This is a genomic window from Ferdinandcohnia salidurans (genome assembly GCF_042680725.1).
GTDB lineage: Bacteria > Bacillota > Bacilli > Bacillales > Bacillaceae_L > Ferdinandcohnia > Ferdinandcohnia salidurans.
The window spans coordinates 173015-230685 of record NZ_JBHUEK010000025.1 but is presented as its reverse complement, the minus strand read 5'-3'; the positions used below and the strand labels follow the sequence as shown (position 1 = coordinate 230685).

Annotated in this window: 47 protein-coding genes (1 of these 47 cut by a window edge); 38 read left to right on the top strand and 9 right to left on the bottom strand. The window is 39.6% G+C overall.

Features of this window, described 5'->3' with window-relative positions; all coding sequences use genetic code 11:
- Positions 1 to 103 precede the first annotated feature (103 nt).
- The 6 genes from ACFSFW_RS15555 to ACFSFW_RS15530 all read left to right on the top strand — a co-directional run bounded on the left by ACFSFW_RS15555 (position 104) and on the right by ACFSFW_RS15530 (position 5691).
- Complete coding sequence (locus ACFSFW_RS15555) at positions 104 to 415, top strand: UxaA family hydrolase (protein WP_388039596.1); 312 nt, start codon at positions 104 to 106, stop codon at positions 413 to 415.
- A complete protein-coding gene (locus ACFSFW_RS15550; protein ID WP_304216684.1) occupies positions 402 to 1577 on the top strand; it encodes a UxaA family hydrolase in 1176 nt (391 codons plus the stop codon). Before ACFSFW_RS15555 ends, ACFSFW_RS15550 begins: the two co-directional genes overlap by 14 nt.
- Before the next feature lie 89 nt (positions 1578 to 1666).
- Entirely contained in the window at positions 1667 to 2710 is a 1044-nt protein-coding gene (locus tag ACFSFW_RS15545; protein WP_388039594.1) for a C4-dicarboxylate TRAP transporter substrate-binding protein, read from the top strand.
- Positions 2711 to 2848: 138 nt separating this feature from the next.
- Positions 2849 to 3331: a TRAP transporter small permease gene (locus tag ACFSFW_RS15540; protein WP_388039592.1), complete on the top strand. Its 483-nt coding sequence runs from the start codon at positions 2849 to 2851 to the stop codon at positions 3329 to 3331.
- A gap of 1 nt (position 3332) precedes the next feature.
- Positions 3333 to 4616, top strand: a complete 1284-nt coding sequence (locus ACFSFW_RS15535) for a TRAP transporter large permease (protein ID WP_388039591.1) — start codon at positions 3333 to 3335, stop codon at positions 4614 to 4616.
- 58 nt (positions 4617 to 4674) lie between these two features.
- Entirely contained in the window at positions 4675 to 5691 is a 1017-nt protein-coding gene (locus tag ACFSFW_RS15530) for a zinc-binding alcohol dehydrogenase family protein (RefSeq protein WP_388039589.1), read from the top strand.
- 277 nt (positions 5692 to 5968) lie between these two features.
- Here ACFSFW_RS15530 and ACFSFW_RS15525 read toward each other — a convergent pair whose 3' ends face one another.
- Positions 5969 to 7822 carry a histidine kinase dimerization/phosphoacceptor domain -containing protein gene (locus ACFSFW_RS15525; RefSeq protein WP_388039587.1) on the bottom strand — a complete coding sequence of 618 codons (1854 nt, stop codon included), beginning with the start codon at positions 7820 to 7822 and terminating at the stop codon, positions 5969 to 5971.
- A 290-nt stretch (positions 7823 to 8112) separates the two neighbouring features.
- Between ACFSFW_RS15525 and ACFSFW_RS15520 the strand changes: the two genes are divergently transcribed.
- From ACFSFW_RS15520 to ACFSFW_RS15490, 7 genes are all read left to right on the top strand, one after another.
- Positions 8113 to 8706 (top strand): ANTAR domain-containing response regulator, encoded by a 594-nt coding sequence (locus tag ACFSFW_RS15520; RefSeq protein WP_388039585.1) that lies wholly within the window; start codon positions 8113 to 8115, stop codon positions 8704 to 8706.
- Between the two features lie 516 nt (positions 8707 to 9222).
- Positions 9223 to 10182: an ABC transporter substrate-binding protein gene (locus ACFSFW_RS15515; RefSeq protein WP_388039583.1), complete on the top strand. Its 960-nt coding sequence runs from the start codon at positions 9223 to 9225 to the stop codon at positions 10180 to 10182.
- Between the two features lie 74 nt (positions 10183 to 10256).
- Positions 10257 to 11756 carry a sugar ABC transporter ATP-binding protein gene (locus ACFSFW_RS15510; RefSeq protein WP_388039582.1) on the top strand — a complete coding sequence of 500 codons (1500 nt, stop codon included), beginning with the start codon at positions 10257 to 10259 and terminating at the stop codon, positions 11754 to 11756.
- Positions 11753 to 12724: an ABC transporter permease gene (locus ACFSFW_RS15505; RefSeq protein WP_388039580.1), complete on the top strand. Its 972-nt coding sequence runs from the start codon at positions 11753 to 11755 to the stop codon at positions 12722 to 12724. The genes ACFSFW_RS15510 and ACFSFW_RS15505 overlap by 4 nt, the downstream gene beginning before the upstream one ends.
- Positions 12725 to 12812: 88 nt before the next feature.
- Positions 12813 to 13889 carry an alcohol dehydrogenase catalytic domain-containing protein gene (locus tag ACFSFW_RS15500; protein WP_309098482.1) on the top strand — a complete coding sequence of 359 codons (1077 nt, stop codon included), beginning with the start codon at positions 12813 to 12815 and terminating at the stop codon, positions 13887 to 13889.
- Positions 13890 to 14097: 208 nt separating this feature from the next.
- A complete protein-coding gene (gene araD, locus ACFSFW_RS15495; protein WP_388039578.1) occupies positions 14098 to 14802 on the top strand; it encodes an L-ribulose-5-phosphate 4-epimerase in 705 nt (234 codons plus the stop codon).
- Positions 14803 to 14899: 97 nt separating this feature from the next.
- Entirely contained in the window at positions 14900 to 16537 is a 1638-nt protein-coding gene (locus ACFSFW_RS15490; RefSeq protein ID WP_388039576.1) for a xylulokinase, read from the top strand.
- Positions 16538 to 16614: 77 nt separating this feature from the next.
- On the opposite strand, the gene ACFSFW_RS15485 is transcribed toward ACFSFW_RS15490, so the two are convergent.
- The 3 genes from ACFSFW_RS15485 to ACFSFW_RS15475 form a co-directional block, all read right to left on the bottom strand.
- A complete protein-coding gene (locus ACFSFW_RS15485) occupies positions 16615 to 18084 on the bottom strand; it encodes an amidase family protein (protein ID WP_388039575.1) in 1470 nt (489 codons plus the stop codon).
- Positions 18085 to 18394: 310 nt separating this feature from the next.
- The gene (locus ACFSFW_RS15480; RefSeq protein ID WP_388039573.1) at positions 18395 to 19099 is read right to left on the bottom strand and encodes an ABC transporter ATP-binding protein; all 705 of its coding nucleotides are present in this window, start codon (positions 19097 to 19099) and stop codon (positions 18395 to 18397) included.
- Between the two features lie 3 nt (positions 19100 to 19102).
- Positions 19103 to 20170 carry an ABC transporter permease gene (locus ACFSFW_RS15475; protein WP_388039571.1) on the bottom strand — a complete coding sequence of 356 codons (1068 nt, stop codon included), beginning with the start codon at positions 20168 to 20170 and terminating at the stop codon, positions 19103 to 19105.
- Positions 20171 to 20385: 215 nt separating this feature from the next.
- Between ACFSFW_RS15475 and ACFSFW_RS15470 the strand changes: the two genes are divergently transcribed.
- From ACFSFW_RS15470 to gloA2, 11 genes are all read left to right on the top strand, one after another.
- Positions 20386 to 21288, top strand: a complete 903-nt coding sequence (locus ACFSFW_RS15470) for a MerR family transcriptional regulator (protein ID WP_388039569.1) — start codon at positions 20386 to 20388, stop codon at positions 21286 to 21288.
- A 259-nt stretch (positions 21289 to 21547) separates the two neighbouring features.
- A complete protein-coding gene (locus ACFSFW_RS15465; protein ID WP_388039568.1) occupies positions 21548 to 22543 on the top strand; it encodes a substrate-binding domain-containing protein in 996 nt (331 codons plus the stop codon).
- Positions 22544 to 22567: 24 nt separating this feature from the next.
- Entirely contained in the window at positions 22568 to 24397 is a 1830-nt protein-coding gene (locus ACFSFW_RS15460; RefSeq protein WP_388039566.1) for a cache domain-containing sensor histidine kinase, read from the top strand.
- Positions 24390 to 25604 (top strand): response regulator transcription factor, encoded by a 1215-nt coding sequence (locus ACFSFW_RS15455; protein ID WP_388039565.1) that lies wholly within the window; start codon positions 24390 to 24392, stop codon positions 25602 to 25604. The genes ACFSFW_RS15460 and ACFSFW_RS15455 overlap by 8 nt, the downstream gene beginning before the upstream one ends.
- A 153-nt stretch (positions 25605 to 25757) precedes the next feature.
- The gene (gene chvE / locus ACFSFW_RS15450) at positions 25758 to 26849 is read left to right on the top strand and encodes a multiple monosaccharide ABC transporter substrate-binding protein (RefSeq protein WP_388039563.1); all 1092 of its coding nucleotides are present in this window, start codon (positions 25758 to 25760) and stop codon (positions 26847 to 26849) included.
- Positions 26850 to 26926: 77 nt separating this feature from the next.
- Complete coding sequence (gene mmsA, locus ACFSFW_RS15445) at positions 26927 to 28477, top strand: multiple monosaccharide ABC transporter ATP-binding protein (RefSeq protein WP_388039561.1); 1551 nt, start codon at positions 26927 to 26929, stop codon at positions 28475 to 28477.
- On the top strand, positions 28461 to 29624 hold the full coding sequence (gene mmsB / locus ACFSFW_RS15440) for a multiple monosaccharide ABC transporter permease (RefSeq protein ID WP_388039559.1): 1164 nt from the start codon (positions 28461 to 28463) through the stop codon (positions 29622 to 29624). Before mmsA ends, mmsB begins: the two co-directional genes overlap by 17 nt.
- 190 nt (positions 29625 to 29814) lie before the next feature.
- Positions 29815 to 31446 (top strand): xylulokinase, encoded by a 1632-nt coding sequence (locus ACFSFW_RS15435; RefSeq protein WP_388040329.1) that lies wholly within the window; start codon positions 29815 to 29817, stop codon positions 31444 to 31446.
- Positions 31440 to 32135 carry an L-ribulose-5-phosphate 4-epimerase gene (locus tag ACFSFW_RS15430; RefSeq protein WP_388039557.1) on the top strand — a complete coding sequence of 232 codons (696 nt, stop codon included), beginning with the start codon at positions 31440 to 31442 and terminating at the stop codon, positions 32133 to 32135. Before ACFSFW_RS15435 ends, ACFSFW_RS15430 begins: the two co-directional genes overlap by 7 nt.
- 16 nt (positions 32136 to 32151) lie before the next feature.
- Positions 32152 to 33567 carry an L-arabinose isomerase gene (araA, locus tag ACFSFW_RS15425; protein ID WP_388039555.1) on the top strand — a complete coding sequence of 472 codons (1416 nt, stop codon included), beginning with the start codon at positions 32152 to 32154 and terminating at the stop codon, positions 33565 to 33567.
- A gap of 173 nt (positions 33568 to 33740) precedes the next feature.
- A complete protein-coding gene (gene gloA2, locus ACFSFW_RS15420) occupies positions 33741 to 34154 on the top strand; it encodes an SMU1112c/YaeR family gloxylase I-like metalloprotein (RefSeq protein WP_388039553.1) in 414 nt (137 codons plus the stop codon).
- A gap of 104 nt (positions 34155 to 34258) precedes the next feature.
- On the opposite strand, the gene ACFSFW_RS15415 is transcribed toward gloA2, so the two are convergent.
- Positions 34259 to 35137, bottom strand: coding sequence for an N-acetylmuramoyl-L-alanine amidase (locus ACFSFW_RS15415; RefSeq protein WP_388039551.1), 879 nt, complete (start codon positions 35135 to 35137; stop codon positions 34259 to 34261).
- A 160-nt stretch (positions 35138 to 35297) separates the two neighbouring features.
- Complete coding sequence (locus ACFSFW_RS15410; protein WP_388039549.1) at positions 35298 to 35714, bottom strand: hypothetical protein; 417 nt, start codon at positions 35712 to 35714, stop codon at positions 35298 to 35300.
- 402 nt (positions 35715 to 36116) lie between these two features.
- Between ACFSFW_RS15410 and ACFSFW_RS15405 the strand changes: the two genes are divergently transcribed.
- On the top strand, positions 36117 to 36884 hold the full coding sequence (locus ACFSFW_RS15405; RefSeq protein WP_388039548.1) for a transposase: 768 nt from the start codon (positions 36117 to 36119) through the stop codon (positions 36882 to 36884).
- Between the two features lie 282 nt (positions 36885 to 37166).
- On the opposite strand, the gene ACFSFW_RS15400 is transcribed toward ACFSFW_RS15405, so the two are convergent.
- Positions 37167 to 38144, bottom strand: a complete 978-nt coding sequence (locus ACFSFW_RS15400; protein WP_388039546.1) for a M20/M25/M40 family metallo-hydrolase — start codon at positions 38142 to 38144, stop codon at positions 37167 to 37169.
- 325 nt (positions 38145 to 38469) lie between these two features.
- On the opposite strand from ACFSFW_RS15400, the gene ACFSFW_RS15395 reads away from it, so the two are divergent.
- A complete protein-coding gene (locus tag ACFSFW_RS15395; protein ID WP_388039544.1) occupies positions 38470 to 39855 on the top strand; it encodes a VWA domain-containing protein in 1386 nt (461 codons plus the stop codon).
- Positions 39856 to 39980: 125 nt separating this feature from the next.
- On the opposite strand, the gene ACFSFW_RS15390 is transcribed toward ACFSFW_RS15395, so the two are convergent.
- The gene (locus ACFSFW_RS15390; protein ID WP_388039542.1) at positions 39981 to 40442 is read right to left on the bottom strand and encodes an SRPBCC family protein; all 462 of its coding nucleotides are present in this window, start codon (positions 40440 to 40442) and stop codon (positions 39981 to 39983) included.
- 245 nt (positions 40443 to 40687) lie between these two features.
- Between ACFSFW_RS15390 and ACFSFW_RS15385 the strand changes: the two genes are divergently transcribed.
- The 4 genes from ACFSFW_RS15385 to ACFSFW_RS15370 all read left to right on the top strand — a co-directional run bounded on the left by ACFSFW_RS15385 (position 40688) and on the right by ACFSFW_RS15370 (position 47193).
- Positions 40688 to 41632, top strand: a complete 945-nt coding sequence (locus ACFSFW_RS15385; protein WP_388039541.1) for an FkbM family methyltransferase — start codon at positions 40688 to 40690, stop codon at positions 41630 to 41632.
- Between the two features lie 245 nt (positions 41633 to 41877).
- Complete coding sequence (locus tag ACFSFW_RS15380) at positions 41878 to 42618, top strand: TraX family protein (RefSeq protein ID WP_388039539.1); 741 nt, start codon at positions 41878 to 41880, stop codon at positions 42616 to 42618.
- An 11-nt stretch (positions 42619 to 42629) separates the two neighbouring features.
- A complete protein-coding gene (locus tag ACFSFW_RS15375; protein WP_388039537.1) occupies positions 42630 to 43769 on the top strand; it encodes a M15 family metallopeptidase in 1140 nt (379 codons plus the stop codon).
- Positions 43770 to 44319: 550 nt separating this feature from the next.
- On the top strand, positions 44320 to 47193 hold the full coding sequence (locus tag ACFSFW_RS15370; protein WP_388039535.1) for a family 10 glycosylhydrolase: 2874 nt from the start codon (positions 44320 to 44322) through the stop codon (positions 47191 to 47193).
- A 156-nt stretch (positions 47194 to 47349) separates the two neighbouring features.
- Here the strand turns inward: ACFSFW_RS15370 and ACFSFW_RS15365 are convergent, their stop codons facing one another.
- A complete protein-coding gene (locus tag ACFSFW_RS15365) occupies positions 47350 to 48420 on the bottom strand; it encodes a hypothetical protein (protein ID WP_388039533.1) in 1071 nt (356 codons plus the stop codon).
- 338 nt (positions 48421 to 48758) lie between these two features.
- Here ACFSFW_RS15365 and ACFSFW_RS15360 point away from each other — a divergent pair, with 338 nt between their 5' ends.
- The 8 genes from ACFSFW_RS15360 to ACFSFW_RS15325 all read left to right on the top strand — a co-directional run.
- Positions 48759 to 49616: a MurR/RpiR family transcriptional regulator gene (locus ACFSFW_RS15360; RefSeq protein WP_388039531.1), complete on the top strand. Its 858-nt coding sequence runs from the start codon at positions 48759 to 48761 to the stop codon at positions 49614 to 49616.
- Between the two features lie 24 nt (positions 49617 to 49640).
- Positions 49641 to 50237, top strand: coding sequence for a DUF624 domain-containing protein (locus ACFSFW_RS15355; RefSeq protein WP_388039529.1), 597 nt, complete (start codon positions 49641 to 49643; stop codon positions 50235 to 50237).
- 202 nt (positions 50238 to 50439) lie between these two features.
- Positions 50440 to 51726: an ABC transporter substrate-binding protein gene (locus ACFSFW_RS15350; protein WP_388039527.1), complete on the top strand. Its 1287-nt coding sequence runs from the start codon at positions 50440 to 50442 to the stop codon at positions 51724 to 51726.
- 241 nt (positions 51727 to 51967) lie between these two features.
- Positions 51968 to 52867: a carbohydrate ABC transporter permease gene (locus ACFSFW_RS15345; RefSeq protein ID WP_099361259.1), complete on the top strand. Its 900-nt coding sequence runs from the start codon at positions 51968 to 51970 to the stop codon at positions 52865 to 52867.
- Positions 52868 to 52880: 13 nt separating this feature from the next.
- On the top strand, positions 52881 to 53714 hold the full coding sequence (locus ACFSFW_RS15340) for a carbohydrate ABC transporter permease (RefSeq protein ID WP_309098509.1): 834 nt from the start codon (positions 52881 to 52883) through the stop codon (positions 53712 to 53714).
- Positions 53715 to 53756: 42 nt separating this feature from the next.
- Positions 53757 to 55328 carry a DUF4127 family protein gene (locus tag ACFSFW_RS15335; protein WP_388039524.1) on the top strand — a complete coding sequence of 524 codons (1572 nt, stop codon included), beginning with the start codon at positions 53757 to 53759 and terminating at the stop codon, positions 55326 to 55328.
- Between the two features lie 57 nt (positions 55329 to 55385).
- A complete protein-coding gene (locus tag ACFSFW_RS15330; RefSeq protein WP_388040327.1) occupies positions 55386 to 56960 on the top strand; it encodes an FAD-dependent oxidoreductase in 1575 nt (524 codons plus the stop codon).
- A gap of 16 nt (positions 56961 to 56976) precedes the next feature.
- On the top strand, positions 56977 to 57671 hold the 5' portion of the coding sequence (locus ACFSFW_RS15325; protein WP_388039522.1) for an alpha amylase family protein. The gene runs 487 nt beyond the window's last position; only the first 695 of its 1182 coding nucleotides appear in the window; its start codon is at positions 56977 to 56979; its stop codon lies beyond the right edge, outside the window.

Sequence of the window (57671 nt, the reverse complement as noted above, 5' to 3'; positions counted from 1 at the left end):
AATCTTAAAGAAACGAAAAAACTAAATGTTTATGCTAGTGAAACTTTAGAAGTCTTAAAACCACGATTCAACAATAATACCTCAATAAGGAGGATGAGTCAGATTGAGTGAGAAAAAATATAGAACATTAGTCATGCAGCCAACAGATAGTGTCGCAGTTTCTTTACAAGACATTCCTCAAAACGAAGAGGTAGATGTAAATCTTTCTGGTGAATTATCAAAGAGGATTCTATTAAAAGACGAAATACTTTTTGGTCATAAATTCGCCATTAAGGCAATCCAAAAGGGAGAGACTATCTTAAAGTATGGAGAAATCATTGGCAAAGCCATTAGAGATATAGCTGAAGGTGAGCATGTTCATGTTCACAATCTTGAAGGAATACGAGGAAGAGGTGACCAAATTGGAACTAAATAATGAAGGGAAATTTTTGGGATATCGACGTCCAGATGGAAAAGTAGGGGTACGAAATCATGTTTTGATTTTACCTACAATTACCTGCGCAACACAAACGGCACAAAGGATTACAGAGCTTGTTCATGGTACAGTGACTTTCATTCATCAACACGGGTGTGCACAAGTAGGAGTTGATTATGAACAAACATTTCGAACCTACGTTGGTTTAGGGAAAAATCCAAACGTATACGGTGTTGTTGTTCTAGGATTAGGTTGCGAAACTCATCAGGCTAGAAGTGTCGCAGCAGAAATTGCTAAGTCAGGTAAACCAGTAGTAACAGTGTCGATTCAAGACCATGGAGGTACTTTAACTACAATCGCGAAGGGTGCGCAAGCTGCTGCAAAACTTGTTCAGGAGGCTTCTGCTCAGCCAAGAGAATTATGTGATTTTAGTGAATTAATTATCGGTACGGAATGTGGAGGATCTGACGCATGTTCAGGCTTATCAGCTAATCCTGCAGTTGGTGCCGTTAGTGATATGATCGTCGAAAGAGGCGGAACTTCTATTCTAGCAGAAACCACAGAGCTAATTGGGGCAGAACATTTATTGGCAAAACGCGCTGCAAATGACCGAGTAGCAAAACGTGTTTACGAGGTTATAGAGGCAATGGAAAATCGCTCCATTCTTATGGGGGTAGATATCAGAACTGGAAACCCTAGTCCTGGAAATATTGCTGGAGGATTAAGTTCCTTAGAAGAAAAGTCTCTTGGAGCAGCAAATAAAGCTGGGAAAAGTGAGCTTAAAGAATTAATAGATTACGCAGAAGAGCCAACAGAAAAAGGCCTAGTGTGGATGGATACACCAGGACATGATATTGAACAATTAACTGGTATGGTTGCTGGTGGTGCCCAAGTGGTTCTGTTTACAAGTGGAAGAGGTACTCCAACAGGTTCACCGATTGCACCAGTCATTAAAATTTCAACGAATACTGGTATGTTTGAAAGAATGAACGACAATATGGACCTAAATGCAGGAACGATTATCGAAGGAACAGAAACGGTCCAAGAAGTTGGTAAAAGGATATTTGATGAAATTTCATTAGTTAGTTCTGGTAAATTAACAAAAGCAGAAATATTGAAACAACATGATTTCGGCATCTGGAGAATCGGCCCAACTTTCTAATCTTTATAAGATTTGTAGTTTACTTGAATCAAAAGGATTGTAAATGAATCCGTTTGAGAATAAATTTCAAGAAAAAAAGGGGTAATGATATGAAGAAAAGAACAAAATGGATGTCTGTTTTGGTTGTTGCAATGTTGGTAGCCTTTTTATCTGCTTGTTCATCCGACTCAAGTTCCGGTTCTGAAAAGGGTTCTGCTGATAGTGAAGGTAACGATGAAAAAATTTCAATTAATGTTGCCTACGGAAATCAGCCTGGGGAGCCAATTGACTTATTAGCAAAGAAGTGGAAGGAATTGGCTGAGGAAAAAAGTGATGGAAAAATTGAATTAAAGCTTTACCCAAGTTCACAATTAGGTTCAGAAAAAGATGTTGTGGAACAAGCAACCATGGGTAATAACGTTATAGTTATGGCTGGATATGACTTCTTAATGGACTATGTACCAGATGCGGGTATTATGACTGCTCCATACATAACAGATAGTGTTGATGACTTGTTATATTTAACAACAACGGACTGGTTTGATGAATTACATGAATCTTTAAATGGAGAAGGTATTCATATTATTACAACTAATACTGTATACGGTGAGCGTCACCTGTTAACAAATGACCCGGTTAAAACACCTGAAGATTTAAAAGGAATGAAAATTCGTGTACCGAACAACCAAATGTCAATTGCAACATTTGAAGCATTAGGTGCAACGGCCACTCCAACACCACTAGGGGATTTATATACTTCCCTACAACAAGGACTTATTGATGGTGCTGAAAATCCTCTTCCAGTTCTACAAGGGGTAAAGGCACAGGAAGTCTCAAAACATCTTACTCTAACAGGCCACCAAAAGTTCATTACGACTTGGATTGCTGGACAGAGTTTCATAGATACACTACCTGATGACGTAGTACAGATTCTTAAAGAAACAGGTGATGAGGCTGGAGAATACGGCAGAACTGTACTAGAAGAACAAACAGAGACAGTCTTAAAAGAATTTGAAGAGCAGGGCGTAGAAGTTTACGAGGTTGATATAGAACCGTTTAAGGAAAAAGTTCAAAGCGTATATGGAGAGTTTTCAGAGTGGACTCCTGGATTATACGATAGAATTGTAGAATTATTAGAAAATAAACCTTCCTAATAAAATTCCATTCTGGGAAAAGGTTCTTACCTTTTTCAAGAATGGATTTCTAACCTTTTTCTTCATAAACGGATTTCTCCTAATCTATATTTCACATATTAGCTAGGCAAAACTTGGTTAAACAGGAGGGACTTATAAATGCTGAAAAAATGGTTTAACCCAATTGATGATATTATCTCTGTTATAGCAATATCGATTATTTCATTTTTGACGATTATCAATGTTTTTTGCCGCTTTGTATTAAATAGCCCGATTTCATGGGCGGAAGAAATAACACTTGGGTGTTTTATTTGGCTTATTTTTATTGGAATAAGCTCTGCAATGAAACGGGACGGGCATATCGGAGTAGATTATTTTATTCAAAAGATGCCTAAAGCAATGCGTAATGTGTGTACGATTATAGGAGCAGCGGCGATTTATTTTGTACTTATATACATATTTATCTACTTAGGTTTCGAACTCGCTTCTCAAGCTAGTAGTAAAGTAACTCCTGTATTAGGAATTAGTTATACATATATTGATCTTGCTGTTCCTATTGGAGGGTTGTTGACAGCTATTCATTTCACGATTAAGCTGATTCGTTCTTTCCAAGTAGACTCAGAGAAAAAGGAGAGAACATAATATGGCCTTAACACTTATGTTAATCGTACTACTCGTATTATTTTTAATTAATGTTCCTATCGCGTTTGCGATGATTGTTGCTTCGGCCGTTTATTTCTTCTTCTCGGATGGTTTCTCTATGATGGTCCTCATCCAAAGAATGATTGGAGGGGTAGAATCGGTACCACTGCTAGCGATAGTCTTTTTCATGACAGCGGGTATTCTAATGAATTACACGGGGATCACTTCTAGGATGCTTCGATTTGCTCAAGTGATCACTCGACCACTCCCAGGGGGGCTTGCTCAGGTAAATGTTATTCTTAGTACCCTTATGGGTGGCTTGAGTGGCTCTAATATTGCAGATGCAGCAATGCAATCAAAAATCCTCGTGCCAGAAATGATAAAAAAAGGTTATTCAAAGTCCTTTTCAACCGTGTTAACAGCATCAACGTCCTTAATTACGCCGATTATTCCACCGGGTATTGCACTAATTATGTATGGTTATGTTGGTAACGTTTCGATCGGTAAATTATTTTTGGCGGGTATTGTTCCTGGTATAGTACTTTGTTTATCTTTTATGATTTATGTCCATTTCTACGCTAAAAAACATAACTTAGAAACGGAAAAACAAGACAAGATCACACTAAAAGAATTTTTGGTCAGTTTTAAAGATGCCATATTAGCTCTTCTTCTACCGGTTATTATCATTGGCGGAATTCGCTTTGGTATATTTAGTGCAACTGAGGCGGGAGCATTCGCGGTATTGTATGCTTTAGTCCTTGGGATGCTTGTGTATCGTGAAATGAAGATAAAACAGTTAGTGGAAGCATTACTAGAAACAGCTCATACAGCAGCATCCATTTTAATTATTATTGCAGCAGGTTCTGCATTCGCCTGGGTACTTACTTTAGAGCAGGTACCACAAAGAATGACAGAGTTTATGGTTGGAAATGTTTCTTCCACTATCATGTTCTTTATCGTAGTCCTGTTATTCCTTTTAGTTATAGGGATGTTTGTAGAAGGAAACGTTTCGATTATTATCCTAACGCCGTTATTTATGCCTATGCTCATGCAGTATGGAATTGACCCTGTTCATTTTGGGATTTTCTTCATTATTTGTATTAGTATCGGTACTTTAACACCACCTTTAGGGACAATTATGTTTGCAACTTGTTCTATTACTGGAACAAAAGTTGAGGAATTTGTTAAGCATAGCTGGCCGTTTTTACTTCTCTTGGTAATTGCAGCACTGTTGATTGCGTTCATTCCAGCAATCTCTATGTTTCTACCAAATACACTATTTTAGACAAATTAAGGGCCTATATAGAGATAGGTCCTTAATTTATTCAAAGGAGATATGAAAAATGAGAACGGTTGTTTGTCAAGATCCTGGTAAAATGATAATGCTTAAAAGGGATGCACCCACATCTTTTGGCGAAAAGGATATCTTGATTCGGGTGAAAAGAATCGGGATTTGTGGTACGGACTTACATGCATATGGAGGAAACCAGCCTTTTTTTAATTACCCACGAATACTTGGTCATGAGCTTTCAGGGATTGTGGAAAGTGTCGGTGAAAATGTGCAAACACTTGATATAGGCGATCGAGTCACGGTTATTCCCTACATGCATTGCGGTGATTGCGTTGCATGCAAAAATGGAAAAACAAATTGTTGTACCAAAATGCAAGTGATTGGAGTACATATTGATGGGGGTATGACGGAGTATCTTGTAATCCCGGAGAGCCATATCCTAAAAGTAAATGAACTATCATTAAATGCTGCTGCGATAATCGAACCTTTAAGTATAGGAGCTCATGCTGTAAGAAGAGCCCAAATTCAAAAAGGGGAGAGTGTACTGATAATTGGAGCAGGTCCAATTGGACTTGGCGTTGCAAGATTTGCAAAACTGCAAGGGGCGAAAACAATCATGATGGATATCAGTAAAGAGCGCTTAGCTTTCTCTAGGGAATGGACCGGTTGTGATCGAGTATTAGAAGCTGCAAACGATGTTGATCTTGTTAAAGAACTTATGAACATTAATGATGGTTACTTGCCTACAATTGTTATGGATGCTACTGGAAACAAGCAATCAATGATGAATGCATTCAATTATGTCTCGCACGGCGGCAAGCTTATATATGTGGGCCTTGTAAAGGATCATATTTCATTTAATGACCCTGATTTTCACGCCAAAGAATTAACTCTAATGGGAAGCAGAAATGCAACGCTTGATGATTTCAATTATGTTATTGATAGCATTACTCAAGGTAATGTTGATATTGACTCCTACATCACTACAAAAATTTCATTTAAAAATGTACCAGACTATTTCCAAGCCAAATTGTACAATACGAATAAAGTATTAATTGAAATTGATTAAGCCAATGTCCTTACGGAGATTGGGGTTCATAAACAATTCAATAATCAAAAAAACTAGGGTCCAAGCATCCCTAGTTTTTTGGTGGGACAGAGGGACAGGTCCCTCGTCCCAAAAGGAAGAATATGGTGGGTCACGGGACCTGTCCCCGTGACCCAAAACAATAGACTTGAACCAAGCCCTGCGTACCAACCCCGCGACCCAGCCCACAGCGCCCAAACTGAGGATACCCACCACGACCCACAGTACCCAGCCAGTGGGACAACAGATTTTCTCCCACCTATTGATGTAAAAATATACGCTCTGTTGGCAGTTTGATTTCAACGAGTGTATTTCCTTCTTTACTATCAAAATCCATTTGACCTTGGAATTCGCTAGTGATAATTCCTTGGATGATGGATAATCCTAAGGAACTTGACTTAGATATGTCAAAATTCTCTGGAAAACCACGACCATTGTCTTCTACGGATAAATAGATTGTGTTTTCAAGCCTTTTGCATTTTATCACAATATTTCCGATATCATTATCAGCAAAAGCATGCTTAAAGCAGTTAATGACTAGTTCGTTAATGACAAGTGCAATCGATGTAGCCTTGTTATAAGGAATGAAAATATCATCAAGGTCTAGTTCAATTGTTACTTTCGGATTGTTATTGATAATGCTAATGATTGACTCGATAATGAGTTTCACGTTAATGATACTTCTGCCTAGTTTATCCTTTGAAAGGAGGTTATGGACAGAGGCAATACTTTTGATGCGTAAAATGATGCTATCAAGTATTTCATCAACAGATTGCTCTGGGTTGTTTTGCACAAACATTTTCTGCAATGAAATAAGTCCAACGATGGATTGAAGATTGTTCTTGATTCGATGGTGGCTTTCTTGGAGAAGAGCCGATCTTCCCATTAATCTTGTATCCTCAATTGCAATTGCCGCATGCCGAGCTAGCGCTGATAAAAATTTCGTCTCCTCTTTTGAATGAGCATACAGATTTTCATATGAAACCTGAATAATTCCTGTTACCTGGGAACGAATCAATACAGGGATACAGATAATCGTTTTCACATTTTCAACTTTTACAAACAAAGAGGGAAATACGGTATCATTTTTATTTGCGTAATAGATATCGTTTCCCTTCGCGATTCTTAAAATGGCCTCATTCGTTAATTGAGCGCTTACTGTTTGTTTGTTTTTATATTCAAAATCATCAATAATACTCCATGTGAACTCATCGATTAATTTAATCGAACTACTGTCAGCGTTCATCACTCTTGTAACTTCTTTCGCTAAAAGTAACAAAACATCTTTCAACTCATATTCAGACGTCAAGAATTCAGCTGCCTTAAAGACAGCGTCAAGAACTGTTTGCGTTTCTTCGTCTTTATACTCATCATTATCGTTAAAATTGTAATTCTCAATTTTCTTAAGTAATTTTTGAGGGTCAGCTTTTGCTTCATCAGCTGTCATTTCAGCAGTAAGATTCCCATTGGAAATGATTGTGATTCGATCTGCAAGTTTTAAAGCGTCCTCCCATTGTTTGGTTATATAGAGGATGCTACCGCCAGTATCTTTAAATTGTTTCATGATGTTATATAATTTTGAAGCATTTATATCAGAAAGTCCTTCCATTGGTTCTTGAAGTATGATAACTTCAGGGCTTTGCATAAAGCCTCTTGCAATATAAACGATTCTTCTTTCTTCATCTGTGAGATTTTTTACCTTCCTTTTATAATCAAATTGAAAATCAAGCTGAGTTAAAACTTTTTCTGCATTTTTATTCACCTTTTTCCAATCTACAAAAGGGGAAAATCTCCGTGTTGGTATAGATAGCAAATTGAGATTTTCAGCGATAGAAAAGTTATTTATCAACAAAGGTTTTTGTTGTAAAATTTCAATTCTATTTTTAACATGCTTACGATTCTTTAACACTTTGTTCTTGAATTTAACTTCACCTATCGAACTAGGGTTCTCAAATAAATCTTTTAATGCCTGTATGAATACCTTTTGTTCAGAGCTATTCTTTATAATAAATGCATGTATTTCAGAATATTTCAGATTAAAGTTAAGATTATTGATATCTCCATCTGGACTTGTAAACGTAATATTAGTACACTCCAACATAAACTCATTCAAGCGAATACCCCCAATCGAAAGAAAACTTGTGATTTTTATATAAACGAAGTTAATGTTATTTCAAAATAGTTCGACTGCCTCTCTAAGATGATAAATCATTTTCAAGATAACGACAAATCAGACTATCAACTTCAACTAGTAATCTTACGAATTTTTATAATATCAGACAAATTTTGACTGTTTTCGCTTTCATTTTAAGATAAACTTCTATATAATTTAGGTAGAAGAAATGGACCTTTTAATTAGATGTCTTCTTTGAAGATGTAACAATAAATAGGGTGGTGATTACCATGTCTCAGTCCTTACGAATTTTAATTGCCGAGGATGAATTTCTAGTATTAATGGCTACGAAATCCTATGTAGAAAGGCTTGGCCATGAAGTGGTTGGCGTTGCTACAGATGGAGAAAATGCAGTTGAACTTGCATTGAAAAAAAAGCCTGATCTCGTCATTATGGACATTAACATGCCTAACCTGGATGGAATTGACGCCATTAGGAAGATTAATGAAACCCTTTTTATTCCGAGTATCATTGTAAGCGGTTATCATGATGAACAATTAATTAATAGAGCAACTGAAGAGGGTGTACTCTATTATTTACTAAAACCTATTGATATAGAAGAACTAAAAATTGCGATCAATATTAGCCAGGCCAAATTCGAGGAGTTTAAGAAATTACAGGATGAGTTACAAAGTACGAAAAATGCATTAGAAGCACGAAAACACATTGAAAAAGCAAAAGGGATTATCATGGACCGGATGAACTTGAAGGAACCAGAAGCGATGAAACGATTACAGAAAATGAGTCGGGATAAGAATAAAAAGTTAGTTACGATTGCCAAAGAGCTTATTGAAGCAGATTCCTTATTTCGTTCAAATGGGTAAAATTGTTAGTTTAAAATATTACTTGACTATTAGATATCGTCACAATATACTATAAATATAATTACAAAGACATTACAAAAGTATAAATTAATTGATAACTATACTCATGTGTGGTATAGCGAATTACAACCGTTTTCAATAAACTTAATATAATGTAAATTTTATACTTATGGCTGGTGTAAAATTTATGATGGCTATGGGTGCCTTATATACGTAATCTTTTATTCTCTCTTTTTGTAGAGTGTAAAAAGTATTGCGTGTTTAAGGCACCCTTTTGTTTTTTTACAAATAATGCAAACGTGTTCAATCTATTGAAAGGGGTGATGTGTCAAGAACTAGCCGATTCAACCAAGTGGTTGTGATGGGGATGAAATAAAGATGGTAAATCGTTACTTGATCTCTGGTGTATGACTAGTTAACTAGATTGACTTTAGAAAGATGTAACCGCTTTATCTTCATTCTGTTTACAATATAATTTTTAATGAATTTCTACTAAAAAATAGGGGGAACTAACCAATGAAACATCTGAAAAAGTTCGTTGTACTTTCACTCGTTTTACTTCTATTCATCGCAGCGGGTTGCTCAAGTCAAGGCAGCGCTGGTGGCGAAGGTGATGGAGGCGGAGAAGCAAAAAAAGGAGATATTAAAATCGGTATGTCCTTCCAGGAAATGAACAATCCTTACTTCATTTCAATGAAAGAAGCATTTGAAGACGCAGCTAAACAGATTGGTGCGGAAACATTTATTGCTGACGCTCAACATGACGTAACAAAGCAAATCAATGATATTGATGACATGATCCAAAAGGATATTGATATTTTATTAATCAACCCAACTGACAGTGACGGTGTTGAAGGTGCAGTAGAAGCTGCGAAAAAAGCAGGAATTATTGTTGTTGCTATTGATGCTCAAGCTAAAGGTCCTATCGACTCTTTCGTAGGTTCAAGAAACTATGATGCTGGGTATTTAGCTGGTAAGCAAATGGTAGAAGATTTAGGTGGAAAAGGTAAAGTTGCAATTCTTGATGGTATTCCAGTTGTACCTATCCTAGAGCGTGTACGTGGTTTCGAAGATGCTGTTAAAGAGGCTCCAGGAATTGAAATTGTTGACAAACAAAATGGTAAACAAGATAGAGCAGAAGCAATGAAGGTTACAGAAAACATGCTACAAGCAAATAAAGATCTAAATGCAATCTTCAGTGTTAACGATGAAGGTGCATTAGGTACTCTAGGTGCAATTGAGGCATCTGGTAAAGATGTATCAATTTATAGTGTTGACGGACACCCAGAAGCAATTGAAGCAATCACAGCAGGCGGACCATTCAAGGCAACTACTGCTCAATTCCCACGTGACCAAGTAAGAATTGGTCTTGGTATGGCATTAGCTAAACTGTGGGGTGCAGAGGTAGTACCTACTGAAGTTCCAATTGATGTACAATTACAAACAAAAGAAAACGCAGCAGACTTTAGCTGGTAATCAACAAAATATGGCGCTTTTGCAAATTTGCATAGCGCCTCTCCTAAATATGGGTGAGAAGGAAGGTGATTGCTATGGAAAACATTCTAGAGATTGAGAATATAACGAAGGAATTTCCTGGGGTAAAAGCTTTAAATGGAGTTAGTTTTAACATCAGACGTGGTGAAGTTCATGCATTAGTTGGTGAAAATGGTGCAGGAAAATCAACATTAATGAAGATTCTATCTGGCGTTTATACACCTACTGCAGGAACAATTCGTTTAGATGGAAATGAAGTATCTTTCAAAGATCCAAAGCAAGCACAACAGTTAGGAGTTAGTATTATTCACCAAGAATTCAGTTTAATTCCTTATTTAAGTGGTGTGGATAATATTTTCTTAGGTCGTGAAAAAAGGCAAGCAAATGGGTTATTAAACAGAAAACAAATGCGTAAGGAAGCAAGGGAAGTATTACAAAGACTCGATGCAGATATTGATATCAATAAACCTGTTGCACATTTAAGTGTGGCAAATCAACAATTTATCGAAATTGCAAAAGCAATTGCAATTGATACGAAGGTTTTAATCTTTGACGAACCAACCGCTAGTTTAACAGGAAAAGAAATTGATAAGTTATTTGAATTAATCGCTAAATTGAAAGCTGATGGTGTAACCATTATATATATATCGCACCACTTAGAGGAAATTCTAAAAATGTGCGACCGCTTTACCTGTTTACGGGATGGTGAGTTTGTAGGAACCCGTGAAGTGAAGGATTCAACCAAACAAGACATTGTCAAGATGATGGTAGGTCGTGAGATTGTCAATGCGTTTCCTGATAAACCAGTGAAAACAGGAAATGAGGAAGTATTTTTAGAAGTTAAGAAAATGCAAAATAAAATGATTCATGATATTCGATTCAACCTGAAAAAGGGAGAAATCATTGGAATCGCAGGTCTTGTTGGTTCAGGACGAACAGAAGTTGTAAGAGCACTTATTGGCGCTGATGATGCACAAGAAAAAGATGTGTATATCAACGGTCAAAAAGTGTCAATCAAGAATCCAACAGATGCACTAGCACATGGCATCGCATTAATTCCAGAGAGTCGAAAAACGCAAGGTCTCGTACTTAGCCAATCTATTAAAAACAATATTAGTATTCCAATTTTAAGAGATTTGACCAACTTCGTACGAATTATTAATAAGAAGAAAGAAAACGAAATTGTGGAGCAATCCATTCAGGACTTATTGATCAAGACACCTAGCAGCTCACAGTTAGTGAAAAACCTGAGTGGGGGAAATCAACAAAAGGTTGTTTTAGCAAAATGGCTGAATACCGATTGTAAAGTATTAATCTTCGATGAACCTACCCGTGGAATCGATATTGGGGCTAAGGAAGAAATCTACAAACTAATGAGAAAATTAGCAGATGAAGGACTATCTATCATTATGATTTCCTCAGAATTACCTGAGATTTTAGGGATGAGTGACCGAGTTCTTGTTATGCATAAGGGGAAAATAAAGGGAGAACTTCCTGGAAGTGAAGCAACTTCAGAAAAAGTAATGTATTACGCAACGGGTGGTGCTGAAGGATGAGTGAATTAGATTACAAGAAAAAAGGGTTTAGTGCTAAGGAAATATTTAAGTACCCAGAGATGCTAACGCTGATTGGATTTTTAGTGTTATGTATATTCTTTTCCATTGCAGCAGACAGTTTTTTAACGGCAGATAATGTTTCAAATATAGTCCGACAAGTTTCAATAAACGGGATCCTTGCTGTCGGGATGACATTTGTTATCTTAACAGGCGGTATTGATTTATCCGTTGGATCTGTAATGGCACTTACGGGGACCATTATTGCAGGTATGATGATTAATACTGGATTACCTCCAATTGTAGCCGTATTAATTGGGATTGTTTTAGGTGCTGCACTAGGTTATATCAATGGTTTGTTTACAGCATATGCAAAAATACCAGCAATTATCGTTACATTAGCAATGATGGAGGCGGCTCGCGGTTTAGCCCTTCTATACACAGGTGGATACCCACTTTCAGGTCTACCGTCGTCATATGCGTTTATCGGTAGAGGCTATCTATTTGGAGTTATTCCAATGCCTGCAGTTATTATGATTCTCGTTTTTATCGCAGCTTATATTATCTTGAACCATTTACCAATTGGTCGTTATATCTATGCACTAGGTGGTAATGAGGAAGCAGTAAGATTATCTGGGGTAAAAGTAAAACGTATCAAAACGTTTGTCTATCTATTCAGTGGTGTGACAGCTGCTATTAGTGGAATGATCATGACTTCAAGACTTTCTTCCGGACAACCAATGGCTGGGGAAGGCTATGAGTTAGACGCCATCGCAGCAGTTGTATTAGGTGGAACAAGCATCGCGGGTGGCCGTGGACATATTTTTGGAACATTACTAGGTGCTCTATTATTAGGTGTTTTAAGTAATGGTTTAAACCTAATGGGTGTATCTCCATATGTACAACGTGTACTTAAAGGTGTGATTATCGTTGGTGCTATCTACTATAGTAGTACTCGTCAAAAAGACTAATATACTAGAATAACATGCATTGACGTTAACAATATGTAAGTTTTTATTATTCTATTAAAATTCTAAACATACAGGGAGATGTAGAACAATGTCAGTATTACCAGAAACAATGAAAGCTGTAGTAGCACATGGTCCAGAGGATTATCGAGTTGAGGAAGTTGCAGTTCCAAAGGCTGGACCAGGGGAAGTTATCATCAAAGTTGAAGCTTGTGGTATTTGTGGTAGTGACTTAAAGGCATATCATGGTTCTGCAATGTATTGGGGTGGAGAAGACCCTTGGATGAAAGCACCAGTTATTCCAGGACATGAATTCTATGGAATTGTTGCTGAATTAGGAGTAGGTGCTGCAGAAAAACACGGACTGGCGGTTGGCGATCGCGTAACAACTGACCAAATTAATCCATGTGGAAAATGTAAGTTCTGTAAAACAGGTAAGTACTGGATGTGTGATGTTCACAACATTTATGGCTTCCAAAAAGACATTGCTGAAGGAGCATGGGCTGAATATATGAAATTCAGCGACACAGCAACTATTTATAAAATTACTGATGGAGTTACTCCTGAAGAAGCTGCATTAGTTGAGCCAATGGCTTGTGCCGTTCATACAATTCAAAGAGCAACAATCGAGTTTGAAGATGTAGTTGTACTAGCAGGTGCTGGAACTCTTGGTTTATGTATGCTTCAACTCATTAAATTAAAAACGCCTAAGAAATTAATCGTACTTGATGGTAATGAAAACCGCCTAGCTGTTGCGAAAAAATTAGGTGCTGACCTTGTCATTAATCCATTAAAAGAGGATGCAATTAAAATCGTTAAAGATTTAACAGACGGTTATGGTTGTGATGTATATATTGAAGCAACTGGTCATCCAAGCGGTGTTACACAAGGCCTAGAAATGGTTAGAAGACTTGGAAGATTTATTGAGTTTAGCGTATTTGGTTCAGAAGTAACGACTGACTGGAGCGTTATCGGGGACAGAAAAGAATTGGATATTAGAGGGTCACACTTAGGACCATACACATACCCAATTGCAATCGACCTATTCGAACGTGGCTTATTAACAGCTGAAGGAATTGTAACACATAGCTACAAAGTAGAAGACTTTGTTGAAGCTATGGATATGGCACATAATCCAGAAGCGATTAAAGTATTATTAAAACCTTAATCAGGGTGTAAAGATTAGATAAATGAGAGATTGTTGATGTGGGTAAGGGCGGTGACTTCAGCGGAATAAAACGTGTCAGAGTAGGCTATACAAAGCTAAACAACACGCAAGATTCGCTAAAAGGAGTCCGCCCTTTTCTTTAAGGGTAAATCAGAAAAAATAAGGCTCGGCTTTTGCCGAGTTTTCTTTATAGAACGGAGTGGTAATTGTGTTAGAAGAATTAAAGCAGAAAGTATTAGAAGCGAATCTAGAGCTGCCAAAAAGGAACTTAGTCATATTCACTTGGGGCAATGTAAGTGGCATTGACCGCGAAAAGGGCCTTGTTGTTATTAAACCAAGTGGAGTAGCTTATGAGGATTTGAAAGCTGAAGATTTACCGGTACTCGACTTGGAAGGAAACATCATTGAAGGTAAACTCAATCCATCGTCAGACACTGCAACACACTTAGTCTTATACAAGGCATTTCCAGAAATAGGAGGGGTGGTACATACCCACTCACCATGGTGTACAAAATGGGCGCAATCAGGAAGAGCGATTCCTGCATATGGAACAACACATGCTGATTACTTTTATGGAGACATTCCTTGTACTCGACACATGACTCCGTTTGAAATTGACAATGATTATGAGCAAAATACTGGTGAAGTAATTGTAGAAACATTTAAAGATATCGATCCATCTTCTATTCCAGGTGTGATTGTGAATAACCACGGTCCTTTTAACTGGGGGAAAGATCCAATGAAAGCTGTAGAAAATGCAGTTGTCATGGAGGAAGTTGCAAAATTTGCTTACTATACTCAAAGTCTATCACCAGAATTAGAATCAATTGACCAACACTTACTAGATAAACACTTTCTACGAAAACATGGCAAAAACGCATATTACGGTCAACAAAAGAAGGTAAATAGCTAAATGGGACAGAGGGACAGGTCCCTTGTCCCAGGAAAAATATGGTGGGACAGGGGACCTGTCCCCTTGTCCCGCGCCAACTACTAGAGGGGGTCGTAACGTGAAGGCGAATATAGAAGATATTAAGAAGGCAATTATAAATGGAGACACTTCTCTTGGGATCGAGTTAGGATCGACACGAATCAAAGCGGTTCTAATTGATAGACATTTTGAAACAATTGCAACCGGAGGTTATGATTGGGAAAACCGTCTAGAAAACGGTTTTTGGACATACGACCTAGAGGAAATAAAGACTGGTCTACAAGCAGCTTACCGTGAAATGAAAAGTGAAGTAGAACGTAAATTTGGAATCACGATTCAAACAATTGGATCTATTGGATTTTCTGCCATGATGCACGGATATATGGCGTTTGACAAGGCGGGGGAGCTACTCGTTCCTTTTCGGACGTGGCGGAATACAAATGCTGGTCGAGCAGCAAAAGAATTAACAGATCTTTTTCAATATAATATTCCAGAAAGATGGAGTATCGCTCATCTATACCAAGCGATTTTAAATGAAGAGGAACATGTTCCACAACTTGAGTACATTACAACATTATCTGGTTACATTCATTGGTTACTAACTGGCAACAAAGCCATTGGAATTGGGGATGCTTCTGGTATGTTCCCAATTAATGACTCAACAAAAAATTATAATGAAGTAATGGTAAAACAGTTTGATGAACTTGTTGCGGCGAAAAATTATCCTTGGAAGCTTAGAGACATTCTTCCTCCAGTATATATCTCTGGTGAATATGCAGGGAAATTAACAGATGTTGGGGTCGGAATTCTAGATCCATCACAAGATTTACAACCTGGTATTCCTATTTGTCCACCAGAAGGTGATGCAGGAACGGGGATGGTTGCGACAAATAGCGTAAGGAAACGTACAGGAAATGTCTCAGTCGGAACTTCTGTTTTTGCCATGATTGTACTAGAAAAAGAACTTTCAAAAGTATATCCGGAAATTGACATGGTTACGACGCCGAACGGAAGTCCTGTAGCAATGGTTCATGCGAATAACTGTTCAAGTGATATTAACGCCTGGATTGGATTGTTCCGTGAATTCTCGGAAGCGATGGGGTATAAAGTGGATACCAATCAGTTATTCAGTGTCATGTTCAACAAAGCTTTAGAAGCGGACCCAGATGGTGGCGGATTGCTAAGCTATGGTTATTTTTCAGGCGAATTTATCACCGGATTAGAACACGGAAGACCATTGTTTGTACGTTCACCTGAGAGTAACTTCAATCTAGCAAACTTCATGCGGACTCATCTATTTTCAGCGTTTGGTGCATTAAAAATTGGAATGGATATTCTGACTAAGCAAGAAAATGTTGCAATAGATAGCATTCTAGCCCATGGTGGATTATTTAAAACACCAGTAGTGGGACAAAGAATGATGGCAGCCGCAATGAATACACCTGTTTCTGTCATGGCAACAGCTGGAGAAGGCGGTGCGTGGGGAATGGCCATTCTTGCTTCTTATATGTTGAATGAAAACAAGAATGAAAGTTTAGAAGACTTCCTCGACAGAACAGTCTTTAACGATGTGGTTGGGGACGAAATTGATCCTGATTCTGAAGACGTAAAAGGGTTTGAAGTATTTATTGAGCGCTATAAAAAAGGCATAGAAATTGAGAAGGCAGCCGTGGATCATTTGCTAATAATAAAAGACGAGAAAACGGTAGTAAGTTAGTGGGACAGAGGGACAGGTCCCTCGTCCCAGAAGGAGAAATATGGTGGGACACGGGACCTGTCCCCGTGACCCACTTTTTATTTCGGATTAATTGGTGTTTGAATTTGTGCGTGTGCTTCAATTACTTCCGCAGCATCAAATAATGTGTCTTCACGGAAACGTCTTCCGAGAAGCTGAACGCCTACTGGGAGACCATCGGCAACAGAAGTTGGAACAGAAATGGCCGGGAATCCGAGTACTGGAATGGCCATCATGGACCATTGTGCATCCATAACACGTCTCATGCTTTCCACGCTTTTGATATCCTCGTCCTGTTCGAATGCTTGTTCAGCAGAGACTGGCATGAGCAATAGTGGATACTTTTGTAAAAATTCCTGTAGCTGAACAATTAGCGTTCCACGACGTGCGTAGCCCTTAATATAATCGGTTAGTCCAGGGTTTTCTCCCCACCACTCCTTTGCATTAGAGAAATAATTAAATGCAGCCTTTTTCATTCCTTCGTCTCCATACTGATCCACAAGTGATATATTTGTTCTAAAATCCTCTAACACTAATAAATACCATAGTCTATAGGCTTCGGCGAATAGAGGAAGACTGACTTCTTCAACCACATATCCCGCTTCCGTTAACTGATCTGCAGCCTCATTCAAAGCCTGATTAACGGCTGAAGATGGAGTGGCAACACCGACATCACGTAAAAGCCCAACACGAATTGGCTTTTGAAGGGGCTCACCAAGTAAAGGGACTGAAGCATGAAGTGGGTCACGTGGGTCAAATTCACTCATGCTTTGTAAGGCAAGGCGAAGGTCCGCAACGTTTCGTGCAAGCGGTCCATCAGTTGACATCAGTTGTCCTGAAAGCGATTGATCCCCATTCGGAGGTCCAAACCAGCCCGGAACTCTCCCCATCGTTGGCCGTATTCCTGTGATTCCACAAGCATAAGCCGGATGACGAACTGAACCACCAATATCATTACCATGTCCGATTGGCATCATCCCAGATGATACAGCAGAAGCAGCCCCTCCACTAGACCCACCAGGCGTACGTGTTTTATCCCAAGGGTTCAGGGTTCTTCCGTGCAAATCATTATTTGTAAACCAGCGGAAACTAAAGGCTGGCGTATTACTGCGGCCAACAATGACAGCTCCTGATTTGCGTAAATTTGCCACTGGGGGACTGTCTTTTTCAGCAAGATTATCTTTAAAAGCCACAACACCATCTGTTGTTACATGCCCAGCTTGATCAACATTTACTTTTGTAGAAACAGGCACACCATGTAGAGCTCCAAGAGGCTCTCCTTTTTTTACAGCTAAATCTGCCTGATCGGCTGCAGCAAGTGCCTCTTCTGCATGTACTTCAACTAGTGCATTAAGCACCGGATTTACTTCCTCGATTCTGTCCAAGCAGCTCTCAACAGCCTCACGAGAAGATATGAGTCTTGTTCGAATTCCATGAGCCAAATCTGTTGCCGACCAACGCCATAATTCACCCTTTCCCTGATTATGTAATACCTGAGATGCACGAGATTGTACTGAAGATTGTTCCAAACCTCATCGCCACCTATCGAATTATTTTAAATATTACAAATCAATTATATGCTATTGGTTACCTAAGTAAAACAAAAAGATGGGACAGGTTTGGTCACAGTGACGCCCCGAAGTTTGTCGAATGGGACGGAGGGACAGGTCCCTCGTCCCAAAAGGAAATAAATGGTGGGACACGGGACCTGTCCCCGTGACCCAATGGTGAGAAAAGGAGCCCTGTGCCCACAGGTGAGAAAAGGAACCCGTGACCCAATGGTTGCCAAGGAGTCTTGTGACCCAATAGTTAGACAAGGAACCCCCGCGACTAACCGGTTTAAACGTACGAACTGGCTTCTAAATTTCGGGAGTCCTGCCAGACGTTGAGGACGCCGTCTGTCATTCGGTATACTTTGTCGCAGTAGGATATAAGCCTCGTGTCATGGGTGACGACGATGGTTGTTGTGTTTTTTTGTTTGGTTACTTTTTTTAGTAGTTCCATAACTTCATAGGCTCGATCCGAATCCAGGGAGGCAGTTGGCTCATCCGCTAGGATAATGGATGGGTTGCTGTAAAGTGCCTTTGCAATCGCCACGCGCTGTCGTTCCCCGCCTGATAAGTCGGATGGGTACTTCTTAAGTAGGTCTCGGATGCCCAGTTGTTCGTATAGTTGAGTAGATTCGCTACCAGTCATATTCCCTTTTTTCACTTTGTCCAATAACTTCATCTGATTAGCAACAGTGAGGAAAGGAACGAGATTTGAAGCTTGTAAGACAAATCCGATTTCGTTCAGTCGAATCACAGAGCGTGCTTTTTCATTCAGAGTCGTGATGTTTTGTCCGTTGATGATGACATCGCCTGAGGTTGGCGATAACAATCCCCCAACAATTGTGAGAAAGGTACTTTTTCCTGACCCCGAAGGACCAATGATAGCAATTAATTCCCCTCGTTTTGCAGAAAAATTCGTTTCCTTCAGGGCATCTACTTTCGTACGACCGCTGCCAAAACTTTTGGTTACTTGATTTAATTCCAACACTGTCATATTTTATCCTCCTATCGCTTTCAGCGGGTCAATTCGAACAATTGTCATAACCGAGAAGACGGCTCCAGCAGTGGCAACCACCATTAAAATAATTCCATAAAAGGTCATCTCAATTAAATCAAACGATACTGGAACGGCTGATGGTAAAAAGGCTCCTGAAATGAGTGTAAGAGCAAAGCCTACTGCAGTTCCTAGGAAGGCTAAAATGACAGTTTGTGCCACAACGGACTTTGATAAATACAAGCTTGATATGCCTTGAGCCTTCATGACCCCGAACATGTTGATTTTTTGTACAGTTAACACATATAAGAAAATAGCTACGATAATGGATGAAATTCCAAATAGAAAATAAATCATGAAATTTAACGTAAGTTTTTGTTCCGTATAACCAGGTAAACTTTCGATAAAAGTCTCCATTTCAATTGCATCGAGTTCCGCATTTTTAGTAATGGTTGAAGCCGCGTCATCGCGAACGACAATGCCATTAATTTGATCCCCATTTTGCTCGGCTGCTTCGCCAAATTTGACTCCATGGAAGGTTTCGAGACTGCCATACAGGACGGGTGCTGCATTAAATCTCGCTTGCTCGGTGAATCCCACAATCGTTAACTGCTCCTCACTAGAAGAAAGGGTTAATGTATCTCCTAATTTGAATCCCTCCTCTTTCAGTGATTCGTCCGCAATCACCTCATTTGCTTTTTCAAAAACCTTTCCTTCCGCAATCGTCGGCATTAGGAATTCTTCTTTTTTAATCCCAAAGAGAGAAATGTTCTGTTTGTTGTCGCCGTTATTGGCAATCGCGTTCAGCTGTCCGATGACTGCCGTTACGTTTGCATTCAATTCACTTTGTTCATCAATCGACATGGTAGATTGATATAAACTTTTATCCGATTCTTTCGTAAGAACAATCGCTGTTGCCTCCCACTTGTCGACTGCTTCTCGATTCAGACTCGCAAGACCCGTTGCAAGTCCAGAGAGAAAGAAGACGAGATAGGAAACGAGCATTAATATGCCAGTAATCAGGGTGAAGCGAAGTTTATTTTTCTTAATTTCCTGCCACGCTAAAAACACCTGGTCACTCCCTTTCAATGGTTTTGTTTTATACTTTTATATTATTATGTACCGGTGTTATTAAAGTTGTCAAATGTTTGTATAATAATAAAATAATAATATTATACAAATGGTGTTGTACAATGTATTTCGTGCTAATGTTGTACAAGTAACGTGTATTCGTTATACTTATGTTGTTATGAAGTATCCGGACTAGTAGTAAGGGGATGTAAGGAATGAGTCAATCTGAGGAAATCGGGACATTTACAATTCAACAAGTAGCAGATATGACGGGGCTATCCAAACAAGTGATTCGAAAATGGGAAGAACGGTATAAGGTTATACAACCGGAGCGATTGGAAAACGGGTATCGAATTTATACGCAACGTGATATCAAAACGCTATTAAAAATAAAATCACTTTCAGAACAGGGACACTCCATTAAACAGGCCTCTTTTCTTGTAAAAGAGGTAGCAGAAGAGCCGGAAGTATTGACTGAGAATGCGAATACTCCAAATTACGAGCAGTGGAATGAATATCTTTTTCAACTACTAGAAAAAGGAAGACATTGTGATGAGATTGAGTTGAATTTCATCTTAAAACAAGCCTATCATCATGTGGGGCTTGAACGTTTTTTAACAGATATCGTAGTCCCTTTTTTAAAAGAAGTAGGTAGAAAATGGGAGATGCGGGAATGGGACGAATATCAGGAATCCGTTTCGAGTTTAGTCGTAAGGGATTTCTTAGTCCAAATCCGACGAAATTATCAATATCGGGAGAATGCTCCATTCGTTCTCGGGGCATGTCTGCCAAATGAACAACATGAAGTTCCGCTGCATCTCGTGCTCCTGCGATTTATGGTGAAAGGCTGGAAAACCCAGCTGATCGGTGCTTCTCCTGCTCCAGGGGCAATTGAATCATTGGTGCGTAAATTAAAACCCAATGTGGTAATTCTATCCGCTACAACAACGATTCCATTTGAAACAGACGCGCAAATGTTGAGGAAACTAGATCAATTTGCAGCGACACAAAAGGACATCCAATTTTACCTTGGTGGCCAAGGCGTAGAGGCCAAAACCCTCGACTACCAACCACAGGCCATCCAAATCACAAATTCCATTGAGGACATCCTGAGATAGCATGGTGGGACAGAGGGACAGGTCCCTCGTCCCAGGAAAAAAATGGTGGGACATGGGACATGTCCCCGTGACCCACGCCGACTCGGACCGACCAACAACCAGCCTGAGCCCCTCGACCACTAAAGCCCACGCTACACCCGCCCAAACTCCATCCCATCTCTCTCTAAAATAATGAGAATTTTTGGAAGAGTTACGCTATAATAGGCATATATTGAAATTGAATCTAGTAACCACTCTTTTTATGAAAGGGGTTTCATAGTTGAAAAAGTTGCTTTTTGTGTATTTGTTACTCATTGGTTTGTTTGTTCTTTATATATATAACTATCAAGCGGAGAGTTCGACGAAACGTGCATGGAATGAGAATGAACTGGTCGGGGATGTGGATGAAACGTATGTAATGGTCACATTTATGGTAGGAATTGATTACTGGAAGCGAGCGTTAAAAGGTTTTGAAGATGCGGCAGAAGCGTTAAATGTTTCGATTGAGTACCGGGGCTCGACGCAATATGATGTACACGAGGAAATGACGGTCCTTGAGCAGGTAATTGCTAAGAATCCAGCGGGGATTGCCATATCCACAATGGATCCAGAAGCTTTAAATCCTGTGATTGATAAAGCGGTGGAGGCTGGCATTCCAGTCGTCATGTTCGATGCAGATGCGCCAGAAAGCAAGGCGTATTCTTTTCTAGGAACGGATAATTATAAAGCAGGTGTAGAGGCTGCTCACAAAATGGCAGAGTTAGTAGATGAAAAGGGGCAAGTTGGCGTGATTACCCTCCCCAATCAGTTAAACCATCAGGAACGTACTAAAGGTTTTCAAGAAACGATTTTCAAGGAATATCCTGAAATGGAGGTTGTCTCTGTCAAAGATGGAAGAGGCGATCAAGTGATCTCAAAAGAGGTAGCTGAAACGATGATTGCTGAGAATCCGGATGTAGCAGGCATCTTCGTTACGGAAGCAAATGGAGGAGTTGGAGTTGGACAAACCATCATCTCCAATAATCTCAAAGACTCTATTAAAATCATTAGCTTTGATACAGATAAGGGAACCCTCGATATGATTAAGGACGATGTGATTTCTGCCACCATTGCACAGGGAACATGGGAAATGGGGTACTGGTCCTTGCAATTTTTATTTCACTTGCAGCATGGCATTCACGAACAAGACCGAAAAAATGCACCTTTACCTCGTTACGTGGATACAGGTGTGACGATCGTTACAAAGGAAAATGTGAATTCCTACTATCCACAATAAACCTCTAGGAATGGATTGGTTGAATTGAAGAATTTCATACAAATAAATAATTTACCAATTCGATATAAGCTGATTTCTCATTTTTTAATTATTAGTATTATCCCGATTATCTGTTTGGGTTTTTTAATTAATTGGACGGTTGAGCGTGTCGTGGAAGAGCAAGTCAATCAGAATACTTTACAGCTTATTAGTAAAGTGAATGAAACACTTGAATTCTACATAAACAACATGCAACGTGTTACCTACTTTATTTCCTATAATGAGCGAATTGAGGACTTTTTTCATCATAATGGTCAGCAGCCAGGTCAATATAAAACAAATCAATATGAGATTCAACGCTATCTTCGTAATTTTACAACGTTAATGCCTGAAGTAGCAGGGGTTTTAGTGGTGAATAGCGCAGGGGAGTATGTGAGTAATGAACTTTATGCTCCAGCTACAGAGAACTTAACGGAAGAGTCTTGGTATCAAGAGGCGGTAGAAAATAAGGGTATCTTTAAAATGATTGGTCAACCGAAGGATCGCCATCTTTCATCTTTGGTCAGCTATAAAAATGATGAAGTGGTGTCTGGTGTTCGTGCCGTCATAGACCCGATTTCACAGGAAGTAATCGGGGTTATTTTAATAGATTTAAAGGTTAGGACGGTTGCAGAAACGTTAGTTGATGTGCGGCTTGGAAAAACCGGCTATTTGACGGTGATTGATGAACAAAGTAGACCGATTTATCAACCAAAGGATCCTTTACTTGAAACGATCCCAAATGAATGGTTGGAGGGAAAAAGGTCAGGTACGTTTTCAAAGAAGATTGGTTCACAGAAAGTGCAGTTTATTTTTCAAGAATCACCATACTCGAACTGGACCACCATCGGCGTCTTTCCAACAGAGGAATCGATTCTCGAAATAAGGGAAATCCAGTTTTATTTAGTCGTTTTTGTTTTTATCATTCTCTTATTTGGGATTCCGGTATCGTACTTTTTATCCAATTCCATATCTAAACCAATTGGACAACTCATGAAATTTATGCGTAAAGCCGAAGGTGGGGAGTTTGGAGTTCGGTATACGGAAAAACGAGATGATGAAATTGGAATGCTTGGACGAAGTTTTAATAAAATGCTAAAACAAATTAATGAATTGCTGCGCTTAACGGAGAGGCATGAAAGGCAGAAACGGGAAGCAGAATTTAGAAGTTTACAAGCCAATATCAACCCTCATTTTCTTTATAATACGCTTGATACGATTCAATGGATGGCGCGAAAGCAAAAGGCGATTGAAATAGCGGAGGTCGTTGAGTCGTTAGCAAAATTGTTCCGAATTGGATTAAGTAAGGGAAGAGATCGGATACCGCTCGATAAGGAGATCGAGCATATCGAAAGTTACTTAAAGATTCAACAAACGAGATATCGTGAAAAATTACAGTATCAGATTGAAGTGGATGAAAGTGTCGCTTCGCTATACGTTCTCAAATTTATTCTACAACCACTTGTCGAAAATGCAATCTATCATGGAATAAAAGAGCGACGGGGGCCAGGTCAAATCATTGTTTCTGCTAAGCAAAATGACGGGCAATTGCACCTTGTGATCCAAGACAATGGTGCAGGAATGTCAGAATCACAGCTTCACGAAATTCGAGTAGCCCTGAAGGATGCAGTTAGAAGGACAGAAAATCAAAGTGAATCGAAGCATAAAAAGGGATATGGGATTTTGAACGTTCAAGCTCGAATCGTCCTTGCATTCGGTGAACAGTATGGGATTACGATTCAGAGTAGGGAAAAGGTTGGGACAACGCTCGAGCTGGTGTTACCTATTTTAGAAGAAGATATTGGATGGGAAGAGGAGCGGAAGCAACATGCATAAATGGAAGGTTTTAATTGCCGATGACGAATATATTATTCGTGATGGAATCCATTCTTCCATTCAGTGGGAGAAGTTCAGTATGGAGGTCATTGGGGAAGCAGAGGATGGTGAAGAAGCCGTTGAATTAGCGATTGAACACCAGATTGATATTTTACTAATTGATTTAAATATGCCAATTATGGATGGGCTTGAGGCAATGGAAGAGATTAAGGAGCAATTGCCAAACTGTAAAATGGTTGTCATCTCGGGATATGATGATTTCCGTTATGCACAAGCAGCCCTTCGGTTAAAGGTCGAAGATTATTTATTAAAACCAATCAATCCAGGAAAACTTGAAGCGTTAATCATGGACCTTAAACAAAAACTTGATCTGGAAATCAACCAGAAGAAATATATCAAACAAGCCGCCATCCAAATAAAACGGAATCATGCCCAGCTCAAGGAACGTTTTTTTCAGGATTGGATCGCAGGCCAGTTAGCGAATGAAGAGATTACGGAACAATTACAGTTTTTACACCTACCAGTTGTTCATCCGACTCAATATCTTGTGATTAAATGGCCCGATTATCATTTGAATCAAACGTTTATGCAAGAAAATGATCGGCAATTGTACTTATTTGCCATCGAAAATATCGTAAAAGAGATGATTGGTTCGGAAAAGGGTGTTATCTTTTGGGACCAATCTCATTTGCTAAATGTTTGCTTATGGGAGCCGATCAATCGGGAACTCCTCACCAAAATAGAAGAAGTCGTACAAACCTATTTTAATCTCACAATCTATTATCATATGGAAGATATCTTTATTCAGGATTTTGTTCATTTGTATAAGGTCTATGATCAATGCAAACGGCAGGTGGAACAGCAAATCAAAATGTCCCCAATTGTAAAACAGGCTCTAGCCTATATTCAACAGCATTATCAGGATTCTTCCCTCACGTTAGAACGGGTAGCGGAAGAGTTACATATTACGAGTGTCTATTTAAGTCGGATGATTAAGCATGAGCTTGGTATTTCCTATGTTGGTCTTTTAACCCAAATGCGAATTAATAAAGCCGTTGATTTATTGAAAACGACTGATTTATCGATACGAGATATAGCAGAAACCGTTGGTTATGACACTCAACATTACTTTAGCACCACTTTTAAAAAAGTAGTGGGAATATCACCAATGCAGTTTAAGAATGATGTAGAAAACGTGCACCTTTAATAGAGGTGCTTTTTTTAATGGGTAAATGACAAATATTTCGACTAGTTTAAAAATTTATAAAAAGTGTTTAATTTTATGTAAAGCCCTTTCATCCACAAAGATGATAATTTTATAGACAGTTAGATAATAAAAAGAATGAAAGGGGTTTCAATTATGAAGAAATTAGGTTTTTTAGCACTAATCGTTAGTTTGGTATTTGCGTTAGTTGCCTGTAGTGGAAATGACAAATCATCGGGTTCTGGGGGAGATTCAAAGGATACGTTAATTGGAGTCGCAATGCCGACAAAGTCATCACAGCGCTGGGTCGATGATGGAAATAATATGGTGAAGCAATTAGAAGAACTCGGTTATAAAACAGATTTGCAATATGCAGAAGATGATGTCGATAAGCAAATTGAACAAATTGAAAACATGATTGTAAAAGGTGCAAAGATCTTGGTTGTAGCTTCAATTGATGGTACGGCTTTAACCAATGTATTACAAAAAGCTGCTGATGAAGACATACAAGTCATCGCGTATGACCGATTAATTATGGAAACACCAAATGTAAGTTATTACGCAACATTTGATAATTTCCAAGTAGGTGTCTTACAGGCTTCCTATATTGAAGAAGCACTGAATCTTAAGGAAGAGGCTGGACCATTTAATATCGAATTATTTGGTGGTTCACCAGATGACAACAATGCATACTTCTTCTGGGACGGTGCGATGTCCGTTCTAAAACCATATATTGATAGCGGAAAATTGGTTGTTCAAAGTGATCAAACAGAATTTGAACAAGGAGCAACGATGCGCTGGGATGGAAACACCGCGAAATCACGTATGGAAAACATTTTGAGTAAAGCATACTCAGGTGGGGAAAAGGTTGACGCTGTTTTATCACCATATGATGGAATTAGCCGTGGGGTTATTCAAGCGTTAAAAGGGGTAGGATACGGTTCTGCTGACCTTCCACTTCCGGTTGTAACTGGACAAGATGCTGAGTCTGCCTCTGTAAAATCGATTATTGCGGGTGAACAAACACAAACGGTATTCAAAGATACACGTGATCTTGCTGCTGTAGTGGTAAAAATGATTAAATCGATTGAAGCCGGTGAAGAAGCAGAGGTAAATGATACAGAAACCTATGACAATGGTCAAAAAGTTGTTCCTTCTTACTTAGTTGAACCTGTATCAGTCGATATTAACAACTACAAAGAATTGCTAATTGATAGTGGATATTACAGTGAAGATGATGTGAAATAAGTACCCCCCGATTTAGTGGTGATTTTTGTGTCACCACTAAATTACTTCATTCCGGATTTTAACGAGGTGGTGAGGATATGTCTGAGTATATTTTAGAAATGCGTAACATCACAAAAACATTTCCAGGTGTTAAAGCACTAGACAATGTGAATTTAAAGGTGAAAAAGGGTGAAATACATGCACTAGTGGGGGAGAATGGTGCTGGAAAATCAACGTTGATGAAAGTATTAAGTGGTGTTTACCCAAGTGGAACCTATGAAGGCAGCATCTACTTTGAAGGGGAAGAATGTCATTTTAAAGATATTAAACAAAGTGAACAGATTGGGATTGTTATCATTCATCAAGAGTTGGCATTGAGCCCATTCTTATCAATTGCAGAAAATATTTTTTTAGGGAACGAAAGGCAATCCAAGAAGATTATCAACTGGCAGGAAACCTTTTCTGAGGCAAAAAAGCTGTTAGAACGGGTTGGGTTAAAGGAATCACCAAACACGGCTGTTATGGATATCGGGGTTGGGAAACAACAACTCGTTGAAATTGCCAAAGCACTTTCCAAAAATGTAAAACTCTTAATCTTAGACGAACCAACGGCTGCCCTGAATGAAACAGATAGCGAAAACCTTTTAAAGCTTTTACTCGAACTAAAAAAACAAGGAATTACCTCCATTTTGATTTCTCATAAATTAAATGAAGTATCTAGTATTTCAGATAACATTACGATTTTACGAGATGGACAAACAATTGAGACGTTTGAAGCAAAGGGTGAAAAGGCATCTGAGGATCGAATTATTAAAGGGATGGTAGGTCGTGAGTTGACGAGCCGTTATCCTGAACGAATCCCGAACATTGGTGACGTAATTTTTGAAGTAGAAAATTGGAATGTCTATCATCCGTTACAGCGTGAACGGAAAGTGATAGACAATGTGAACTTTCATATTCGTCGCGGGGAAATTGTCGGCTTAGCGGGCTTAATGGGGGCTGGAAGAACCGAGCTTGCGATGAGTATTTTCGGAAAAACGTATGGGAAGAAAATTACGGGGCTGTTGTATAAAAATAGTGAAGAAATACAAGTAAATACCGTAAGTGAAGCGATTCAGCATGGGATTGCTTATGTGTCAGAAGACCGGAAAACATACGGCCTAAATTTAATTGATGATATCAAACGAAATATTACTCTATCAAATCTTAAACGAGTTTCAACGAATACAGTGATTGATGAAAACAAGGAAGTTCGGGAAGCGCAAATTTTACGAGAACGTTTAAATATTAAAACTCCTACATTGGCTCAACTGGCAGGAAATTTAAGTGGTGGAAATCAGCAAAAAATTGTTTTAAGTAAGTGGATTTTTACTGAGCCAGATATCTTAATTTTGGATGAACCGACTCGAGGAATTGATGTAGGGGCTAAGTTTGAAATTTATTCACTTATACATGAATTAGCGGCTGAAGGAATGGGTGTCCTTGTTATCTCATCGGAGTTACCTGAGGTATTAGGACTGTCAGATCGTATTTATGTCATGAATGAAGGTCGTATAACGGGTGAGCTTGGGCGTGAAGAGGCAAATCAGGAGAGTGTGATGCGTTATATGACGGGAACAGGAGGGACAAAACGTGCAAACACTAAGTAATTTATTTCGCAACAATATTCGGGAATATGGAATGATCATTGCACTTGTGTTCATTGCAGGGCTGTTTTGGATTTTAACGGATGGAATATCTTTTAGCTCACTAAACTTAACCAATTTAATCTTGCAAAACGGGTTTATCCTCGTACTAGCTATTGGGATGGTTTTAGTCATCATAACGGGGAATATTGACTTATCTGTAGGTTCCGTCGTTGCAATCGTTGGGGCAATTGCCGGAGTCTTAATGATTAATCATAATGTGCCGGTATGGCTGGCTATTATTCTATCACTCGTTGTTGGAGCAATCATTGGAATTTGGCAAGGCTTTTGGATCGCGTATGTCGGGATACCATCCTTTATTGTGACATTAGCAAGTATGTTAATTTTCCGAGGACTAACCTTGTATCTCTTAGATGGGAAATCACTTGCGCCATTTCCTGATTCATTTGGCATGCTAAGCGGGGGCTTTTTACCTGCGATTGGTTCAGGAGATTTGCACTTACTTACTATTCTTTTATCTGTCATTCTATCAATTGTTTTGATTTATATGGAGTTCAGAAACCGTAAAAAGCAATTGACATATAGCCTTGAAACGAGCCCGTTATGGCTATCTATTACAAAAATGGCATTGCTAGTCGCAGTCATTAACTGGTTTGCGTACCAATTGGCGTTGAATAAAGGGATTCCAACGGTGTTAATCATTGTTATTGTTCTCATCGTGATTTACACCTTTGTGATGAAAAATACAGTCATGGGCCGTCATGTTTATGCAACAGGTGGTAACCAGAAAGCAGCTGATCTGTCCGGTATTAAAACAAAGCGTGTCGTATTCTGGGTCTTTGTGAACAACGGAGTGATCGCAGCCTTAGCTGGATTAATGTTTGCTTCGCGTCTTAACTCTGCAACACCTGCAGCGGGTAACATGCTTGAGCTTGATGCCATTGCCTCCGTCTTTATCGGTGGTGCTTCTATGGCAGGAGGCGTAGGAACTGTGATCGGTGCCATTGTTGGTGGCCTCGTCATGGGAATCATGAACAACGGTATGTCACTCATTGGTGTCGGCATCGACTGGCAACAAGCCATCAAAGGACTCGTACTCCTACTCGCAGTAGGGTTTGATATCTACAACAAGAACAGAGCTGGGAAGTAGCGGGGCGGAGGAGTGTCCTTGGTCTTTGCCCAGGTCCGTGGCGCTGCCCCACTGGCTGATGGTAGTGTCCCATGGGTCCATGGTGTTGCCCAAAGCTGGGACGGAGGGACAGGTCCCTTGTCCCAGGAAAAAAATGGTGGGACGCGGGACCTGTCCCCGTGACCCATTTGAGGAGGGATGTGATGTGAGGGTGAATCATGATGAGATACAGTTGGCGATTGTGAAGGGTGAGACTTCATTAGGGATTGAGTTTGGGTCCACTCGGATTAAGGCGGTTTTGATTAATAGGCATTTTGAAACGATCGCGTCTGGCAGTTATGAGTGGGAAAATCGGTTGGAAAATGGTTTTTGGACGTATAGCTTAGAAGATGTTATTGCTGGTATGCAGGTAGCTTATCGTGGAATGAAACAGGATGTTGAGCAGGAGTTTGGAATTACGATTCGAACAATTGGTTCAATTGGTTTTTCCGCTATGATGCATGGATATTTGGCTTTTGACAAGACGGGGGAGCTACTGGTTCCATTTCGTACTTGGCGGAATACAACGACGGGTCCCGCAGCAAATGAGTTAACCAACCGATTTCAATTCAATATTCCTGAACGGTGGAGTATAGCCCACCTCTACCAAGCGATTTTAAATGAAGAGGAACATGTACCTCGAATTGATTATATCACTACGTTATCTGGCTACATTCATTGGTTACTGACTGGCAGCAAAGCTATCGGAATTGGCGATGCTTCTGGTATGTTCCCGATTGATGAGGAAACGAAGGATTATAATGATGCACTAATTAAGCAATTTGATGAACTTGTTGCCGTGAAAAAGTATCCTTGGAAGCTTAGCGATATTCTTCCGACCGTTTATATCTCAGGAAAACAAGCGGGGCTTTTAACAGAAGAGGGAGCTAATATTCTAGATCCTTCACAGCAATTGCAACCTGGAATCTCGATTTGTCCACCAGAAGGTGATGCAGGAACAGGGATGGTGGCGACAAATAGTGTAAGGAAACGCACCGGAAACATCTCCGTAGGAACTTCCGTTTTTGCAATGATTGTCTTAGAAAAAGAGCTCTCAACCGTTTATCCGGAAATTGACATCGTTACCACACCAAACGGGAGTCCTGTTGCGATGGTTCATGCGAATAACTGTTCAAGTGATATCAACGCTTGGCTGGGGTTGTTTCGGGAATATTCGGAAGCGATGGGATATGAAATTGATACTGCTCAATTATTCAGCGTGATGTTCAACAAAGCGTTGGAAGCGGACCGGGATGGTGGTGGCTTGCTAAGCTATGGTTATTTTTCTGGTGAAAATATCACCGGGTTAGAGCAAGGTAGACCATTATTTGTTCGTTCTCCGGAGAGTACTTTCAATCTAGCCAACTTCATGAGGACCCATCTTTTTACAGCCTTTGGAGCTTTAAAAATGGGAATGGATATTTTAACGAAGAAAGAAAATGTTGCAATAGATAGCATTCTTGCACATGGCGGATTATTTAAAACGCCTGTCGTGGGACAAAAAATTGTCGCAGCCGCAATGAATACTCCTGTTTCTGTCATGGCGACAGCTGGTGATGGTGGTGCGTGGGGAATGGCGATCCTTGCTTCTTTTATGATGAATAAAAACAAGAATGAAAGTTTAGAAGACTTCCTTGATAACAAAGTTTTTAAAGATGTGGTTGGGGATGAAATCGAACCTGATTCTGATGATGTAGATGGATTTGAAGTGTTTATCGAGCGATATAAAAAAGGACTTGAGATTGAGCGAGCAGCTGTTGAACATTTGCAATATGTCAAGAAAGCGGGAGGGGTAATGTGTTAGAACATCTGAAGGAAGAAGTATTTCAGGCGAATCTAGAATTGCCCAAACATGGCCTTGTAAAATTCACATGGGGAAATGCGAGTGCGATTGATCATGATCTTGGGCTATTTGTTATCAAACCTAGTGGTGTTGATTATGAGACGATGAAACCAAATGACATGGTGGTTGTTGATTTAAATGGGAATGTTGTTGAAGGACACATGAACCCCTCGTCAGATACAATGACTCACGCTGTGCTATATAGGCATTATCCTGAAATTGGTGGCATCGTTCACACTCATTCCACATGGGCGACAATTTGGGCGCAAGCAGGTCTAGATGTTCAGGCGATGGGAACAACTCATGCCGATACATTTTATGGCGCAATCCCATGTGCCCGTTTTTTGACACAAGAGGAAATTGATCGTGGATATGAAGCAGCAACGGGTCAGGTCATTATTGAAACATTTGAAGAACGTGGGCTCGATGTTTTAGCGGTTCCAGGTGTCTTGCTACGCGGTCATGGTCCATTTACATGGGGTAAAGATGTAAAGGCGGCAGTGGTGAACAGCGTTGTCTTGGATGAAGTCTCAAAAATGAACCTGTTTGCAAGGGGATTAAATGACCTCGCATCAGACCTACCACAACGTATTTTAGATAAGCACTATCTACGAAAGCACGGGAAAAACGCATATTACGGCCAAAAGTGATCGGAAGGGGATTAGGATGGAGAAAAAGGAATTTTGGTTTATCGTAGGCTCCCAACATCTATATGGGGAAGAAGCGTTAGCAGAGGTAAAAGCGCATGCTCTAGAGATGACGGATGCCTTAAATGAAAGTGGTGTACTACCTTATCCACTCATTCTACAAGAATTAGCAGTTAGTGCAGATAAAATTACGAACGTAATGAAAGAAGTAAACTACCGGGATGAGGTTGCCGGTGTAATCACGTGGATGCATACATTTTCACCTGCGAAAATGTGGATTCGTGGAACAAAATTATTGCAAAAGCCACTCCTACATTTGGCAACCCAATTTAATGAGAGTATTCCTTGGGCATCTATTGATATGGATTTTATGAATTTAAACCAATCAGCTCACGGTGACCGTGAATATGGTTTTATCAATGCCCGTTTAAAAAAGCAAAATAAAGTGGTAGTAGGTTATTGGGAACGACCCGAAGTTCAGAAACAAATTGCAGACTGGATGGATGTAGCCGTTGCGTATAATGAAAGTTTCAACATAAAAGTTGCTCGATTTGGTGACAACATGCGAAATGTTGGCGTTACCGAGGGAGATAAGATTGAAGCGCAAATTCAATTCGGATGGACAGTCGATTATTTTGGTATAGGTGATCTGGTTCGTTATGTGAATGAGGTTAAGGAAGAAGAAATAGATGCTTTGTTTGCAGAATATGAAGAGCTTTATGAATTTGATTATGGAAGTTACGAGAGAGAGGCTTGGGAAGCTAGCGTAAAGGTGCAAGCAAGCTATGAAATCGCGATTAAGCGTTTCCTTGATGACGGTGGATACAATGCTTTTACCACGAACTTTGAAGATTTATATGGTATGAAACAATTACCTGGTCTTGCAGTTCAACGTTTAATGGCACAAGGATATGGGTTTGCGGGTGAAGGAGATTGGAAGACTGCGGCACTTGATCGCTTACTCAAGGTAATGAGCCATAACCAATCAACGGGATTTATGGAAGACTATACGTATGAGTTGGCTCCTGGTCAGGAAGCTGTCCTTCAGTCTCATATGCTTGAGGTCGACCCAACACTAGCAAGCAATAGACCTAAAATCGTTGTATCTCCATTAGGTATCGGTGGTCAAGAAGATCCCGCACGTTTAGTATTTGACGGAAAGGCGGGAGACGGTGTTGTCGTCTCAATGGCCGACTTTGGCTCCCATTACAAACTATTAATCAATGAAGTTTGCGCATTTGAACCTTCCACCCCAGCTCCAAACCTTCCAGTAGCGCGTGTGCTTTGGGAGGTTAAGCCAAACTTTCAAGATGGCGTCAGAGCCTGGATTGAAAACGGCGGTGGTCACCATACGGTTGTCTCATTGAAGTTAACAACAGACCAAATCATAACCTACGCCAAACTAGTCGACCTCGAATACGTACTAATTAAATAAAAAGTATTGGGACGCAGGGACAGGTCCCTCGTCCCACTTTTGCGTGGGCCAAGTGACCTGTCCCTAGTTGCTATTTTTGGAGAATAAATTGCCGTAAGAGAAGTGTGTTCAAGCACTTCTCTTTTTATTATACTTTTACTGTACTTTTTAACTATTGAGAAAGGATGGTTACTATGAAAATCAACCGTATTCATCATATTGCAATTATCTGTTCGGACTACAAGAAGTCAAAAGACTTTTATGTAAATAAACTGGGTTTTACGATAGTAAATGAAACGTTTCGTGCTGAACGTGATTCGTACAAACTTGATTTAGCTGTCGGGAATACCTATCAAATTGAGTTATTCTCATTTCCGGACTCTCCAAAAAGACTAAGTTATCCGGAGGCAGCAGGTTTACGTCATGTAGCTTTTGAGGTAGACGATATAGAAGAAGCGGTGAGAGAGCTAACAGCAAAAGGGATAAAAGTAGAAGATATACGAACTGACGAAGTAACCGGTAAAAAGTTCACCTTCTTTAAAGACCCAGACCACTTACCACTAGAACTCTACGAATGGGACAGAGGGACAGGTCCCTCGTCCCAGTAAAAAAATGGTGGGTCACGGGACCTGTCCCCGTGACCCACCGCCCCTTGTTGGGTCACAGTGACGCCTCGAAATTTGTCGATGCTGGCAAGGACCACAAGAGATATTTAACCCAGATTTCCTTTGTTTAAACGCCTTTGCAGTTCTTTTATGACGAGTGATGGTTTGCTTATGACTCCGTCAACTGGTGTGCCGAGTCGTTTTTGTAAGGCTGAGATTGTAATCGGCCCTAGGTACCCGTCTTGTTTAACGCCGAGCCATTTTTGCATTGTTTTTATGACGAGTGAGGGCTTGCTAATGTAACCATCTACAGGTGTTCCAAAATATCTTTGGAGGGCACTGATTGTTTTCGGACCGAGATATCCGTCAACAGCTAAGTTTTCTTTTGGAGGTTTAACTGGTGTCGGTTCGGGTTTAGGTGCTGGTTTTTGTCCAGATCCAGGCCAAACATAACTAACACCTTCATCAAGACAAATAGCGCGGACCACACATTCATACATCCCTTCACGATATGATTTATCCTTGATTTTTTCTGATTGTGGGCCATCCACAAATTCGTATTCTAGTATAGTAGTACGACAATTTCCTGTAAGTCTATGCATATAGTAATAATCTCCGCCCGAAGAATTCTTGCGGGTGTACACAGGTCGAGGTCTGACTGGATAACCAGCATTTCTAAATTCTTCAATCAAAATTTGCTCAAACTTGCCATTAGAATAAATCGAGTGGATTGTTTCAACCCCTCTTCCTCCCCCAGCATTAAAATGATGGGAAATACACTTTTTGTATTTCTTTACCTTTGTTGTCCTTGGCTCAGGATTAATTGTAACATCACTTGAACGAGTCAAATCACTAGCAACTCCCAATTCAGCCAACCGTTTGTCCACATAAAGCGCGGCTTCCAGTGTATATATCTTCTCCGTATTTCCATACGCCACGGCACCTGGGTCACTACCTCCATGCCCGGCATCTTGAATCCAACTCATAAAAATCACACCTTTTCTATTAAAATATGTAAAAAATATTTTTTGGTACAGGCACATACCTTGTTTGGTGAAATAGGGGCTAAATTGATCTTCAGACAGAACCTCGCCTTTTCGTTGCTTCCTTGTCGGAAGTTCGCTTGGCTTCAGAGAGGGACAGGTTTCACTTTCCCGAACTACTAGTAGGGTGTGGCGATGGACCCGCGTCCCAACCAGGATAAGGATTAAACACAAAGAGGTTGCCTCCTTGAGCTCCATTTTTGTCCTCAGTTTCATAGACTTTTAACATCCCAAGACGGATACACTTCCAAATCATTCGCTTAAATGTCGAGCGGGAAATGGCGTGTTCGCCCAAACCCATGTCTGGACAACATACAATTGTTCGCATGGCTTCAAAGCAAACCCCAGGGATTTTTGAAGATAATTGGATTAACCGACTTAATCCGTACAATTCTCCTCGGGTGAAATTCTGTTGATGATCGATAAGCCAAATCTCAATATTGGTTTTAAATTCCTCATAATCGTTAAACAGTGAAAAATCCTGAATAGCGGTGTTAGACGCTACTTTTACTTTCAGCATCTCCTGAACCCCCTTTTACCATTGTTATAGACAGCAACAAGATGAAAAGGGGCAGCAATTGTAAAAAATGGGACGAAGGGACAGGTCCCTTGTCCCTGTAAAAATATGGTGGGACGAGGGACCTGTCCCTGTGACCCATAGGGCGAGAAACATCACAGAGTCTCCCACAGAAAGCCACGCCAATAAACAAGTTGACAGTTTTCTGACTATTTGTTAGTTTTTAAGGGCAGGTACTTCTTATTAGCCTTCATTTAATGCCTTCTTTGATTCTGACAATCTCCTTTTTACACAAAATACTCCTAAACAAACTTCAATCTTGCCACACAACTTTTCCGCGTTTACTTTTTCTTTTTTTTTGAATCCTGACCGATATTTTTTTCTATATTTCTATTAAAAGAGGTGATGCACTTGCCAAGAGTTGCGAGGATTAAGAGTGGGAGCGGCACCTATCATGTTATTTTGCGAGGCGTAAATAAACAGACGATTTTCGAGGATGATGAGGATAGGACCAGACTTCTAGATGTTTTACGAAAATTTAAGGGGATTTGTAATTTCAATCTTTATGGGTATTCTTTGATGGACAACCATATTCATTTGTTGATCAAGGAAACGAACGAGCCAATTGGCCTTTCAATCAAGCGAATAAGCTCGAGCTATGTGTATTGGTATAACGCGAAGTATGAGCGGTGCGGACATTTGTTTCAGGAACGTTTTAAGAGCGAGAATATTGAATCGAAAAGCTCTTTCTTAACGGTGCTCCGGTATATTCATCGGAATCCGGTAAAGGCGGGGCTAGCCACGAACGTATTTGAGGCGGGGTGGACTAGTATTAATGAATATTTCGGCGGTACGGGATTGATCGATACTGAATTGGGGCTGGGACTGTTTTCGGGTAGAGATGGAAAGACGGCGACTCAACAATTTGTAGATTATATGGGTGCTCCAAATGACGACGAATGCCTAGATTATTCAGAACGAGTGAGGTTGACAGATGGAGAAGTGAGAGAGTGCCTGCGGGAGTTAGGAATCCAGAATGTAAGTGCATTGCAGCAAATGGAGCGAGAGGAAAGGGATGTTGTGCTGCTACAGCTGAAGGAGACCACTGGCGTTAGCATCAGGCAGATATTAAGGGTAACAGGGATATCGAAGAGTGTCATCCAACGGGTATAAGTGGCTGGGACGGAGGGACAGGTCACGTGTCCCAGCCTAATTATTTTGATAGGTTTGAATTATAGTTCCTAAGGATATACTTAGAATAAGTAAAAGCTCGTTATCGTATTGTAGCTCCGATTTGGTAAGAGTTGCATCTACCCAGGTTAACCTACGTGACTACGAAGGAGCTATTTTTGTTTATGTTAACTTCAATTCGTTGAAATTAGTAATTTTTATATGAAGCTAGTGAAACTCCAAAATAGGTGGGACGAGGGACCTGTCCACGTGACCCACCATATTTTATTTTGCTGTGATTGTTTTGTTCATGAATTTTAGTAGATCGGTTAGTAATACACTGAATGTGGATAGGTGTTCTTGGATTCTACCAGGGAATTCTTGTTCAATAAATTCTATTGTGTCGTTTTGTGTATGCCATACTCCTCTGTGTTTAACCGTTTGAGTATATCCATCCATATCTCCAATTTCCCAGTTTGTTGATTCGAGATAACCGATTGGAATACCTGCCCTTTTGAATGGTGCATGGTCACTCCAGTCGCCTGTTGTTCCAGCAGGGTAAGTTGGATTCAGTCCAGGATTCGTTTCGACGTTAAGCTTCTTTTTATCAACAATTTTTAGCGCTTGGTCACGGATAAAACCATCATCCCCTGGGCTGCCATAGACATACATTTGGTCCCCGACTGCTAGGCTGTCAAGATTAATCATGCCAACTGTATATTCAATTTCAGCCTTTGTCATCTGACTTGCATAGTAATTGGATCCTTGTAAGCCTGCTTCTTCAGCACCAAAAGCAATGAAGACGATGGAGTAAGGTGTATTTATTTTTTTCAGGACTTCAGCAACCTCGAGCATAACTCCCACGCCAGAAGCATTGTCATCCACTCCACGACCAGCAGCAACAGAATCATAATGTGCCCCAACAATTACTTGTTTACTAGATTTGCCTGGTTTGTAAGCGATGATGTTAGAAGATACGGTAGTAACTCCACGTCTGGTGTAACTGAATTCCTGAACCTCAGTAGTGAAACCCATGCGTTCGAATTGGCCCTTAATGTATGCTTTCGCTTTTTGCTCATTTTCAGATCCAGCAACCCTAGGGCCAATTTCATAAGCCAGATACTTCATATGCTCATAAGCCATTGCACCATCTTTATGCGCCAATGATGGATGATACGTAACAGACTGTGCAGAAACACCTCCAACAAAACCAAGTACACTTACCATCAACGCAATCAAAATCAATGCCAACTTCTTTTTCATTCTCATTCTCCCTTCGATTTAGGTCTTAAATTATAGATTAGTATATTTATATCGAAGGTGAAATAGGTCGAAGGAAGGGAGGGAAAGGTTCACCGCCCCGTGCTGGGATGTTAAACCTATCCTTGTGGCTTCGTTTGTAATACGAACTACCTATTTTTACTTATTTAGGAAATTATGAGTGTGGATTGTAGTAGTATGTAAATGGTGTGATTTCGATATGGGACGGAGGGACAGGTCCCTTGTCCCTGTAAAAATATGGTGGGACGAGGGACCTGTCCCCGTGACCCAGAGGGCATGTGTCCCGTTGTTGGAGGGGAAATAATAATTGAAAAAACTTTTGTTAAGCTTTGTTATGCTGATGCTTGTGCTGTCGGCGTGTTCGAAGGATGAAAGTCAGCAGGCGCAAGCTGAACCTGAGGAGACAGTTAAGGTTGAAAAAGAAACTGAGGTGGAGGAGTCAAAGGAGGAAACATATACTCCGAAAGAAGTTGCTTATTATGAAATTGAAGGTGTCGACCGTGAGCTAACAGAGCTTGAGCAGGAGATGCTGCGGCACCCAGGGATTTTTAGTGGTGACAATTATGATGAAGCAAAGGTTCATGAAGCACTCGATCAGTTGCCAGATAACTTGACTATGGAGCAGTATGTTGAAGAACTGAAGAATTTATTTACCGAGGATTACCATAAAGAAATGGAAACACTTCTGACGTTTGATTCGACGATTGAGGTTGATATAGATCGACCAGATGAATCGGTTGATGCGCCAACCTTAAAAACGGCTCACTATGCTATATTAGTGGATGCCAGCGGCAGTATGGCGGCAAGGGTTGGTGGCAAAACAAGAATGGAAGCTGCGAAGGAAGCTGTAATGGAATTCGCGGAACAAGTCCCGGAGAATGCAACGATTTCACTCCGTGTATACGGACACAAGGGTTCAAACTCTAATGCTGATAAAGGTCTGTCCTGTGACAGCACGGAAGTTTTATATAATAGTAGTTTTGAAGCTGCAGGATTCCAAAATGCACTGTCACAAGTGAAGCCGGTGGGCTGGACACCTATCGCACTTGGGCTGCAAATGGTCAAGGGAGATATTCCGGAAGGCACCGATGATGTTGTAGTATATGTTGTAAGCGATGGAATTGAAACTTGTGATGGTGACCCAGTACAAGAGGCGAAAAATCTCGTTTCATCTGATATCCAAACGGTCGTCAATATCATCGGTTTTGATGTCGATAACGAAGGTCAAAAACTACTTAAGGAAGTAGCAAGCGCTGGAAACGGAGAGTTTACCTACGTTAATTCAGAGCAGGATCTGAAGAAATACATGAGAGCTCAATATGAGGAAATCCAAAAGAGATGGCTTGAGTGGAAAGAATCAGGAAAACAACAAGCATACGATATAAAGGAAAAGAAAAAGAAATTAGCTTATGATACAAAAGAAAGTATGAAGGAAAAAAGCACCCGTGAGAAGGAGCGTATGAAGGAAGCTCAAGCATACCTAAAAGAACGCTTTGAGGACTACGATCATCCAGCGCGAAAAATGTTCTCTGACATCGTCGATTATGGAAATGCCAAGTGGCGCTATGCTGTCGATAATGGAAATCGACTCTGGCGAGAGGCAGTCGACAACGGCAACCGCGAATGGCGCGAATACGTTGACGAAGGAAACGAGAAAATAAAAGAAACCATTGATAAGAAGAATGGTAACTAACTGACTAGGGGCATGCTCCTGGTCTTTTTTGTGGAACGAAGGGACAGGTCCCGTGTCCCAGTGAAAATGGTGGGACGATTTACCACCGCAATTCATGTTAGATTCCGTATTCTGATGTTTAATATCTAAATTTTTTCCATTTTTTCTGCTATTTCCTTTAAAGCCAATGCGCGAGAAACAATAAATGTTCTCATATACTTCTCCAAAAATAACTTATCGGCTATAACACCAATTAGGCCAAGGGGTGACTTGTATTGGAATGTATCGATCATGACGGTTCCATTTTCAGCTTCGAGAAACTGATGGGTGTGAACAAAGGAATGAAAAGCTCCTTTGACCATACTATCTACAAATTTATGAGGCCTTTCCATTAATGTCAATTTGGCTGTCAACCGCTGTTTGATACCGAAGTGAATGGCTTCCCAAGTAACTGAATCTCCTTGTTTTAATAGCCCCGTCGTTACACCCTCAACGGCTCTTTCCTTTGTTTTAGAAGTTGTTAAAGTATGAATATCTACGTTCCTTGCAAGATCAAAACATACGTCAATTGGAGCCTTAATAAACTGATGATGTACGATAACAGGCATTTTAAGACTCTCCTTTATACCTCTTTTTTAAAATCCAATGTTTTCTATAGGTCCAAGTGTATCATCAATGTAGGTGGATTTCACGATTCTTTGGTCATTGTGATCGCAATTTTTGTCGATGAAATCATATTTGATGTAACCAAACCTTTACACCTCCTTAATAATCTCTTTCTATAATTGAGGATAAATGAGTTAGTGGGACGAGGGACCTGTCCCTGTGACCCACAAGAGGGGAGATTATTTTTATGGCGATTCCGAGAGGTGTTTTGAGTAAGCCTGTTTTTGTGAAGCTTTGGGAGAATTATCCGCTTTTTTCAAAGGCAGTCATCAATGTTGGTATTTTTCTAAAGTATAAGACATTAAAATTGGCTAACATTCCAAATAAAATAACGCTTCCTTCTAGAAATATCATTTATATTAATAATGCTGAAAATCGGGGGCGGGCGCTCCTTATTAGTGATGGGATTACACTATCGCGCGTGACTGAATTCTGGGGGGAAACCGTGGAATTGTACAAGCCGTCACTCGTTTTGGATATTGGTGTAAATTACGGGGAGTGCATTTTCTCTACTCAGTATGGACAGGACACGACAATTGTTGGAATTGAAGCGAATAAATATTTGATGGAGTACATCGAGCGCTCTCGCCAACAACACGTCAATCGGGACCAAATTAAAATCATTCATGCCTTTGCTGGAGAAAATGAAAACCAGGACCAAGCTTTCTTTATTGACACCCATTGGTCGGGCACCTCATCAGGCCTGCAAATTTCAGATAAAAATACCATTGAAAAAACGGAAGTACCTGCAATTACAGTGGACTCTCTTTTTAGTCAAGAAACTCTAGAAAATCACCGTCTCTTATTTAAAATTGACGTCGAAGGTTACGAATACAGCGTGCTAAAAGGAATGATAAACCTCCTGAAAAACTGCCGTGATGTCCTAGGAATTGTTGAGTTTGACAGTCGATATCTAGAAATGGCCGGAGTAAACCTAGACTCGTATCTGGACTTTTTATCCGATCACTTTGAAATTAAATTTTATAATGAGGATAACAAGCTAAAAAGGTTATCCGCTCCTTCAATATCTGCACTACAGAAGGAGCTTGGAACCCAACATATTCATACGGATCTCATCCTCCGGGGCAGAGGCTCAGTGTCCCATAACTTGTCTATCAACCAGCCGTATTGATAAGTATGAAACAGCTTAAAAATGCAGTTTATATAAGGTGTTTATCGATAAGGCACATGAGCAAAAAAAGCTCATGTGCTTTTTTCATCTTCCCATAATTTTTCCTCAAACCGGGCACAATGAGTGTAATAAAAATGCTCGTTGTGTTCTTTTTGGCATGTGGTGAAATTTGGGACGAGGGACCTGTCCCCGCGACCCACGCAAAGGACCCACAACCCCAATCCACAAAAAGTGAGGGATAATTGATGCAGTATACTACTTATCAGAAGGACATGTTCCAGGATACTATTTTTCAGAGGGATTTGACGTCAAATGCGTTGAAATACATAGCTCTGATTTCAATGTTTTTTGATCATCTGTTTGCAGGTTTTATCCCTCAGGAAACGATAGCTGGTTTTGTTTTGCGGATTCCTGGTAGGGTTGTGGCTCCGATTTTTTGTTATTTTATCGCGATGGGATATTTTTACACATCCAATATTAGAAAGTATATCGAAAGACTGGTTATATTTGCAGCTATCTCTCACTTCCCGTATGTACTATACTTTAATTTGCCATGGTGGAAAACAACGAGTGTCATGTGGGGGCTTGCATTGGGATTAATCGCGTTGACGATTGTTAAAAGTGAAAAGCTCCCCATGTATGCGAAGCTTGCGCTTGTGTTTTTATGTTGTATGCTTGCGTATCCAGCGGATTGGAACTTCGTGGCTGTATTGTGGATTGTCTTTTTCGGTATCTATCGAGGACAATTGAAAAAACAAATTATCAGCTTTGTGCTTATTGGAGTTTTTGCGCACATCATACCGCAAATCATCAATATGGGCTGGCACCATGCGTATCAAATGGGGATTTTCTTAGCCATCCCATTGTTACTGATGTACAAAGGTAGACGTGGTCGAAAATCTAATCTTTTAAAATGGGGCTTTTATGTCTTTTATCCATTACATTTAATCGTTTTATATATTATAAAATACGTGATTTACGCTTAGGGGGAGGGTATATGTCCAGATTTAAGATACTTGCATTTATGTCATTTTTACTGGTACTTGCATCTTGCTCAAACGTTACAGAAGAAGCGACCGTTGAAGAGTCAGTAGAGGCTGTGGCGAACGTTCAAGAGACAGTTCCTCTAGAAGAGTTAGAGCCAATACCAACTCCTGAAAAATATGAAGGCGACCTGGAGTTGCCGATTAACGGAGCAACAGGATATACATCTGTTGATTTAAATCTAAAAACTTCTCCGAATCAAGACTCTGAAACTATAGAAACACTAAATGCTGGAACAGCTTTTACAATCATAAAAGAAGAAGGAAAGTGGTGGTTCGTAAAAGATGCCACTTCAGAAGGATGGATTGATAATACGTATTGTTTCATTAATCTTCCTGACGTGATTCCTTCAATTGCTTATGATGGCAGCAACACCTATTCTTCTAAGTTCGTGTCGTCCGGAATTGAAATTCCAGGAATAACTGGACAAACTTTGTATAAGGGTAAAGCTTTTAATGAGAGATTTGGGAAAGAAGAATTCATCGTGCCGGTTTTGTATTCCATGTCAAAAAAAGTCCATCTTGCCCAACAAGAAGCATTGGCGCATGGGGATACGCTTGTCATCTATGAAGGATATCGACCGTATTCCGTTCAAAAAGCAGTAGTAGATGCATTGACTTCTGTCGCATATGAGGATGTTGCTGTAATGGCTGGAATAAATACAGCACCGTGGAGCACAGGTTGGTTTATCGCTAGAAACATTTCGAACCATCAAATGGGCTATGCGATTGATGTAACGTTAGCCAAAGTCGAGTCAAAAGAAGACATAGCCATTGGCGAATATTTAGTTACCGACATCACGGATTATACAGAGTATACGATGCCAACCCCTATTCACGAATTAAGCTTGGCATCCATTACATTCACCAAGCCCGTCCCATCATCATCTCCAACAGCTTGGAAACATGCAGTCTTGGCAGACACAATGAATGAGTCAGCAGTTACACTCCAAACATATCTAACAAACGCTGGACTCACACCACTCGCATCAGAATGGTGGCACTTCAACGATCTAGATGCCATGATTAAAACCAAACAAAACCCAAGTGATGGTGGCTACCTGCTAACTGACATTTTAAGCGTAAGCCCATAATGGGTCAGAGGTGTCCTGTGGGTCAGAGGGACAGGTCCCTCGACCCTATTCTACTATAGTGATATTTTACTTTAATAAAACCTGTACTAATCAGGAATTTTAATTTCAAACAAACGTTTGTTTAGCACTCTACCTCAATAGCAGCACTAAGAATGAAATTCAATTAAGCGTTTGTTTGGACGGATTTTCGAGATGTTAAAATAGGCTGTTATAGTAGGGGAAGTCTTCGTTAAATTATATGAAGAAAAAGTTTAGGCACAATAAGTGGCGGATGTTAACCACTCATTGTGCCTATTTTGTGTTTTGTTGGCAGTGGGACAGGGGACCTGTCCCCGCGACCCAACTCATGTCCTACTACTTTTTTCCTATTTATTTGAAAATTCAACTTTTTCGTTGACCTCTTAAATGTACTTCTGTATGTTGAGTTCAGGAGGATTATTCCTAAATTATTTTATGTTTAGGAGGTTATTACCTTCTATTGTGTATCGGGGGTGGAAATTAATTTATTTAGTTGACCAAGTTTTAATACAAAATTAAGGGAGTGAAAGTTTTGAAAATCAAAAAGATCTTTAGCGTTTTTTTATCATTGCTATTACTGATTTCCTTATTTCCGGTTTCTTCATTTGCAGAAACAAATAATGAAGATTTGATTGAAGTTGAGGCAGCCCCGTTAGACCCTACCATTGATCCAATGGGACTTAAGCATCCGATAAGTTATATTGATGAAAGTGTTGAGGGAAAAGCAGATTTTATCATGCTGTATACATCTGAGTACGCTGAAGAGATTTTAGTGAAACAATTCTGGGTTGCTGTTCAAGTGGATGCAAATAATACGGTTACAGACGTAGTTAGTCAATCCGTAAATGGTGCGCCACCTGTATGGGAGGAAGAACAATCTTTAGCAATACCAGAAGGTGGATATGTGCTTTTAGCCCACGACGATTCTTGGGCAACGAAAAACTACCGTAAATTCTTAGCCACAAATTTTAAAGTTGGCGATGTTATTAAGTTAAGGAAAAACGGTAATGTTGTTCCTATTACGGAATTTATGACAGGTGATGGATTGAAAGCAAGCATTAATTTACAAAATGAATTAATGTATACGCTTACTAACTCGCAGGCTGATATCTCCGGAACCGTTCAAAACATTGAAAGTGATCAAAGCTATCAATTACTTGTAAATGGGCAGGAGGTAGAACTACGAGAAGATGGTTCCTTCCAATATGTGTATGAACTCACTAAAGGAACGAATTATATTGATGTAGAAATTTACAAGAATGATATTTTACATGATGTAAAGTCTTTAGTTGTTTACTATCAGGACAACCCATCTGTAGAGGAGAAGGAAGTGTTTCTATGGGTTGAGCAAGGACCGAGCGCTAGGAGATTCCAGTCTAGTGAGGATGTACGTAACATGCTCCTCGAGGCAAAAGATGCTGGTGTAACAGCTGTTGTTTTAGATGTAAAGGGTGTTGAAGGTTTCGCTTCCTATCAAAAGAATGATTTAACAAATCGTCCATATGTAAGTGAAATGACAGCAGAAGGTAGAAGTGGTTCCAACCCTGATTTAGATTTACTAGAAGAATTCATCAAACATGGTCATGAGTTAGGATTAGAGGTTCATGCTTCTTTTAACGTGTTTGCGGAAGGCTCTATTGCGCATAATGAATTTGCCGTTTTAAATGACCATCCAGAATGGGAGGAAGAAGTCTATCGTTCGGAAGATAACGGAGAAATTTTACCATTAAGAGAAAGTACGTACGGTAAAAAAGGTGCTTTAGTTACCTTTGTGAACCCATCTAACCCCGAGGTTCGAGACTATCAATTAAAAACATTTGAAGAAGTAATGAAAAACTATGATGTTGACGGTGTTTTATTAGACCGTGGCAGATATGACAACTATTTCGCTGATTTTAGCGACCTTACTAAAGCGCAATTTGAAGAGTACCTTGCTAAAAAGGGAAAGAAGTTAACAAATTGGCCGGAAGATATTTTTTATTATGAGGGAAGTAATCGTGTAGATGGTCCACTTATTAATGAGTGGTATACGTTTAGGTCTGGTGTTATTAATAGTTACGTAGAAGAAACAAGGGAATTAGTTGACCACTATAATAGTAGTGAAAATCGAGATATACAGTTATCTGCGTATGTTGGTTCATGGTATGAATCGTATTATTTAAATGGTGTAAACTGGTCGAGCCCTACTTTTTCATATGACTCTCGATTACAATTTCCACAAGAGAGTTTATATGATGAAGAGTATAGGCAAACAGCTTATACAGATAAATTAGACTTCTTGATGATTGGTACGTATCAAACGACAGCACAGGAAATCAATAAATATATTACATTAGGAAATATTTTAACTGATGGACAAGTCCCTCTTTATGCAGGAATGGCATTGGTTAATGTGCAAGATCCAGCCCTACAAAGAGAAGTCTTCCAAGCTGGTCTTCAAAATACAAGTGGACTTATGCTTTTTGACTATTCACAAGCTAACTTCCCTGTCATCAAAGCATCTATTGCAGACGAGGAATATGTGAAGGATTATGTTTTAGGAATCAGTAATCCAATGGATCCAGAAAATCCATTCGTTGGCGATTATTTAAATGTCAATCGAAATGATGATAATCTAAATGTTTACTCTGACTCGTTTGGACTTTCAACGGGGACCAATAAATGGGGAGTAGAAGCGGTTGTTGATGCAACTGGTAAAGTCGTAAAGATGGTCAATAAAAAACAAGCCATGAGCTGGAATTGGTCTGCTGTAGAAGATAACAATAGCCTCATTCCTGAGGGTGGATTTGTGGTTTCAGCACTTGATCGCTCCGGTGCGCGTGAAAGAAGGGTCCTTGTTGGTAACAACTTTGATATCGGTGATGATGTTCGTTCCTCCATATTAAAAGGATTTTTAGACTATGAAGGGAAAACCTTTTCTACAGTTGGTTTTGAATATCATGGAAAAGTACAAGTAGTCGGACCGGGAGAAGCAGAGGTTCATGTGAATGGTTCACCGGCAACTTTACAATCAAATGGTGAATTCACTGCACAGCTTGCTCTTCAGCCTGGTGAAAATCAAATTGAAATAGTCGTGACTGTCGATGGTTTCAAAACAAACGAACAAACGGTAACGGTTATTGGTGAAGAACTTACATTTGATCAAGTAATCGAGTTTGTTGAAAATGCAACTTTCACGAATAAAGGTATCCAACAAGCGGTACTCGCTCAATTAGCAAGTGCACAAAAGGATTTTGCTTCAGCAGAAAAGCTTAAAGAAGATGGCTTAGTTGAGCAAGCAGAGGAAGCAATACTAGAAGGTAATCAAAAACTAGAAGAACTTGTACTATTTGTTCAACAACATGCAGGTAAACATATTCCAACTGAAGTGGCAGAACAACTAGTATCATATATTAATAATTTATAATGGGACGGAGGGACAGGTCCCTTGTCCCTGTAAAAATATGGTGGGACGAGGGACCTGTCCCCGTGACCCACAAGTGAACCTGTGAGCCGGAACCGAACCCGAACCCGTGACCCACAAAAAAGGCTGCCATATTAATCATGGCAGCCTTTCTATCTTTTATTTTTCCGGAACAAAGTAAATTACAGATGGACCTGATGCGCCGCCTGGAAGACTTGTGACAAAGTCATATTGATTCCCGTTAGCACCAACTGTTTCGGATGCAAATTTCCATGCATTTACATAGCTTAGGAACCCAGTCGTATTAAGGTGACCATTCCATTGCATCACAAAATGACCGAATCCACCTGCTGGGTTATCATAGATAGAAAGTTGCAGTGGTTGATGTAAACTATTATCCACTCTAACGTCTAAATCATATAAAACACCATAGTTCCCATTGTTAATCACTGGTTTATTTCCATCGACTACACTAACACCTTCTTCATACTCTCCCGGCAATTTATCGCTCCATTGACCATAAGCAGCAGATGAAAGTCGAATATAGGCATTTCCTAATGCAGTATCATACGTAAGAGTACCTTCACGATCAAAATGTGGAAAACTTCCGCGAACATGTGAGTCAGGCGGTAAGATTTCAACAGAAAGTGGGTCAGCTGGACGTTCTACATAGTTAAGAGTCGTTGCAGTAACAGTGGCCGGCTGATGACCGTGTTTTGTATAAACATCATATTGGGCAATCCCACTTACCGTATCTCCATCGGGTGCATTTGTTTCCAAGTAATAGCTCTCACCAGGCTGTAGGGTCTGTATGTATTTTTTCTCAGCCTTTTCTTCTAGGAATTGTACCAATGCTTCTTTTCCAGCTACGTCCGGATAAATACTGACTGAAGCGCCAACGCCTTTAGAATAAAGCATTACTGGTTCCTCCGAAGTATTCGTCAGGGCTAGGCTGACGTTTCGAGTCTCTCCACTTGTATTCTGATGATGCCAAAATACACGGAATTCTCCTGTAGCGGTGTCGCGATAAAATGCACCACTATCGGAGTATGTTTCTGGAGAATCACTCAGGATTAGCTTTCCTCCGGTTTGTTTTAATTCTGGCTTTTCTAGATGAACCGCAGGCTTAAGTGTTTCGATGGGTACATAATTTTCATTGGCAAATGTCTGGGTGGGCAGAAGAAATGCCAATAGAACAGTACCTAAGACTAAAGCAGACTTCATTTTCATTTTCTTTTCCTCCTTTATTATTTTATTGAAATCCCAATAATGACTGTTCAATTATCTAAGGAGGCTGAGTTGGGGTATTCAATGTTAAGTGGATTCGAGAATGGATGGATTTATCCTTCTTTTTTTCTTAAAATGAGGAAAAAGTCCCCCCTTTCCAGAAAAAAGGAATAGTGGACATGGCAATTTGAACATGTAAATAAATGGTGGGACAAGGGACCTGTCCCCTTGACCCAGCGGGGAGAATTTTGTATTCTTGAGTTGGAGGATATATTCTCTTTTGTTTAAAATGGAGGAATATTTCTTCAAACAATTTTAGCAGTAAAAAGGAGATTTTTATAATGCCAAAGACAGAGAATGTAAACCCTCTTTTAATTATTACATCTGTATATAACTCGCTTACGAAAACAGAACAAAAGGTAGCGGATTATATCATGGAAAACCACAAGGAAGCTGTCTATTCTTCTGTTACCGATTTAGCCGAAGTGGTAGGGGTTGGAGAAACGACTGTTTTGCGCTTTTGTAGAAAACTAGGATACCGTGGATTTCAAGAATTTAAATTGTCTGTCGCTCAGAACCTTATGGAAGTTGATGAGCAAGTATATGGAAAGATTGAGGAAAATGATCCCTTTGATGTGATTGCAAAAAAGATAGCGAATCAAAATGTAAGTGCTTTAAATGATACTGTTGCACTTCTACAAGATCAGACAATACAGAAGGCAATTGAAAAGATTAATAGTGCCAAAAAAATCTATTTCTTCGGGGTGGGTTCTTCTGGATTCACAGCTTTAGATGGCAAACATCGATTTATGAGGCTGGGTTATGATACAGAACATGTCTCCGATTCACATATCATGTCAATGACTGCTTCGTTATTAGGAGAAAATGATCTAATTATTGCTTTATCTTCATCAGGAAGCACAAAGGACGTCGTCGATGCGATTGAAATTGCTAAGAAAAATAAAGCCTTTATCATTTGTATTACAAACCAGGCGAGATCACCGATTACAAAATATGCGGATTTAATTCTTCTAGCTGCAAGCAAGGAATCCCCATTTGAGGGTGGTATTTTCTCTTCCAAGATTGCTCAGCTTTTACTATTAGATGTTCTAGCAACAAATGCAGCTCTTAAGAATAAAGAACAGGCATTTAGAGCGATAAAGAGTACAGCGGAATCTGTTCTTGATAAATTGTACTAAGACACGAATAAAAAGGTGAAAATCATGGTTTCTTCAAATAACAAGCTATTTGAGGTTCTCGAATATATAGTGGATTTGGTTCTATTAAACTTTCTATTTATTATATGTTCACTTCCTCTCGTAACTGCATACCCTGCCTTTGTTGCATTGGTGGGGGCGATTAAATCTACATCGGAAGACGAGCCGATACCTGCATGGAAAATTTTTTTAAAACTATTTATTCAGTATTTAAAAAAAGGGATGAAAGTCTGGTTCGTTCTTCTACTTGTTTCAATCGTCATCATAGGAGACATTTTTGCCTCCTTTTATTTACCCAATGAGTTACAGAATTTTCTGCTTCCTTTTAATATTATTATGATTCTTTTATTTTTCGGGGTATTTAGCTATCTTACAAAACTGTTTATCTTAGGCGAGCATCGTTTAAAACCATTAATTTTTCAGAGTTTTGTTCTATTCTTTAGGAAACCATTTAAGCCTTTACTCATCATCATAATTAATACATTGATTGTGATTCTATCAATCTATTTAAGATTTGTTCCTTTTTTAATCTCCTTCAGTCTTCTTGCATTTACTTACTATTTTGTCATGATGGCAAGAGATTATGATGCGGAGAATAGTTAGATTAAAATAAAAAATGGAGATTTTTTTATTTTTTAATAAAAAAGGTGGATTTAATCTCCAAAAGGTGATACATTTCTAATAGAGAGAAAATTCTCTCTTGAAAGCGTTTAATTAAAAAGGGTTTTGAAGTCTAGTAGGGGGTACAAAGAGAATTACTATTAGAGATCAAAATTCAAAAAAATCCAAATGAGGTGGGGAAAAAATGAGTAGATTCAAAAAAGTACTATCAGTAGCAATGGTGTTTTTACTTGTTTTAGGTGTCTTAGCTGCATGTAGTTCTGAAGATTCAGGCACAAAGGATTCAGGCTCAGATAAAGCAAAAGGCGGGGACGAAGAGACAACAGTTGAATTTTGGACAATTTCGCTTCAACCAACATTTAATGATTATTTCAATGATCTTATTGCGAAATATGAAGAAGAAAATCCAAATGTAAAAATCGATTGGAAGGACTTCCCTTATGATGCAGTACAGAACAAATTATTAACAAGCATTGCAAGTAAGAAAGCTCCAGACGTAGTTAACTTAAATACGGTTATGGCTCAACAAATGGCTTCAAAAGATGCCTTAGTGGATTTCAATCAGGCATTAACAGATGAACAAAAGGGTATTTACTTTGAAGGAATCTATAATTCTACTGCACAAGGTGATGGTGCATATGCACTTCCTTGGTATACAGGTATTCCGGTTCTTTATATCAATAAGTCATTAGCAGAAAAAGCAGGTCTTGATTTAAATAATCCTCCACAAACAAAAGAAGAACTAGCAGCATGGGGTAAACAAATCGCAGACAAAACAGATTCTTATGGATACGTATTCACAATGGAAACTCGCTCTATCCTTGAAGAAGGCTTTAAAATCGTAGAAGGCGATAAAGCGATCTTCAATAATGATGAAGTAAAAGAATACATCCAAGGCAATATCGATTTAATCGAGGCTGGGGCTATTCCAAAGGATATTCCAAATTTTAGTAAACAGGTTGAGCTTTTTGGTAGTGAACAAGTAGGGATGATCATCTCAAGTTCTTCGTTTATTAACCAATTAAAAACAGCTTCACCAGATGTATATGAAAATACAATCGCGGTTCCAGCACCAGTAGGAAAAGCGGGCATTCGTTTTACAAACACAATGAATCTAGTGGTTCCTAAAGAATCTAAGAATGTAGATGCTGCGGCAGCATTTGCACATTATGTAACAAATGATGCAAATCAATTAGCATTCTCAAAAGTAGCAAACACACTTCCATCTACTAAAGAAGCTGCGAAGGATGAGCACTTCTATAAAAATGATGGAACATTAGAGGGACAAGCGTTAACTGCATCTGTTGAAAGCTTAGACAAAGCAACAGATTTCTACCTTGGTGTTGAAAACGCAGGTGATGTAGATAGTGCAATCAATAAACATCTACAAAATATCTACATTAATGATCAAGACCTTGATGCAGAGCTTGAAGCAGCTGAGAAAGAAGTTAATGATATTTTAGCTCGTTAATATATGAAAATTGAATGGGCAGATGAACTTCTGCCCATTTCCTTTTATCCAGCGGATACGGAATAAAAGGAAATCCTTTGGCGGTGCCACAGATTTTATAAGTAAACTTTTTAGAAAGTATGTTCCAAAGACGAAGGCTACATACTCCACTTCCTGTGGAAACGTCTTTGTTACCTACTCATGTGGACTTACTAATCTGAGCAATACGCCAAGGTTTTAGAAGATTAGGAGGGAATAACCTATGGGAAAGAAAAGAGCCCACAGTTATAGCAGATTCAACGAGGTACAAACTGCATGGCTTTTTATGGCGCCAGGGTTGATATTGCTTGCTCTATTCACCTTTTGGCCGATTATTTTCAGTCTTCCTTTGGCATTTACGAACTATTCGGTTATAGGAGAAACATCGTTCGTAGGACTGGACAACTTTAAACGTGCATTTTCTGACGTTGATTTTATTGCTTCGCTTAAAAACTCTCTACTCTATATGATTATTGTGCCTTTTATCCAAATTATCTCCATCTTAATGGCTATTTTAGTAAATCGAAAAATGGTAGGAATTAAGTTTTTCAGAACAGCTTATTATATTCCAGTTGTTACATCAATGGTTGCTGTTGCCATTATCTGGGGTTGGTTGATGAGTTCAAACGGGGTTCTCAATTATCTATTAATGTCAATTGGAATATTAGATGAAAAAGTGAATTGGTTATCGGATAAAGATACCGCTCTATGGGCCCTCATGTTTATCACCTTATGGAAGGGCTTAGGTTATTATATGATGATTTATCTTGCTGGCCTACAAGCAGTCCCAACCGATTGTATCGAGGCAGCAAGAATCGATGGTGCAAGTAACTGGCAAATCATTAGTAAAATCACAATTCCGTTATTAAAGCCATATGTATTCTTATGTACGTTAGTTTCCTTAATGGCAGCGATTCGAGTGTTTGATGAGGTATTCGTATTAACGTCTGGTGGACCAGGTAATGCAACTTTAACAAGTAGTGTCTATATCTACCAGCAGGGATTCGAACAATTTGAGTTTGGCTATTCATCTGCACTAGGACTAGTCGTAAGTTTCATTATCATGTTCTTCAGTATTTTCGTCTTCCTGTTTAACAAGAAGGGTGGTGTAAATCCATATTAATATGGATGAACCTATGAAAAATACGAATCTATTTAAAAAAATTGTCAGTAAAACAATCGTTTATGTGTTGTTAATCTTATTTGCCATCTTTATGATGGGGCCATTTCTTTGGCTAATCAGTGTGTCACTCATGCCTGGTAAGAATATTTTCGCTTTTCCACCTGCGATACTGCCAACTTTTATTGACTTTAAAAACTATATCGAAGTTTGGGAGTATATGGATTTTCTTAAATATATTTGGAACACCGTGATCATCACCTTCTTAGGTGTCACATTAAGTATTATATTTAGTGCTTTAACAGCATATCCGTTAGCTATTTTCAATTTTAAAGGAAGAAATTTCATTTTCATGTTACTCGTATCGACAATGATTATTCCTGCAGCTGCAGCACTTGTGGTTAACTATTTAACAATTAATAATCTGGGGTTAATTAATACGTTTACCGGGGTCGTCCTTCCAACGTTGGTCTCTGTATTTAACGTCTTCCTCTTTAGACAAGCATTCATGGGGATTCCAGGCGATATCAGGGATTCTGGAAAAATGGACGGCGCTTCTGAATTCCGGATTTGGGTTCAATTAATGATGCCAATGATCAAACCAGCGGTCGCAGTTGTGGGCTTATTTGAATTTATGGCGAACTGGAATAGTTTCCTATGGCCGATCATTGTACTGGATACAGAAAAATACCCATTAGCTTCAGCATTAAGCTTTTTAAATGGTCAGTTCTCCTATAACTTTGGGTGGATTGCTGCAGGTACAGTAATCTCAGTAATACCAATCATATTCGTGTTTTTATTCACTCAGAAATATTATATGGAAGGACTTGCAGGAGCGGTTAAAGGATAAACCACCTGAAATAAAAAGTGCTAAGAAAAAGGGAGATTTCAAATGTATAAAATTGCTTACATCCCACTAGACGAACGCCCATGTAACTATGACTTCCCAAGCCTCCTAACAGGGTGGGACAAGGGGACAGGTCCCTCGTCCCACAGTGAAGTGAATCTTGTACGGCCGGATTTGAGTCTGATGGGGGATAAAAAAACACCTGGAAATACTGAATTGATTTGGGAATGGCTGTACCAGGAAGCGGTGGATGCAGATGGTCTGATTCTTTCAATCGATACATTGTTATATGGCGGAATCATTCCGTCTAGATTGCACGATTTAACATTGGATGAGTGCAGAGATGTGTTAGCGAGGCTTTCACGAATTAAAGAAGTTAATCCAGATGTAAAAATATACACATTCAACTTAATCATGAGATGTCCGAAATATTCAAGCAGTGATGAAGAACCAGACTATTATGAGGATTGGGGAAGTGAAATCTTCCAATATGGCAGATTGCATCACTTACTTTCTGCCAATCTTGCATCTGAAGAAGATCAACAGCAGTACGAAGAACTCGAGCAACAACTTCCAAAAGAGGTTGTAGATGACTATCTATCTCGCAGAAAAATCAATGTTGAAGTAAACAAGCTTGCACTTGAATATGTGAGTAATGGAACGATTGATTTTATGATCATTCCACAAGATGATTCTGCACCTTACGGGTGGACAGCGATTGACCAGCAGGAGGTAAGGGGAGCGATTGCATCTCGTAATCTCGAGTTAGATGTATACATGTATCCAGGTGCTGACGAAGTAGGTTGTACGATGCTAGCAAGAATGCTCAATAGCTTTAAAGGGAAGAGACCATTGGTCTATCCAGTTTTCTCAAGTACACAAGGCCCTTCTGTCACACCTTTATATGAAGATCGCCCTTTAATGGAGACTCTGAAATATCAAATTTTAGCTGCAGGTGGGCTGATTGCTTCAAGTCTTGCTGAAGCAGATGTTGCTCTATTTTTGAATTCACCTGTGGAGCCAATGATGGAGGCTGCCTACCAGGATAACTTAAGTACAAAATATCAGGTAAATCGTAACCTAATTGATTTTGTCGAGCAGCTCGAATTTACAGTGAAGGAAAGAAACATCCCATGCGTGGTGGCCGATGTCGCATTTGCAAATGGATCAGATTTAGGCCTGCTTAAGCTGTTAAAGAGAAAGAATCTTCTATTTAAATTAGCGGGGTACGCAGGCTGGAATACGAGCTCGAATACACTTGGAACATGTATTGCACAAGGGATGTTCCATCATGTATATGGAAGTACACAAACTCATACGGATTTTCTAGCACTACGCTATGTCGAAGATGCGGGATATTGTAGCGCAGTCAGAAAAAATGTCACAAATAACATCCTGCCAGGGCTAGGCTATGACTATTTCCTTGTTGACGGAAAACGTGGAAAGGTTTCTGAAATTGTGCTGGAACAATTAACGGAGTTTATAAAAGAAAATCTTAGCGATGAAGAAAACGAACTACGAATTACAGATTGCTACATGCCTTGGAGCCGAATGTTTGAAGTCGGCTTGAATGTTGAACATAACCGGGTCGGAGGGACAGGTTCCTCGTCCCTGTAAAAATATGGTGGGACAAGGGACCTGTCCCTGTGTCCCAAAAAGGAGTTGCTGCTAGTGATGGAGCGCAGAATTTCAGATGTTGTTGTGATTGGTGGAGGTTTAGGAGGGTGTATGGCTTCCTTGGCTGTTGCCAAAATGGGGTTAAAGGTCATTATGACGGAAGAAACGGATTGGCTAGGTGGACAGCTTACGAGTCAGGCAGTACCTCCGGATGAACATAAATGGATTGAAAGATATGGTTGTACCGCCACTTATCGTGAATTTAGGGATCGCGTGCGCCAATATTATCGGGATAACTATCCGCTTACGCAGGAAGCAATGGAAAACGACATATTGAATCCTGGAAATGGTTGGGTAAGTCGGTTAGCGCATGAACCAAAGGTTTCATTAAAAGTAATCGAGGATATGCTTGCCCCATATATTAATAGCGGGAAAATAACAATCCTTTACAACTATAAGCCATTAGAAGCGAAGACAGAAGAAGATGTCGTTAAATCTGTCACAGTTACTCACATCAGTGAGCTTAAAAAGATCGAGTTGATTGGTCAATATTTCTTAGATGCTACCGAAAGTGGAGATGTTTTACCCATTGCCGGTGTTGAATATGTAACGGGAGCAGAATCGATTAAGGAAACTGGTGAACCGCATGCTTTAGAAGAAGCGGATCCACTCGATATGCAATCCTTTACCTATGTGTTCGCAGTGGACTACGTAGAGGGCGGAAATTTTGTAATCGATAAGCCCGAACAGTATGACTTTTGGCGTGAATATATGCCGAGTTTCTCTCATTTGCCTCTCTTTAGCTGGTATGCAACAGATGCGGATGATACATCAAAGCTCAAGCAGTTTACACTTTTCCCTAATGATGAAGGTATTCCTTCCTTATTTACCTATCGAAGAATACTAGATACAGAGAATTTGGAAGGGAATTTGTATGAGGGTGATATTTCCCTAATCAATTGGGCGCAAAATGACTATTTTCTAGGCCCAATCTATGAAGTGCCTGAAGAAGAAATCGAAAAAAATCTATTGAATGCAAAACAACAAAGCTTGTCACTTCTATATTGGTTGCAAACAGAAGCACCAAGACTGGATGGTGGGAAGGGATTCCCTGGTTTACGACTTCGCAAGGATGTATTAGACACGGAGGATGGCCTGGCGAAATATCCATACATTCGTGAATCTAGAAGAATTAAAGCCGTCTACACAATTACAGAGCAAGATGTTAGCAAGGAAATAAGAGGAGACCAAGGAATTTGTGAGTATTACGATAGCGTTGGTGTTGGGAGCTATCATTTAGATTTACATCACACAACAGTTTCAAATCGTAGCTTTTATATCCCGAATTATCCATACGAAATCCCGCTTGGTGCCCTATTGCCGGTACGTGTAAAGAATTTGATTCCTGCTTGTAAAAACATAGGGACTACCCAAATTACGAATGGTTGCTACAGGCTTCATCCAACTGAATGGAATATTGGAGAATCAGCGGGATATCTAGTGGCGTATTCACTATTGAACAATGTGACTCCACATCAGGTAAGAGAACAGCAGGAGAACTTAGAGGAATATCAAAATCTATTAGTAAATCATGGCGTTCAGCTTCACTGGCCAGATGATATTGACCTATAAGGAGGACGAAGACCAAATGGAACAACCAAACATATTATGGGTTGACTTTTTAGCCAATGGTTCTCGATTATTAGACCCGGAAAAAATGAAAGAGTTAATCAAACACGCCGTTAGATGCGAGATTACACATCTTGTAGTTGATGCAAAAATTCCATATGGATTTACAACGTACCCAAGTGAGTTTGCGTATCATGTAAGTGACTTGAAGGATGAGCAATATCATGATTGGAAAGGCCGAGACTTTCTTCAAGAAATGATTCATCATGCAAAAGGATCCGGGATGAAAGTTATCGCGAATGTCGATGTATTTGCAGAAGGAAACGGAATCGATAAAGAAGGAATGGTCTATACCAAGCCTGAGTGGCAGGTAGTTCACTATGACCAAGCTCTATCAGATATGCCGACAGCTGCGGAAAATCACAATGATCCAACGGTATTTGTGAATCCGATTCATCCAGAAGTAGAGGCTTATGAACTAAATATCGTTCAAGAAATTGTAAGTAAGTATGAAATAGATGGTGTTGTTTTAGACAGATGCCGCTATCCGAACATTTATGGAGATTTTAGTAGTTTGAGCCGTTCGAAATTCGAAGCTTATATTGGGGAAAAAGTAGAAAACTGGCCGCAGGATATTATGACTGTTGAGGAAAAGAAACCTGTATTTGGCCGCCTTTTTCCGAAATGGGCAGAGTTCCGTGCAAAAAATATTAA

Coding starts and splice junctions, on each gene's coding strand:
- ACFSFW_RS15365 (WP_388039533.1), bottom strand. CDS start 48,420: ATGAAAATGAAGTCTGCTTTAGTCTTAGGTACTGTTCTATTGGCATTT.
- ACFSFW_RS15345 (WP_099361259.1), top strand. CDS start 51,968: ATGGGAAAGAAAAGAGCCCACAGTTATAGCAGATTCAACGAGGTACAA.
- ACFSFW_RS15455 (WP_388039565.1), top strand. CDS start 24,390: ATGCATAAATGGAAGGTTTTAATTGCCGATGACGAATATATTATTCGT.
- ACFSFW_RS15520 (WP_388039585.1), top strand. CDS start 8,113: ATGTCTCAGTCCTTACGAATTTTAATTGCCGAGGATGAATTTCTAGTA.
- ACFSFW_RS15340 (WP_309098509.1), top strand. CDS start 52,881: ATGAAAAATACGAATCTATTTAAAAAAATTGTCAGTAAAACAATCGTT.
- chvE (WP_388039563.1), top strand. CDS start 25,758: ATGAAGAAATTAGGTTTTTTAGCACTAATCGTTAGTTTGGTATTTGCG.
- ACFSFW_RS15400 (WP_388039546.1), bottom strand. CDS start 38,144: ATGAAAAAGAAGTTGGCATTGATTTTGATTGCGTTGATGGTAAGTGTA.
- ACFSFW_RS15385 (WP_388039541.1), top strand. CDS start 40,688: ATGGCGATTCCGAGAGGTGTTTTGAGTAAGCCTGTTTTTGTGAAGCTT.
- ACFSFW_RS15510 (WP_388039582.1), top strand. CDS start 10,257: ATGGAAAACATTCTAGAGATTGAGAATATAACGAAGGAATTTCCTGGG.
- ACFSFW_RS15410 (WP_388039549.1), bottom strand. CDS start 35,714: ATGCTGAAAGTAAAAGTAGCGTCTAACACCGCTATTCAGGATTTTTCA.
- ACFSFW_RS15330 (WP_388040327.1), top strand. CDS start 55,386: ATGGAGCGCAGAATTTCAGATGTTGTTGTGATTGGTGGAGGTTTAGGA.
- araA (WP_388039555.1), top strand. CDS start 32,152: ATGGAGAAAAAGGAATTTTGGTTTATCGTAGGCTCCCAACATCTATAT.
- ACFSFW_RS15500 (WP_309098482.1), top strand. CDS start 12,813: ATGTCAGTATTACCAGAAACAATGAAAGCTGTAGTAGCACATGGTCCA.
- ACFSFW_RS15535 (WP_388039591.1), top strand. CDS start 3,333: ATGGCCTTAACACTTATGTTAATCGTACTACTCGTATTATTTTTAATT.
- ACFSFW_RS15415 (WP_388039551.1), bottom strand. CDS start 35,137: ATGAGTTGGATTCAAGATGCCGGGCATGGAGGTAGTGACCCAGGTGCC.
- ACFSFW_RS15360 (WP_388039531.1), top strand. CDS start 48,759: ATGCCAAAGACAGAGAATGTAAACCCTCTTTTAATTATTACATCTGTA.
- ACFSFW_RS15470 (WP_388039569.1), top strand. CDS start 20,386: ATGAGTCAATCTGAGGAAATCGGGACATTTACAATTCAACAAGTAGCA.
- ACFSFW_RS15335 (WP_388039524.1), top strand. CDS start 53,757: ATGTATAAAATTGCTTACATCCCACTAGACGAACGCCCATGTAACTAT.
- ACFSFW_RS15350 (WP_388039527.1), top strand. CDS start 50,440: ATGAGTAGATTCAAAAAAGTACTATCAGTAGCAATGGTGTTTTTACTT.
- ACFSFW_RS15515 (WP_388039583.1), top strand. CDS start 9,223: ATGAAACATCTGAAAAAGTTCGTTGTACTTTCACTCGTTTTACTTCTA.
- ACFSFW_RS15545 (WP_388039594.1), top strand. CDS start 1,667: ATGAAGAAAAGAACAAAATGGATGTCTGTTTTGGTTGTTGCAATGTTG.
- ACFSFW_RS15375 (WP_388039537.1), top strand. CDS start 42,630: ATGTCCAGATTTAAGATACTTGCATTTATGTCATTTTTACTGGTACTT.
- ACFSFW_RS15355 (WP_388039529.1), top strand. CDS start 49,641: ATGGTTTCTTCAAATAACAAGCTATTTGAGGTTCTCGAATATATAGTG.
- ACFSFW_RS15530 (WP_388039589.1), top strand. CDS start 4,675: ATGAGAACGGTTGTTTGTCAAGATCCTGGTAAAATGATAATGCTTAAA.
- ACFSFW_RS15505 (WP_388039580.1), top strand. CDS start 11,753: ATGAGTGAATTAGATTACAAGAAAAAAGGGTTTAGTGCTAAGGAAATA.
- ACFSFW_RS15405 (WP_388039548.1), top strand. CDS start 36,117: ATGCACTTGCCAAGAGTTGCGAGGATTAAGAGTGGGAGCGGCACCTAT.
- ACFSFW_RS15480 (WP_388039573.1), bottom strand. CDS start 19,099: ATGACAGTGTTGGAATTAAATCAAGTAACCAAAAGTTTTGGCAGCGGT.
- ACFSFW_RS15540 (WP_388039592.1), top strand. CDS start 2,849: ATGCTGAAAAAATGGTTTAACCCAATTGATGATATTATCTCTGTTATA.
- ACFSFW_RS15380 (WP_388039539.1), top strand. CDS start 41,878: ATGCAGTATACTACTTATCAGAAGGACATGTTCCAGGATACTATTTTT.
- ACFSFW_RS15390 (WP_388039542.1), bottom strand. CDS start 40,442: ATGCCTGTTATCGTACATCATCAGTTTATTAAGGCTCCAATTGACGTA.
- gloA2 (WP_388039553.1), top strand. CDS start 33,741: ATGAAAATCAACCGTATTCATCATATTGCAATTATCTGTTCGGACTAC.
- mmsA (WP_388039561.1), top strand. CDS start 26,927: ATGTCTGAGTATATTTTAGAAATGCGTAACATCACAAAAACATTTCCA.